This window comes from Pseudomonas sp. SIMBA_067, assembly GCF_046534675.1.
In the GTDB taxonomy this organism is placed as follows: Bacteria; Pseudomonadota; Gammaproteobacteria; order Pseudomonadales; family Pseudomonadaceae; genus Aquipseudomonas; species Aquipseudomonas putida.
On record NZ_JAWRYH010000001.1, the window covers coordinates 56,972 to 114,642 of the forward strand.

At 63.6% G+C, this 57,671-nt stretch carries 45 protein-coding genes, 3 pseudogenes and 1 riboswitch (1 of these 49 cut by a window edge); of the genes and pseudogenes, 14 read left to right on the forward strand and 34 right to left on the reverse strand.

Features of this window, described 5'->3' with window-relative positions; all coding sequences use genetic code 11:
• From SB765_RS00275 to SB765_RS00285, 3 genes are all read right to left on the reverse strand, one after another.
• A protein-coding gene (locus tag SB765_RS00275) for a response regulator (RefSeq protein ID WP_341795691.1) crosses the window boundary here: on the reverse strand, positions 1 to 639 show its 5' end (the start). Its footprint begins 975 nt before the window's first position; only the first 639 of its 1,614 coding nucleotides appear in the window; it begins with the start codon at positions 637 to 639; its stop codon lies beyond the left edge, outside the window.
• 79 nt (positions 640 to 718) lie between these two features.
• A complete protein-coding gene (locus tag SB765_RS00280) occupies positions 719 to 1,774 on the reverse strand; it encodes a tetratricopeptide repeat protein (RefSeq protein WP_049276408.1) in 1,056 nt (351 codons plus the stop codon).
• A 317-nt stretch (positions 1,775 to 2,091) separates the two neighbouring features.
• Positions 2,092 to 2,961, reverse strand: coding sequence for a LysR family transcriptional regulator (locus SB765_RS00285; protein WP_341795690.1), 870 nt, complete (start codon positions 2,959 to 2,961; stop codon positions 2,092 to 2,094).
• A gap of 145 nt (positions 2,962 to 3,106) precedes the next feature.
• Between SB765_RS00285 and SB765_RS00290 the strand changes: the two genes are divergently transcribed.
• Complete coding sequence (locus SB765_RS00290) at positions 3,107 to 4,306, forward strand: multidrug effflux MFS transporter (RefSeq protein ID WP_410930741.1); 1,200 nt, start codon at positions 3,107 to 3,109, stop codon at positions 4,304 to 4,306.
• Here SB765_RS00290 and SB765_RS00295 read toward each other — a convergent pair.
• The 6 genes and pseudogenes from SB765_RS00295 to SB765_RS00320 form a co-directional block, all read right to left on the reverse strand.
• Positions 4,242 to 4,433 (reverse strand): annotated as a pseudogene (locus SB765_RS00295) (Arm DNA-binding domain-containing protein); the annotation flags it as partial. The gene SB765_RS00290 and the pseudogene SB765_RS00295 overlap by 65 nt on opposite strands.
• A 257-nt stretch (positions 4,434 to 4,690) precedes the next feature.
• Positions 4,691 to 6,106 carry an efflux transporter outer membrane subunit gene (locus tag SB765_RS00300; protein ID WP_410930742.1) on the reverse strand — a complete coding sequence of 472 codons (1,416 nt, stop codon included), beginning with the start codon at positions 6,104 to 6,106 and terminating at the stop codon, positions 4,691 to 4,693.
• On the reverse strand, positions 6,103 to 9,282 hold the full coding sequence (locus tag SB765_RS00305; protein ID WP_410910665.1) for an efflux RND transporter permease subunit: 3,180 nt from the start codon (positions 9,280 to 9,282) through the stop codon (positions 6,103 to 6,105). The genes SB765_RS00300 and SB765_RS00305 overlap by 4 nt, the downstream gene beginning before the upstream one ends.
• A 12-nt stretch (positions 9,283 to 9,294) precedes the next feature.
• Positions 9,295 to 10,536, reverse strand: a complete 1,242-nt coding sequence (mexE, locus tag SB765_RS00310) for a multidrug efflux RND transporter periplasmic adaptor subunit MexE (protein WP_016499907.1) — start codon at positions 10,534 to 10,536, stop codon at positions 9,295 to 9,297.
• 158 nt (positions 10,537 to 10,694) lie between these two features.
• Complete coding sequence (locus SB765_RS00315) at positions 10,695 to 12,281, reverse strand: rhodanese-related sulfurtransferase (RefSeq protein ID WP_341795686.1); 1,587 nt, start codon at positions 12,279 to 12,281, stop codon at positions 10,695 to 10,697.
• Positions 12,278 to 12,886 carry a cysteine dioxygenase gene (locus SB765_RS00320; protein WP_410930743.1) on the reverse strand — a complete coding sequence of 203 codons (609 nt, stop codon included), beginning with the start codon at positions 12,884 to 12,886 and terminating at the stop codon, positions 12,278 to 12,280. Before SB765_RS00320 ends, SB765_RS00315 begins: the two co-directional genes overlap by 4 nt.
• 301 nt (positions 12,887 to 13,187) lie before the next feature.
• On the opposite strand from SB765_RS00320, the gene SB765_RS00325 reads away from it, so the two are divergent.
• Together SB765_RS00325 and SB765_RS00330 are read left to right on the forward strand one after the other, a co-directional pair.
• Positions 13,188 to 14,123 carry an ABC transporter substrate-binding protein gene (locus tag SB765_RS00325; RefSeq protein ID WP_016499901.1) on the forward strand — a complete coding sequence of 312 codons (936 nt, stop codon included), beginning with the start codon at positions 13,188 to 13,190 and terminating at the stop codon, positions 14,121 to 14,123.
• 137 nt (positions 14,124 to 14,260) lie between these two features.
• Positions 14,261 to 15,568, forward strand: a complete 1,308-nt coding sequence (locus SB765_RS00330) for an LLM class flavin-dependent oxidoreductase (RefSeq protein WP_410930744.1) — start codon at positions 14,261 to 14,263, stop codon at positions 15,566 to 15,568.
• Here the strand turns inward: SB765_RS00330 and SB765_RS00335 are convergent.
• Entirely contained in the window at positions 15,562 to 16,752 is a 1,191-nt protein-coding gene (locus SB765_RS00335) for a type II secretion system F family protein (RefSeq protein WP_016499899.1), read from the reverse strand. The two genes, SB765_RS00330 and SB765_RS00335, sit on opposite strands and share 7 nt — an antisense overlap.
• An 11-nt stretch (positions 16,753 to 16,763) precedes the next feature.
• Entirely contained in the window at positions 16,764 to 17,189 is a 426-nt protein-coding gene (gene gspG / locus SB765_RS00340) for a type II secretion system major pseudopilin GspG (protein WP_341795682.1), read from the reverse strand.
• Between the two features lie 185 nt (positions 17,190 to 17,374).
• Between gspG and SB765_RS00345 the strand changes: the two genes are divergently transcribed.
• The 4 genes from SB765_RS00345 (at position 17,375) to SB765_RS00360 (ending at position 22,736) form a co-directional block, all read left to right on the forward strand.
• Positions 17,375 to 17,968 carry a transglycosylase SLT domain-containing protein gene (locus tag SB765_RS00345; protein ID WP_410930745.1) on the forward strand — a complete coding sequence of 198 codons (594 nt, stop codon included), beginning with the start codon at positions 17,375 to 17,377 and terminating at the stop codon, positions 17,966 to 17,968.
• A gap of 119 nt (positions 17,969 to 18,087) precedes the next feature.
• The gene (locus SB765_RS00350; protein WP_341795680.1) at positions 18,088 to 19,548 is read left to right on the forward strand and encodes a HAMP domain-containing sensor histidine kinase; all 1,461 of its coding nucleotides are present in this window, start codon (positions 18,088 to 18,090) and stop codon (positions 19,546 to 19,548) included.
• A 298-nt stretch (positions 19,549 to 19,846) separates the two neighbouring features.
• The gene (locus tag SB765_RS00355; RefSeq protein WP_341795679.1) at positions 19,847 to 21,340 is read left to right on the forward strand and encodes a sensor histidine kinase; all 1,494 of its coding nucleotides are present in this window, start codon (positions 19,847 to 19,849) and stop codon (positions 21,338 to 21,340) included.
• Complete coding sequence (locus SB765_RS00360) at positions 21,309 to 22,736, forward strand: sigma-54-dependent transcriptional regulator (protein WP_341795678.1); 1,428 nt, start codon at positions 21,309 to 21,311, stop codon at positions 22,734 to 22,736. The genes SB765_RS00355 and SB765_RS00360 overlap by 32 nt, the downstream gene beginning before the upstream one ends.
• Before the next feature lie 94 nt (positions 22,737 to 22,830).
• Here SB765_RS00360 and SB765_RS00365 read toward each other — a convergent pair whose 3' ends face one another.
• The 3 genes from SB765_RS00365 to SB765_RS00375 form a co-directional block, all read right to left on the reverse strand.
• Positions 22,831 to 23,133, reverse strand: coding sequence for a hypothetical protein (locus tag SB765_RS00365; protein WP_341795677.1), 303 nt, complete (start codon positions 23,131 to 23,133; stop codon positions 22,831 to 22,833).
• An 84-nt stretch (positions 23,134 to 23,217) separates the two neighbouring features.
• Positions 23,218 to 24,570, reverse strand: coding sequence for a GntP family permease (locus SB765_RS00370; protein ID WP_016499892.1), 1,353 nt, complete (start codon positions 24,568 to 24,570; stop codon positions 23,218 to 23,220).
• A 111-nt stretch (positions 24,571 to 24,681) separates the two neighbouring features.
• Positions 24,682 to 25,221, reverse strand: a complete 540-nt coding sequence (locus SB765_RS00375; RefSeq protein WP_016499891.1) for a gluconokinase — start codon at positions 25,219 to 25,221, stop codon at positions 24,682 to 24,684.
• A 207-nt stretch (positions 25,222 to 25,428) separates the two neighbouring features.
• On the opposite strand from SB765_RS00375, the gene SB765_RS00380 reads away from it, so the two are divergent.
• From SB765_RS00380 to SB765_RS00390, 3 genes and pseudogenes are all read left to right on the forward strand, one after another.
• Positions 25,429 to 26,448 (forward strand): LacI family DNA-binding transcriptional regulator, encoded by a 1,020-nt coding sequence (locus SB765_RS00380; protein ID WP_049274495.1) that lies wholly within the window; start codon positions 25,429 to 25,431, stop codon positions 26,446 to 26,448.
• 129 nt (positions 26,449 to 26,577) lie between these two features.
• Positions 26,578 to 27,360, forward strand: a pseudogene (locus SB765_RS00385) (PAS domain-containing protein); the annotation flags it as partial.
• 105 nt (positions 27,361 to 27,465) lie between these two features.
• Positions 27,466 to 27,897: pseudogene (locus SB765_RS00390) on the forward strand (methyl-accepting chemotaxis protein); the annotation flags it as partial.
• Here SB765_RS00390 and SB765_RS00395 read toward each other — a convergent pair.
• The 20 genes from SB765_RS00395 to SB765_RS00490 all read right to left on the reverse strand — a co-directional run bounded on the left by SB765_RS00395 (position 27,872) and on the right by SB765_RS00490 (position 51,681).
• On the reverse strand, positions 27,872 to 31,141 hold the full coding sequence (locus SB765_RS00395; RefSeq protein WP_410930746.1) for a transporter substrate-binding domain-containing protein: 3,270 nt from the start codon (positions 31,139 to 31,141) through the stop codon (positions 27,872 to 27,874). The pseudogene SB765_RS00390 and the gene SB765_RS00395 sit on opposite strands and share 26 nt — an antisense overlap.
• Before the next feature lie 13 nt (positions 31,142 to 31,154).
• Entirely contained in the window at positions 31,155 to 31,769 is a 615-nt protein-coding gene (locus SB765_RS00400) for a response regulator transcription factor (RefSeq protein ID WP_016499887.1), read from the reverse strand.
• Positions 31,770 to 31,991: 222 nt separating this feature from the next.
• Positions 31,992 to 32,234, reverse strand: coding sequence for a DUF1272 domain-containing protein (locus SB765_RS00405; RefSeq protein ID WP_341795674.1), 243 nt, complete (start codon positions 32,232 to 32,234; stop codon positions 31,992 to 31,994).
• A 66-nt stretch (positions 32,235 to 32,300) separates the two neighbouring features.
• Positions 32,301 to 33,053, reverse strand: a complete 753-nt coding sequence (cobM, locus tag SB765_RS00410) for a precorrin-4 C(11)-methyltransferase (protein ID WP_341795673.1) — start codon at positions 33,051 to 33,053, stop codon at positions 32,301 to 32,303.
• Between the two features lie 33 nt (positions 33,054 to 33,086).
• Positions 33,087 to 33,476: a cobalamin biosynthesis protein gene (locus SB765_RS00415; RefSeq protein WP_341795672.1), complete on the reverse strand. Its 390-nt coding sequence runs from the start codon at positions 33,474 to 33,476 to the stop codon at positions 33,087 to 33,089.
• Positions 33,476 to 34,162 carry a CbtA family protein gene (locus SB765_RS00420; RefSeq protein ID WP_341795671.1) on the reverse strand — a complete coding sequence of 229 codons (687 nt, stop codon included), beginning with the start codon at positions 34,160 to 34,162 and terminating at the stop codon, positions 33,476 to 33,478. The genes SB765_RS00415 and SB765_RS00420 overlap by 1 nt, the downstream gene beginning before the upstream one ends.
• 9 nt (positions 34,163 to 34,171) lie before the next feature.
• Entirely contained in the window at positions 34,172 to 34,360 is a 189-nt protein-coding gene (locus tag SB765_RS00425) for a CbtB domain-containing protein (RefSeq protein ID WP_410930747.1), read from the reverse strand.
• 93 nt (positions 34,361 to 34,453) lie between these two features.
• A riboswitch (cobalamin riboswitch) is annotated at positions 34,454 to 34,678 on the reverse strand.
• A gap of 167 nt (positions 34,679 to 34,845) precedes the next feature.
• The gene (locus SB765_RS00430) at positions 34,846 to 37,320 is read right to left on the reverse strand and encodes a TonB-dependent receptor plug domain-containing protein (RefSeq protein WP_410930748.1); all 2,475 of its coding nucleotides are present in this window, start codon (positions 37,318 to 37,320) and stop codon (positions 34,846 to 34,848) included.
• 147 nt (positions 37,321 to 37,467) lie between these two features.
• A complete protein-coding gene (locus SB765_RS00435; protein ID WP_410910672.1) occupies positions 37,468 to 38,568 on the reverse strand; it encodes an LLM class flavin-dependent oxidoreductase in 1,101 nt (366 codons plus the stop codon).
• Positions 38,569 to 38,595: 27 nt separating this feature from the next.
• A complete protein-coding gene (locus SB765_RS00440; protein ID WP_410930749.1) occupies positions 38,596 to 39,930 on the reverse strand; it encodes an LLM class flavin-dependent oxidoreductase in 1,335 nt (444 codons plus the stop codon).
• Between the two features lie 332 nt (positions 39,931 to 40,262).
• Complete coding sequence (locus tag SB765_RS00445) at positions 40,263 to 41,195, reverse strand: RHS repeat-associated core domain-containing protein (protein WP_410930750.1); 933 nt, start codon at positions 41,193 to 41,195, stop codon at positions 40,263 to 40,265.
• Between the two features lie 87 nt (positions 41,196 to 41,282).
• Positions 41,283 to 42,905, reverse strand: a complete 1,623-nt coding sequence (locus tag SB765_RS00450; RefSeq protein ID WP_410930751.1) for a dipeptide ABC transporter ATP-binding protein — start codon at positions 42,903 to 42,905, stop codon at positions 41,283 to 41,285.
• A complete protein-coding gene (locus SB765_RS00455) occupies positions 42,902 to 43,792 on the reverse strand; it encodes an ABC transporter permease (protein WP_410930752.1) in 891 nt (296 codons plus the stop codon). Before SB765_RS00455 ends, SB765_RS00450 begins: the two co-directional genes overlap by 4 nt.
• Before the next feature lie 2 nt (positions 43,793 to 43,794).
• Positions 43,795 to 44,745, reverse strand: a complete 951-nt coding sequence (locus SB765_RS00460; protein WP_410930753.1) for an ABC transporter permease — start codon at positions 44,743 to 44,745, stop codon at positions 43,795 to 43,797.
• Positions 44,742 to 46,370 (reverse strand): ABC transporter substrate-binding protein, encoded by a 1,629-nt coding sequence (locus SB765_RS00465; RefSeq protein WP_410930754.1) that lies wholly within the window; start codon positions 46,368 to 46,370, stop codon positions 44,742 to 44,744. Before SB765_RS00465 ends, SB765_RS00460 begins: the two co-directional genes overlap by 4 nt.
• A gap of 129 nt (positions 46,371 to 46,499) precedes the next feature.
• Positions 46,500 to 47,294, reverse strand: a complete 795-nt coding sequence (locus SB765_RS00470) for a class II aldolase/adducin family protein (RefSeq protein ID WP_410910678.1) — start codon at positions 47,292 to 47,294, stop codon at positions 46,500 to 46,502.
• A gap of 23 nt (positions 47,295 to 47,317) precedes the next feature.
• Positions 47,318 to 48,262, reverse strand: a complete 945-nt coding sequence (locus SB765_RS00475) for a D-isomer specific 2-hydroxyacid dehydrogenase family protein (RefSeq protein ID WP_341795662.1) — start codon at positions 48,260 to 48,262, stop codon at positions 47,318 to 47,320.
• The gene (locus SB765_RS00480; RefSeq protein ID WP_341795661.1) at positions 48,259 to 49,395 is read right to left on the reverse strand and encodes an acyl-CoA dehydrogenase family protein; all 1,137 of its coding nucleotides are present in this window, start codon (positions 49,393 to 49,395) and stop codon (positions 48,259 to 48,261) included. Before SB765_RS00480 ends, SB765_RS00475 begins: the two co-directional genes overlap by 4 nt.
• Before the next feature lie 264 nt (positions 49,396 to 49,659).
• Positions 49,660 to 50,550, reverse strand: a complete 891-nt coding sequence (locus tag SB765_RS00485) for a LysR family transcriptional regulator (protein WP_049275362.1) — start codon at positions 50,548 to 50,550, stop codon at positions 49,660 to 49,662.
• A gap of 84 nt (positions 50,551 to 50,634) precedes the next feature.
• Complete coding sequence (locus SB765_RS00490; protein WP_410930755.1) at positions 50,635 to 51,681, reverse strand: LacI family DNA-binding transcriptional regulator; 1,047 nt, start codon at positions 51,679 to 51,681, stop codon at positions 50,635 to 50,637.
• Positions 51,682 to 51,941: 260 nt separating this feature from the next.
• Between SB765_RS00490 and SB765_RS00495 the strand changes: the two genes are divergently transcribed.
• From SB765_RS00495 to SB765_RS00510, 4 genes are all read left to right on the forward strand, one after another.
• On the forward strand, positions 51,942 to 54,158 hold the full coding sequence (locus SB765_RS00495; protein ID WP_341795659.1) for a TonB-dependent receptor: 2,217 nt from the start codon (positions 51,942 to 51,944) through the stop codon (positions 54,156 to 54,158).
• Positions 54,159 to 54,320: 162 nt separating this feature from the next.
• Complete coding sequence (locus tag SB765_RS00500) at positions 54,321 to 55,655, forward strand: LLM class flavin-dependent oxidoreductase (RefSeq protein ID WP_410930756.1); 1,335 nt, start codon at positions 54,321 to 54,323, stop codon at positions 55,653 to 55,655.
• Positions 55,652 to 56,695, forward strand: a complete 1,044-nt coding sequence (gene mgrA / locus SB765_RS00505; protein ID WP_410930757.1) for an L-glyceraldehyde 3-phosphate reductase — start codon at positions 55,652 to 55,654, stop codon at positions 56,693 to 56,695. Before SB765_RS00500 ends, mgrA begins: the two co-directional genes overlap by 4 nt.
• Before the next feature lie 3 nt (positions 56,696 to 56,698).
• Positions 56,699 to 57,628: an aliphatic sulfonate ABC transporter substrate-binding protein gene (locus SB765_RS00510; protein ID WP_410910681.1), complete on the forward strand. Its 930-nt coding sequence runs from the start codon at positions 56,699 to 56,701 to the stop codon at positions 57,626 to 57,628.
• The last annotated feature ends 43 nt before the right edge of the window (positions 57,629 to 57,671 follow it).

Here is a 57,671-nt window from a genome sequence, read left to right on the forward strand (position 1 = left end):
CAGCACGCTGTCCAAGCCATCGCAGCGGCCTTGATGCAGTCGCCGTTCAATCAGCTCGAAGCTGCCGCCAATGCTGGTGAGCAGGTTGTTGAAGTCATGAGCAACTCCTCCGGCCAGTTGGCCAATGGCTTCCATCTTGCGTGCCTGGTAGTGGGCGAACTCGTTACGTTCCTGCTCCGGGTCTGACGATGCGACCGGGGTGTTCAGACGCTGCTGCAGGTCCTGCAACTGGTCGCGTGTCAGGTATTGTCGGCGCCGGTTACGCAGGGCAGATTGGGTCATGTGCAGCAGTTGGGCATTGTCGAACGGGGCGACCATCAGCAGAAGATTGCCCACCGGGTGGTTACTCGCGCCCGTGGCCGACCAGGCACCCTGGATCAGCAGCACGATGGGCAGGTCCGACCAGCTTTGTTGCTGGTCGAGGAATGCTTGGAGCAACGCGCTTGGGCCCTGGCTGAACACTTGCTCGGCAATGATTGCCAGGCCTGCGCCTTCAGCCAGGCAGCTGTGCAGGTTGGCCAGGTCGACGGCGCACAGGCTATCGATGCCGGCGGAGGCGAGCAGGCGCGAGGTATCCGCCGCTAATGGCGGAGGTGCCAGAATCAAGGCACGTTCATCCAGCGCCAGTGAATGGGCCAAAACGACTCTCCTGTAGGGCGGCCTGATACCCACTGGACCCTGGGCACACGCTCAGGGTTCAACAATATTCAGGTGTTGCCTACAGGCCCTGTTGTAATACGGGGTCGTCCGGGTTCTGACGCTCCAGCTCGGCCAGCAGCACTTGTACGTTCTGCAATTGCCCGGTCTCTTTCGAGTACTGGATCAGTAGCACCCGCGCCCGGCGGTTGGCCGGTTGCCTGCTGAGCACGGTTTCCAGCTGCTTTTGCGCGGCGTCGAGTTGTTCCAGTTCGTGCAGCGTGACTGCCAGCGTATAGCGGTAGTCGGCGTTGTCCGGGTCCAGTTCGACGGCGCGGGACAAAGCCAGCAAGGCGTACTCGCGCTGCTCGTGGCGGTTCAGCCAGAGCCCCAGCTCGTACTGCAGGAAGGCTGAGTCGGGGCTTAGCGCCAAGGCTTTGCCCAAGACCTGGCGCGAGGCATCGTGGTGGCCCTGACGCTCCAGCAGGCGCACCTGGGTGGCCAGGGCGTCGAGGTTGCCGGGTGCAACCTCCAGCGCTCGCTGCAAGGCCGTGGCTGCCTGGGTGTAGTCGTTTTCGTGCAGGTACAGGCGCGCCAGGTGTACCTGGGCGTCGGCATCCTCGGGTTGTTGCTCGAGCGCCTGCTGGTATTGTTCCAGGGCTGCCTGCAACGGGCCGAAATACAGGCCGATGGCATCGGGATCGAGGCCCAGTAGGGCATCCACGGCAGCAAAGCGCACGCTTTGTTCGTCGTCGTCCAGCAATGGGCCGAGCACCAGGCTGCGCTGCGCCGCCGGCAGCAGGCGGCGGATACCGGCAATGGCCGCACGGCGCACCAGCGGGTCGGCATGCTCCAGGTCCTGGCGGGCGAGTTTCAATGCCTGGGGGGAGGGGTAGTTGGGTAACTCGGCATAAAGTGCAGCGCGGCGGATAGGGGGCAGGTCGTCGCGTTGCAATTGCTGGTACAGCACGCGCGCAGCGCCGGGTTGGCCGTCATGGGCCTGGCGCAGCGCCTTGGCATAGCTGTGTGCAGGCAAGGTGGGCGGGGCTGGCTGCTCATCGCGCCACAGGTAACCGAACAGGGCCGATACCAGGATCAACAGCAGCAGGGCGATCAGGTAGCGGTTGCGTCTGTGCATCGGACGGTCCGTGGCGGCGGGAAGGGCAGAGCTTGGGCCAGCCGGGGGGTAAATGCAACCGAGTGCAGGCACCAAGGCGGTCGCAAGCGTATCTCGCAGGTTCGATGGCCCGAAACAAACGGAGGAGCGAGCGCAGCTCGCGATGCGCCGCGCGGGCGGCGCTCGATTTCGCAGGCGCTGAAGATTCAACGACATAAAAAATGGCCTAGTCGCACTGCATCGGGGACTAATGCCTGCAAATGGCACACTTGTCTCAGTATCGTAGTCTCTTGGCCGTCGCTCCTCATAGCAACTACGTGGCATGCCAAGCCCGACATTCAATCGGCGAAAGCCGATGTGATCGCCTCCACGACGACACGCACTCTGGCCGTGCGCGCCAAGTCTTGGTGCAGCACCAACCACGCCTCGTAGGGCTTGGCCCGACGGCGCTCCGGCCATAGCCGCACCAGCGCGGGATCGCGCCGGGTCAGGTACTCGGGTAACTCGCCTATGGCCAGGCCGGCGCGTACGAAGGTCGCGAGCATCAGGCTCGAATCCAGTTCGGCAACCACGCGACCCTGTGCCCTGGATTCGCCCGCCAGCGTGTCGTCCTGCCGCCCGGTCACACCCTGCTGGTAAAGCGCAATATCGTGATTCGCAAGGCCTTGTCCGGGCTGCGGTTCGCCATGTTTTGCCAGATAGCCTTGGGTAGCATACAGGCCGACTTCCCAGCAGCCGAGTTGGCGAACGATCAAATCCGGCTGCTCTGGCCGCAAGGTACGTACAGCAATGTCAGCCTCCCTCCGCGCAAGATCGAGCAGCCGCGTCGTAGTGCTCAGGATCACCCGCACCTCAGGATGGATGGCGCGCAGTTGTTCAATGGCAGGAACCACGAAGTCCACCGCCAGCGCGTCGGTGGTGGTCACGCGAACCTCACCGGCCGCGCGCGCATCGGCACCTTCGCCACGGCGCTCGAAGGAGACGGCCATGCGCTCCATATCCTCGGCCATGCGTAGCACTTCCAGGCCGGTGTCGGTCAACATCAAGCCGCCCGTGGTGCGCAGGAACAGCCGACTGCCCAGCGCCCGCTCTAATCCGGTCAGACGCCGGCTCACCGTGGTCTGATCAATGACTAGTTGCTGCGCCGCTCCGCGCAAGGTACCGGCGCGCTGGACTGCCAGAAATATGCGTACGTCGTCCCAATTCATCACTGCCTCAGTGTTCATGCTGCAAATTTGCAGCCCTATGTGGCTGTTTTGTGCATTTTCACATAGAACGCATATCCGTAGCATGTGGCTCATCCCTTCTGAACCTATAACGCGCAGCCCGCACGCCTGGCTGCCGGGAACTGCCATGCCTCGCTTGTCCTTCATTCTCACCGTCGCCATGCTGAGTGCCTTCGGCCTGATTGCTTCGGACGTGTATCTGCCCGCCATGCCAAACATGGCCACGGAGTTCGGCGTTGCCGACTGGCAGATGCCGCAGACGATCTCGTTTTACCTGCTGGCACTGGCAATTGCCCAGTTGGCCTACGGGCCACTATCGGATCGCAATGGCCGCAAGCCCGTACTGCTGGCTGGCATCGCCCTCTACATCGTCGGCTCGGTGGGCTGCGCTATCTCCGCCAGCTACAATGGGTTCCTGGCGTGGCGCATGCTGGAAGCCGTTGGCGCGGCTGCGGGCCTTGTCGTTGGCCGTGCACTGATTGCCGACACCTGCGACAAGCGCACTTCTGCCAAAGTCTATGCGGTGATCTACCCGTTGGTGTCGCTGTCGCCAGCCCTGGCGCCGGCCATAGGCGGGCACTTGGCTGCGACTTTCGGCTGGCGGTCTGACTTCCTGTTCGTCGCCGCATTCGGTGTCGTGGCACTGCTGATGGTGGTGACGCTACTACCGGAAACGCTCCCCATCGCTGCCCGCACCCGTACCTCTCCCTTTGCCGGCTTCAGCCAGGTCTTGCGCGACCGAACTTTTCGCCGCTACACCTTGGTGGTCAGCACGATCTATTGCGCCTGGTTTGTCTACTTGACGCAATCGCCGTTTCTGTTCGCGCGCCTGGGCTTGAGTGAGGAACAAAGCGGTTGGCTGTATCTGCCGCTGACGGCCGGCATCATCGGTGCCAATCTGCTGGCCAAGCGCTTGCTGGATCGCTGGCCCTACGATCGCATCCTCGCCGTCGGCATCATGTGCTTCGTGCTTGGTGGCGTAGGGTTTCTGGCCGTGATGGCATTGGGGCTGCATGGCGCAGTCACAGTGGTGCTGCCGATGTGCCTGGTCAGTCTCGCCAATGGTTCATCACTGTCGTTGGCCGTCTCCGGAGCCATTGCCAGCGAGCACGGGCATGCGGCCACCGCGTCGGGACTGGTAGGGTTCTGTCAGATTGGCAGCGCCGCGCTGGTGGCAATGGGTGTCAGTGCGGCGTTCGGCACCGGCCTGGGCGTGCTTGGGGGCGCAGTACTGGTGCTCGGCCTGATCGCGCTATCCACCTGTCGCCGAACAGGCCCAAGGCCGGCTTGCATCGCTCGCCGGCGTTCGTCCGGTACTGGAGCATGAACACCTTGCGACCGGCCGGCGTAATCTTGCAGAGGAAGCCGGGAACGAGGGTGTCGCGTAGCTCGATGGCTTGCGCTTGGGGTTGTGCCGCATCGACTGCGGACTTGGTGAGCTTGATCTTTGCCATGATGACTCCTCGGAAAGACCCGATTCCCAGGAGCCTCGTAGGAGTCAGCAGAAGGGAAGCCGGGTCAAGTTTCAGAAAGCACCGGCATATGTTGAACTCGCCTAAGTCGTTGATAAACCTGCTGTATACGGCTGTGGCGTAGTCCGGCAAAGCGCGGTGCTGGAGTCATCCTGAAATAAAAAAGCCCCGCGGACCAAGGCCAGCGGGGCAAACGGTTGGGGGAGGAGCCAACCAAAGGAGTCGTTGAAACGGGGGTGTCAGCGTGCGCTGGCCACGGTCTCCGGTTGCCAGCCGCCGCCCAGGGCCTTGTAGATGGAGACGATACCGCGGTACAGATCGACCTCACCCTGGGCCTGCGCATCCTCAGCGCTCAGCCGCTCGCGCTCGGCGTCGAGCAGTACCAGGTAGTCCACCGTACCTTCGCGATATCGAATCGAGGCCAGCTCCGCTGCCTTGCGGCTGGCGTCGCTCTGGCGCATCAGCGACAGCAGCCGCTGCTGGGTCTTGTCGTAATCGCTGAAGGCGTTGGCCGATTCTTCCAGGGCCAGCAATACCTGCTGCTCGTAGTTGGCCAGCGCCCCTTCGGCATCGGCCTTGGCGCCGCGCAGGCGGGCCCGCACGCTGCCCAGGTCGAAGGCTGCCCAGGTAATGCTTGGGCCCAGCGCCCACGCATTGGCTGCCGAGGAGCCGATCTGCGAGCCGCGTGCGGCGGTAAAGCCAAGGAAGCCGCTGAGGCTGACACGGGGGAACAGGTCTGCGGTGGCCACGCCGACGTTGGCGGTGGCGGCAGCCAGCTGGCGCTCGGCACTGCGGATGTCCGGGCGACGGCGCAGCAGTTCACCCGGGTCACCCACCGGCAACGCCTTGGCGATGGCCGGCAGGTCCTTGGGTGACAGGTCTACGCTGAGCGCGTCCGGGCGCTGGCCGAGCAGGGTGGCGATGCGGTGCCGTGCCCGCGCCTGTTCGGCCTGCAGTTGCGGCACGGTGGCTTCAACCCCGGCCAGGCGTGCATCGGCACGTACCACGTCGAGGTCGTTGCCCACGCCGGCATCGCGCAGGGTTTCGGTAATGGTCCGCGATTCCTGCTGGGTCTTGAGGTTGGCCAAGGCGATCTTCTCGCGCAGTTGCGCACCGCGCAGTTGCCCATAGGCATCGACCAGTTCGGCGATCAGGCTGACCTGCAACTGTTGCAGGTCGGCGGCGGCTACCGCTTCCTGGGCTTCGCTGGCCTCGATCTGGCGCTGGATGCGCCCGAACAGGTCAAGCTCCCAGGCCATGTCCAGGCCCAGGTCATAGCGCTCGCTGTTCACCCGCTGCGTGGTCTGGCCAGGGATCTGGCCCTTGCCGATCTCGCTGCTGGCGCGGCTGGTGACCACCGGGAACGGGTCGTTCTCGGCGTCTTCGCGGATGGAACGGGCGGACTTCAGACGGGCAAAGGCCACGCGCAAATCACGGTTGCCGTCCAGCGAAGCCAGCACCAGCTGATTAAGCACCGGGTCGTCGAACTGCTTCCACCACAGGCTTTCGAAGCGGCTACGGTCGTAGGCCTTGGCCTGCACATCGCTGCTCAACTGCGCAGGTTCGGTGGCCGGGGCCTGGTAGTCCGGGCCTACCGCACAGGCCGCCAGGGCCAGTGCCAGCAGGCTTGGGGTCAGGGGTTTAAGCAGGATCATGCATGGTTCTCCAGCACTTGAGCGTGTTCGGCCTTGCGGGCTTGGCGACGCTCGACGAAACGGCGGATCAGGAAGAAGAACACGGGGGTGAGGAACAGGCCGAACACCGTTACGCCGATCATGCCCGAGAACACCGCCACACCCATGGCATGGCGCATTTCCGAACCTGCACCAGAGCTGAACACCAGCGGAACCACACCCATGATGAAGGCAATCGAAGTCATCAGGATCGGCCGCAGGCGCAGGCGGCAGGCTTCCAGCACCGCAGCCAGCGGATCCAGGCCTTTGGCCTGTTCATCCTTGGCGAACTCGACGATCAGGATCGCGTTCTTGCACGCCAGGCCCACCAGTACGATCAGGCCGATCTGGGTGAAGATGTTGTTGTCGCCACCCGACACGATCACACCGGTGATGGCCGACAGCAGGGTCATCGGTACGATCAGGATCACCGCCAGCGGCAGGCTCCAGCTTTCGTACTGGGCGGCCAGCACCAGGAACGCCAGCAGCACGCACAGCGGGAACACCAGCAGCGCGGTGTTACCCGAGAGGATCTGCTGGTAGGTCAGGTCGGTCCACTCGAAGGTCATGCCGTTGGGCAGTTCCTCTTTCAGCAGCTTCTCGATAGCCGCTTCGGCCTGGCCAGAGCTGTAGCCCGGGGCTGCTGCACCGTTGATTTCTGCGGTGATGAAGCCGTTGTAGTGCATCACGCGGTCCGGCCCGGAGGTGTCGCTTACCTTCAGAAAGGTCGCCAGCGGGATCATCTCGCCCAGGTTGTTGCGCACCTTCAACTGGCCGATCTGCTCGGCATCGAGGCGGAACTGCTGCTCAGCCTGGACGTTGACCTGGTAGGTGCGGCCAAAGCGGTTGAAGTCGTTGGTGTACAGCGAGCCCAGGTAAACCTGCAAGGTGTCGAAGATATCGTTGATCGCCACGCCGTGGGTCTTGGCCTTTTCCCGGTCGATGGCGGCATCGACCTGCGGCACATTGACCTGGTAGCTGGTAAACAGGCCTGCCAGCGCTGGCACGTTGTGGCTCTTGGCGATGATGTTCTGGGTTTCTTTGTACAGCGCTTCGTAACCCAGATTGCCCCGGTCTTCGATTTGCAGGCGGAAGCCGCCGATTGTGCCCAGCCCCTGTACTGGCGGCGGTGGGAAGATTGCGATGTAGGCTTCCTGGATGTCAGCGAACTGGGCATTCAGCGTGGCGGCAATAGCGGCCGCCGACTGGCTAGGGTCCTTGCGCTCATCGAACGACTTGAGCGAGACGAACACAATGCCGCTGTTCGGGCTGTTGGTGAAACCGTTGATCGACAGGCCAGGGAAGGCGATGGAGTCGGCAACACCGGGTTGCTTGAGGGCCGCCTCGCTCATTCTTTTGATCACCGCCTCGGTACGGTCGAGGCTGGCCGCGTCCGGCAGTTGGGCGAAGGCCACCAGGTACTGCTTGTCCTGGGCCGGCACGAAGCCGGTCGGCGTGGAGGAGAAGCCGAGGTAGGTCAGGCCCATCAAGCCGGCATAGACGAACAGGGCGATGCCGCTGGAGCGAATGACACGGCGCACGCCACCCACGTAGCGGTGGCTGGCGCGGTCGAAGAAACGGTTGAACGGCGAGAACAGCCAGCTGCCCAGCAGCTTGTCGAGGTACCGCGAGAAACGGTCCTTGGGCGCATGGTGTTCCTTCAGCAGCACGGCAGCCAGGGCCGGCGACAGGGTCAGCGAGTTGAACGCCGAGATCACGGTGGAAATGGCGATGGTCAGGGCGAACTGCTTGTAGAACTGCCCGGTAAGGCCGGAAATGAACGCCGCAGGTACGAACACGGCGCACAGCACCAGGGCGGTGGCGATGATTGGCCCCGTCACTTCGCTCATGGCCTTTTGCGTGGCTTCTAGCGGTTTCAGCCCCAGCCCGATATTGCGCTCGACGTTTTCCACCACGACGATGGCGTCGTCCACCACGATGCCGATGGCCAGCACCAAGCCGAACAGCGACAAGGCGTTGAGCGAGAAGCCGAACAGGTGCATCACTGCAAAGGTACCGATCAACGATACCGGCACGGCCAGCAGCGGGATGATCGAGGCGCGCCAGGTCTGCAGGAACAGGATGACGACCAGTACCACCAGCACCAGTGCTTCGAACAGGGTGTGCACGACTGCTTCGATGGACCCGCGCACGAAGATGGTCGGGTCATAGACGATGCTGTAGTCCATCCCTTCAGGGAAGTCTTTCTTCAGCTCGGCCATTTTCGCCCGCACTTCGTCGGAGATCTCGATGGCGTTGGAGCCTGGGCGCTGGAAGATCGGGAGTGCCACTGCTGGCTGGTTGTTCAGCAGCGAGCGCAAGGCGTACTGGCTGGAGCCGAGTTCGACCCGGGCGATGTCCTTCAGGCGCGTGATTTCGCCATCGGCACCGGCACGGATGATGATGTTCTCGAACTCTTCCTCGTTGACCAGACGGCCTTGGGTGTTGATCGACAGCTGGAAGCTGGTGGAACCGGGGGCAGGCGGTGCGCCCAGCTGGCCGGCGGCCACCTGGCGGTTCTGCTCGCGGATGGCCGCGACCACATCGCTGGCGGTGAGGTTGCGCGAAGCGGTCTTGTTCGGGTCCAGCCACACGCGCAGCGAGTAGTCGCCCATCCCGAACAGCTGCACGTCGCCTACGCCGCCCAGACGCGCCAGCTCGTCCTTGATATTGAGGATGGCGTAGTTGGACAGGTAGAGCATGTCGTAGCGGTTGTCCGGCGACGTCAGGTGCACGACCATGGTCAGGTCGGGCGAGGCCTTGTCGACGGTGATACCGATACGCGTCACTTCCTCAGGTAGCTTGGGCTGGGTACGGGTGACGCGGTTCTGCACCTGCACCTGGGCGTTGTCCAGGTCGGTGCCCAAGGCGAACGTGATGGTCAGCGTCAGCTTGCCGTCAGCGGTGGACTGGGAAGACATGTACAGCATGTTCTCCACACCAGTGATGGCCTGCTCCAGCGGCGCGGCGACGGTTTCGCCGATAACCTTGGGGTTGGCGCCGGGGAAGTTGGCACGCACCACCACGGTGGGCGGCACCACTTCGGGATATTCGCTGATCGGCAGCTGGAACAGCGAGATCGACCCTGCAATCAGCAGCACCAGCGACAGCACCGCAGCGAAAATCGGCCGGGTAATGAAGAATTTCGAGAAGTTCATCGGTATGTTCCCTTAACCGCGTGGCGCCTGGGCGCTGGCGACTTTCACGTTGTTGCCCGCCACCTTCGGCGCCGGGTTGCTGGCCTCCAGTGCCTGGCGCTGCTGGGCGAGGGCGGCGAGGGTCTGTTCGCTGGCCATTGGGGTTTCTTCCGGGGTGACCGGCGAGCCTGGGCGCACGCGCTGCAGGCCCTTGACCACGATGCGGTCATCCTTGGCCAGGCCGCTACGCACGATGCGCAGGCCTTCCAGCTTCGGCCCCAGTTCCACGGCGCGGTAAGTGGCCTTGTTGTCCTTGTCCATGACCAGCACGAACTTCTTGCCAAGGTCGGTGCCGACGGCCTCGTCGTTGATCAGCATGGCGTCGTACTGGGCGCTGCCGACCAGCTTCAGGCGTGCGTACAGGCCCGGGGTGAACTGGCCGTCGCGGTTGTCGAACACCGCACGACCACGGATGGTGCCGGTGCGCGGGTTGACCTGGTTGTCGACGAAGTTCATCTGGCCCTGGTGCGGGTTGCCGGTTTCATTGGTGAGGCCCAGGTACACCGGGGTGCTCTGGCCACGCTGGCCTTCGCGCGCCAGCTGGGTGTACTTGAGGTACACGCGCTCGTCGGCGTCGAAGTAGGCGTAGACCTTGTCGGTGGACACCACGCTGGTCAGCGGGGTGACATCGGCCGTGACGATGTTGCCGGCAGTGAACTGGGCACGGCTGACGCGGCCACTGATGGGCGCGGTGACGCGGGTGAAGCTGAGGTTCAGGCGCGCCAGGTCGAGCTGTGCCTGGATCGCGTCGACCCCGGCGCGGGCTTCGGCGGCAGCGCTGCTACGCGATTCTGCAAGTTCGGCGGAGATGGCGTTGCTGTCGCGCAGGCGTTCGCCACGGCGCGCTTCGTTGGCGCTGCGAATGGCGGTGGCCTTGGCCTGTTGCAGTTGGGCTTCAAGGCGGCGGACTTCAGCCTGGAACGGGCGTGGGTCGATCTGGAACAGCAGGTCGCCTTTTTTCACCTGGGCGCCTTCGGTGAAGGCGACCTGGTCGATCTGGCCGGCTACCCGCGGGCGAACTTCAACGGTTTCCGGGGCTTCAAGGCGGCCGGTGAATTCGTCCCATTCGTTGATCGGTTGCTCGATCACCTTGGCCACAGTGACCTTCGGCGCGGCGGGAGCCTGCACGGCGTCTGGGGTTCGACCGCAAGCGCTGATCACCACCACTGCCAAGGCAGCGAGGGGGAAGCGCAAGGGTTTGAGAGATTGTTCCATGGAGAACTCCGCCAATGTATTAGTAGTGGGCGGAGTGTGAGTGTGTTGCGCGTGAGGCACGAATCGAACGGGGCGAAGGTTAATATCACGCTGAATGATATGTGTGGATCACTCATCGATGGCGGGCATGATGGGGCTGCCTGGCAGCCCCGGCAACCTCAGCTCAACACGTTGAACCCATGGGTCCCATCCCGCTCCAGCTGGGCAATCAGCCCGAACTCCCAGTCCAGATACCCCTGCATGGCTTCACGTGGGTTATCCGTCCCTTCATAAGGCCGGAGGTAACGGTCGGTGCGCGCCACCGCCAGCTGCGTTTCGCCACTTTCCAGCGGCTTGCCCGCCGCAATCCAGCGGGCTGTACCGCCGTCCAGCACGTACACCGGGGTTTGCGTAAGCGCCTGCAAGTCTACCGCCGCAAAGCGCGCCAGCAGGCTACTGCCGCAGGTCAGTACATAGCGCTCGGCTACCGGCAGTTGTTCCAGTACCTGCGGCAACTGCGCGCGGATTGCCCAGTGGGCACCTGGAATGTGGCGTTTCACGTAGTTGGCACTGCTGGTGAAGTCCAGCAGCACGGTGCCTGGCGTTTGCAGCCAGTCGTCCAGCTGCTCGACGCCGATCTCGGTGACTGCAGGCAGTGCAGGCTGGGGGGCCTGCCAATCGCCGGTCTCGCTGAAATCTTGCGCCGACAGCCCATCGAGTACGGCTACCTCCCAGCCCATTTGCGCCAGCCATGAAGCACTCATGTTGGCCCGCACGCCGTCGTCATCCACCAGCACGATGCGCGCCCCGCGCACGCTGGCGACGTGGTCGGTTTCCTGCACCAGTTGCCCGCCCGGGACACTGCGGCTGCCCGGCAGGTGGCCGTGGGCATATTCCTCGGGCGTACGTACGTCGAACAGGTAGGTGGTGCGGCGCGTATCGGCCCGCCAGGCGGCCAGGGCTTGCTGCTCCAGGCGCAGCACACCGGCACGGTCGGCTACATTGCGCGCGCGTTGGGCGGCGTCGGCGCGGGTGTTGTCGCTGACATCGGCGAAGCGGCGCTCTTGGCCGTGCGCCAGCGTTTGGCCGGCCAGGGTCCAGCCGATGGTGCCGTTGCGCAGGGCGGCCACGGGGTTGGGGATGCCGGCGTTGACCAGCGACTGGGTGCCGATGATGCTGCGGGTGCGCCCTGCGCAGTTGACAATGACCTGGGTGGCGGGGCTGGGCGCCAGCTCGGCAACCCGCAGTACCAGCTCGGCACCCGGCACACTGATACCCCCCGGGATACTCATGGTCTGGTATTCGTCGAAACGGCGAGCATCGAGTACCACCACATCGGCCTTGGCCTCCAGTAGCGCTTGCACCTGTTCAGCCGCCAACGAAGGAGTGTGGCGCACGCTTTCAACCAGCTCGCCAAACGCCTTGCTCGGCACGTTTACGTCGCGGAACAGCTCGCCACCGGCAGCGCGCCAGCCGGCCAGCCCGCCTTCGAGCAATGCGACATCGCTGTACCCCAAGGCCAGCAGGCGTTCGGCGGCCTGACGGGCCAGGCCTTCGCCGTCGTCATACACCGTAATGGCGGTGTCGCGCCGTGGCACGCGGGCGAAAATCTCCAGTTCCAGTTTGGACAAGGGGATGTTGGCAGTGAACAGGGGGTGTGCCTGGGCGAACGGGTCTTCCTCGCGCACATCGATCAGCGCCAGTTCTTCATGGGCCAGCAAGGCCCGGCGAATGTCTTGATAGGAGCGGGTAGCAACGGTACTCATGGGGCAGGGTTCTCTTTGGACAAGTCCCAGATGTTGGGCAGAAGGCTGTTGGAATAGCCGGAAATGAACGGTTTTTCGCCGCCGTCGGGCAGGTACACCGCGCGGCTGACGGCGCCGATGTTGGCGCCATACACGTGGATGCTGATCGACACCCGGTCGTCGAACGCGTTGCTGACCTGATGGACATCGCCGATGCGCGGCGAAACGGCCTCTACATGGCCGGGGTCAAGGCGCACAGGCTCGCCCGATGGCAGCAAGGCGCCATCTTCGCTACGGGCAAAGCCTTGCGAGTATTCGGCGCCGCGTAGCATGCCGATCAAGCCCCAGACCCGATGGTCGTGGATCGGTGTCTGCTGGCCTGGCCCCCAGACGAAGCTGACGATGGAAAAGCGCTGGCGCGAATCGCAATGCAGCAAATATTGCTGATAGCCGCCCGGGTCTGGCTGCGCCAGTGCCTCGGGCAACCAGTCGTCATGGGCGACCAGGCTGCGCAGCAGGCCCTGGCCGTGGTCGAGGAGGGTGGCTTCGTCGGTTTCTTGGTCCACCAGTTGCGCAAGCGCGTCGATGAAATTGCGCAGGCGCTCAAGGCGCAGGGGTTGGCTCATGGTTCAGGCTCGGCTGACGGTTTGGGTAAACCCTAGCAAACACACTGAATATTCTCAAAAGTAAAAATATGAATAAGCTAATATGCAAATAACGCATTTACAGATTGACGGATCTGTTTTGAAATGGGGACGTGAGCAAAGCATTAGGTTATGCCCAAAACGAATTTCACGGCGCTGCGCTTAATCGATAACGTATAAGCAATGCGCTGGTTATATTTAAATTGAATATACCAGCCCCATGCCCCCACGAGACCGCACGCGCGGATCGGCCTGATGTACCCGACGGTACCTGGAGACGAACGTGCGATACCTCAAACAATTGGCCGCTGGTGTGCTGGCCAGCTCCCTCAGCCTGGCCGCTGCCGCGCAAACCCTGGTGGTCGGTGACCAGAGCTTCAATGCTCGAGCGGTGATGGAAGCGGCCGGCGTGCTCGACGACCTGCCGTATACCCTGGAATGGAAGCAGTTCACGGCCGGCTCGCCGGTAGCCGAGGCGTTGAACGTGGGCAGCCTGGACATCGGCCTGCTGGGTGATGCGCCGCCGTTGTTCCTTGGTGCCCTGGGCGCCCCGATCAAGGTGATTGCGGTCAGCCGGCAGAACCTGGATGGCGTGGCGATCCTGGCGAGTAAGGACTCGAACATTCACAGCCTCGAAGACCTGCGCGGCAAGCGTGCAGCGATCTGGAAGGGCTCCTGGAGCCAGCAGTTGCTGTTCAGCGCGCTGGACAAGGCCGCCGTTCCGCGCGATGCCCTGGAGCTGCGCTACCTCAGCGCCCTGGATGCCTCGCATGCCCTGGATGGCGGTTCGGTGGATGTGATCGCGACCTGGGAGCCCTATGTCACCCAGCAGGAGCGCCAAGGGGCGCGGGTACTGGCCACGGCCGAAGGATTGATACCGGCGCAGAGTTTCGTGGTGGCCAATGCCAAGGCGGTGGAGGCCAAGCGGGCGCAGATCAGTGATTTTCTGCAGCGCCTGAAAAAGGCCCGTGACTGGACCCTGAGCGACCCGGCCCATACCGAGGCTTATGCCGATGCCTGGGCCAAACGCACCCGTGCCGACCGCGACATTGCCCGCATCTGGTTTGCCCGCGCCCGTACCGATGTCGCGCCGCTGAACCCGCAGGTGATCGTGGATGCGCAGAAGACCGTGGACTTCTTTGCCGGGCTGGGGCTGATCAAGAACTACCCGGCGTCGAGCCTGTTCGATACCTCGTTCGCGGCAGCGCTCGACCACTAAGCACTTCTGTAATGGCCCTATCGCCGGCAAGCCAGCTCCCACAGGTACACCGTTGGGCTTCGGCCTTAGGGGCTCCTGTGGGAGCTGGCTTGCCGGCGATAGGGCCGTTACAGGCAGAACCTTTTTGAGGAATGACCATGACTACTCGCAAAATCAAGCTTGGCGCCCTGACCATGGGCTGCGGCGGCCCTGGCCGGCATAACCTGTGGCTCGACCCGGAGCTGCCCGCCGATGCCAGCGTGAACATCGACTGGTACATCGACATCGCCCGCCAGGCCGAAGCGGCGTTGTTCGACCTCATGTTCATCGTCGACAGCCAGTACATCACCCCCGGCTCACCGTCGCACTATCTCAACCGTCTGGAGCCGCTGACCCTGCTCTCGGCACTGGCAGTGACTACCCGCAACATCGGTCTGGTCGGTACCCTGACCACCTCCTACAACGAACCCTTCAACGTCGCCCGCCGCCTGGCCTCGCTGGACCTGATCAGCAAGGGCCGCGCTGGCTGGAACGTGGTCACCAGCGGCGACGCTGGCACTGCCGGCAACTATGGCCGTGACGAGCACTACGACTACGACACCCGTTACGCCCGCGCCCAGGAGCACGTGGCGGTGGTGCAGGGCCTCTGGCAATCCTATGAAGACGGCGCGTTCCCACGCAACCGCGCCACCGGGCAGTTCCTCGATCCGAGCCGGATGCATGCGCTGCACCACAAGGGCGAGCACTTCTCGGTCGTAGGACCATTGAATATCCAGCGTTCCCCCCAGGGCCAGCCGGTGATTTTCCAGGCCGGGGACTCGCAGCAAGGGCGCGAGCTTGGGGCAGCCACGGCAGATGTCATCTTTACCCATGCCGCCAGCATCGAGCAGGGCCAGGCGTTCTACCGCGATGTGAAAGGCCGCGCGATGCGGCTGGGGCGCGACCCCGAGCAGCTGCTGGTGTTGCCTGGTGCCGAGATCTATGTGGGCGACACCGACGAACACGCCCGCGAGATCGAACGCCATTACCACCAGCAGGACCATAGCTTCGAGCTGGCCCTCAAGGAGTTCGGACGCAATTTCGGCTGGCATGACTTCAGCCAGTATGACCTTGATGCTCCGTTCCCCCAGGAAAGCCTGGAGCACGCACGCAGCAGTTTCTTCACCAACGCCAAGCGCATCGCCGACCAGGCCCGGGAGCAGGGGTTCAGCCTGCGCCAGGCGGTGGAATTCGGGCGCAAGCTGCGCCCAGGGGCCTTCGTTGGCTCGGCTGAAACGGTAGCGGCAAAAATGACCGAGTGGTTCGAGGCGCGGGCGCTGGATGGCTTCAACATCTACATCGGCCACCCCGGGCAGTTCCGCCGGTTTACCCAGCAGGTGGTGCCGTTGCTGCAAGAGCGCGGGGTGTACCGTACGGCCTACGAAGGCAGCACTCTGCGCGAGAGCCTGGGCCTGGCTATTCAGTGAATGCTTGAGGCCAGTTCGAAGATCGGCATGTACATCAGGATCACGATCAGGCCGATCAGCAGGCCAATGAACGTCATCAGCAGCGGTTCGAAGAGTTTCACGAACCATTCCACCCAGCGGCCGATTTCCTGGTCATGGAAGTCGGCGCAGCGTTCCAGCATCTCGCCCAGGTTGCCGGATTGCTCTCCGGCCCGCAGCAGGCGCAGCGACACGGGTGTAACCAGGTGCCCGGCCTCCAGCGCATCGGACAATGGCAGCCCTTCGCCCACCCGTTGGCTGGCCTGGCCCAAGCCCTGGGCTGCTGCGCTGCCGAGCAGGCCGCGGGCCATGCCCATGGCGGTGAGGATGGGAATGCCGCCTTGCAGCAGGATGCCCAACGAGCGATAGAAGCGCGCCAGCTCGTACATCATCAAGCGTTGATGCAGCGCCGGCAGGCGGCGCAACTGGCAGGATGCCCAGCGCCGTACCCGTGGGTGGCGGCGTAGCAGCCACAACGCCGTGCCCCCAACGACCGTGCCCAGCGCCAGCGGCAGTTGCTGGGCATGCAAAAATAGCCCGATCTGCATCAACACCCGTGACAGCCAGGGCAATTCGGTACCCATGCCCTCGAACACCTGGCTGAAACGCGGTACCACATAGCCGAGCAGGAACAGCACCACGCCGCCACCCACCAGCAACAGCAGCAACGGGTAGACCGAGGCCCCCACCAGCTTCTGCCGTACCAGGTCCAGGCGCTGGCGATAACTGATGTAGCGCGTGAGGGCGTCGCCCAGCGCACCGGTGCGTTCGCTGGACTGCACCAGCGCCACGTACAGCGGCGGAAATATCCGCGGTTGCTGGCCCAGGGCCTGGGACAGCGAACGGCCTTCGTACAGCTGGCGTACCAACTCGGCCAGCACCTTGCGTGTGGCGGATGCAGGGGCCTTTTCTGCCAGGCTCTCCAGTGCGTCGATCAGCGGCAGGCCGGCATTGAGCAGGGTCGACAGTTCCTGGCTGAACAGCACCAGGTCGAATGCCGCTTCGCGTCGCCAGGCCATACCGCGCAAGGCGCCGCCGTTGCTGCGCAGGCTGAGCACGCGCAAGCCCTGGTCCTCGGCCTGGCGGCGGGCCTGGTCGGCGTCCTCGGCGTCGATCTGCAACTGCACCACGCCCTGTCTGCCCAGGGCCTTGAGGCTGTAGCGCATGGCCACTCTCCTTACTGCCAGCTGGTAATTTCGGCGTTTTCCCCATCACCGCCGGGCTGGCCGTCCTTGCCCATCGACAGCAGGTCGTATTCACCACCGTTTTCGCCAGGTTGCCGGTAGATGTAAGCGCGGCCCCATGGGTCCTGCGGCACGGCCTTCTGCAGATACGGGCCGGTCCAGCGTGCTTCGCCACTGGGGGCGGTTACCAGGGCCTGCAGGCCTTGCTCGCTGTTGGGGTAGTGGCCGACCTCCAGGCGATACAAATCCAGCGCCTTGCTCAGCCCTTCTATCTGCGCCCGCGCCACCTTGGCTTCGGAGCGACCGAGCTGGCTGAAGTACTTGGGCGCGACGATGCCGGCCAACAGGCCGAGCACCACCAGCACTACCAGGAGTTCGAGCAGGGTGAAGCCACGTTGCGGTTTGGTTCTGCACTGCATGGTGAAGCCCTCCACTGCATGGGGACACGGGTTGCCAGGCACCATGCAACAGCCGTGCACGCCTGCCTCGGGGCCTTGCGCCATGCGGTACAGGAAGCGGCACAGTGCTTGCGTCGTGGTCATCGACCTCGGGTTTTCCGGGGCATTTCCCCCACTTCGGGGGCCACGACGAAGAGGCAACCGTCATGCGTGGACTCATCCTCGGTTTGATCTGGCTGGCGGCAGGTGCCGCCCAGGCCGATGTGTACATCTCCATCGATGCCAAGGGCGGCTACGTACTGACCAACGTCCATCGACCCGGGCGCCAATATGAAAAGGTGATCAGCGAACAGGTGGCCCAGGCTGGCCCGGCTAATGCGCAGATGATCACCGGCCGTCCTTATGCCGAGGTGGTCGCCACGGCAGCGCGCATCCACAACGTGCCACCGGCCCTGCTGCATGCGCTGATCAAGGCCGAGTCCGGCTACAACCCGAAGGCCCGTTCGCGGGCGGGGGCAGTAGGGTTGATGCAACTGATGCCGGATACCGCCCGCGAAATGGGCGTGGAAGACCGCCTGGACCCTGAGGACAACGTGAAGGGCGGGGCACGATACCTCAAGCAGATGCTTACCCTCTTCGACAACGACATCACGCTGGCCGTGGCAGCTTATAACGCTGGGCCGGACGCCGTGATGCGGCGCGGCGCCGTGCCGCCGTTTGCCGAGACCCGGCGCTATGTGCCCACGGTGCTGCGCGAATACCGCAAGCTGCAGGGGTTGGCGAATGATTCGCCACTGTAATTTGCCTGTCAGAGGTTACGCGGTCCCTGTACCCTTCGGCGGTTGCCATCAATTTAGCACTACGGTTTCCCCAGGTCTGGGCTATAACCTTCTGAAGGTGCCCAGCTGTGGAGCCCGCCATGGACATCGCCCCCCGTTCCGACGCCATCGAAGTGCCTGCCGGTAACGAGCTGACAGCCCCACGCAAGCCGTTCAACCTGTTGCGCTGGTATGCCTGGGTCAGCCTGGCCATCATCCTTTCGGTGGCTGTCGGCCTGGGGCTGATTTCCAGCCGATTCATCATCGATGAGAGCGTGGAGCGCGATGCTTTGCTCACGGCACAATTCATCACCTCCATCGCCGACGCCGAAGTGCGCCATGTGTCGATCCCCAACGTGCGTACAATGGGCGAGCTGCTGGACCCGCGCACCGACCGCAGCAACCTGCCGGACGTCGACCCGGATGCCCGGCGCAAGGCCCGCGGCGAGTTTCTTGACCATATCGCCCACCTGCCAGACATGCTGCTGGCCAATATCTATGCCCCCGACCGTATGGTGATCTGGTCCACCAACCCGGCGCTGATTGGCAAGCTGATTGACAGCGACGACGACCTGGAGCGGGCTTTCGAGTACAAGATGCGAGTCTCGGCCAGCTACCACAACTTCGAAAAGGCCCGCGCCGAGCAGAAGTTTGTCACCCCGCCCGAGCAGCTGTTCATCGAAAACTACATTCCGCTGTTCGCTGCGGATGGCGAGCACGTCACGGCGATGGTCGAGATCTATAAAGAGCCCCATGACCTGATCGTGCGCATCGAGCATGGCCTGATACTGATCTGGCTGGCGATCACCGTGGGCGCCGCACTGGTCTACGTTGGCCTGTACGGCATCATGCACCGCGCTGCGCGGTTGCTGGCAGTGCAGCAGAAGCGGCTGATCAACAACGAAACCTATGTGGCACTGGGCGAGGTGTCCTCGGCGGTGGCCCACAGCCTGCGCAACCCGCTGGCCAGTATCCGCTCCAGTGCCGAGCTGGCCCAGGCGTTCGACGAAGGGCCGGCACAGCGCAATATCAACGACATCATCAGCCAGGTTGACCGCATGTCGCAGTGGATCCGCCAGATGCTGCAGTCGCTGCGCCCACTGAACGATGAGGCGGTGGCGGTGGACTTGCCGCTGGCCTTGCAGGAGAGCCTGCAGAGCTACGCCGTGCAGTTGGCGCGTGGCGGGGTGAGCCTGGACCTGCAACCGTTACCGGCGGTACAGGTATTGGGGCATCCGGCGTTACTGCGGCAGATTTTCAGCAGCCTGATCGCCAATGCGCTGGAATCGATGGAGCAGGGCGGACGGCTGCGTATCGAGGTGGTGCGCCATGACCGGCGCAGCCTGACCCTGCGCCTGTCCGACAACGGCAAGGGTATGAACGAACAGCAGCAGCGCATGGCCTTCCGGCCGTTCTTTACCACCAAACAGGGTGGGTTGGGGGTGGGGCTGGTGCTGGTGAAACGCATCATGGAACGCTTCGGCGGCACGGTCAGGCTCAGCAGCAGTGAAGGCCATGGTACGCGAGTGTCGTTGAATTTCCGCTTGGCGAGAACTTGTTAAATGGCTTTGAAAATCCAACGCAGCCTATTGATTTAAATCGATTAATTGTTTTTGGGTTATTAGTACCCAAATGTGGGGCCTGATCTTTAGATAGTTTTTAAAAGGGACTACTAAGGTACTGAAAGATATGCATTTTTACTTTGTACTGTGCGCTGGCCGAGTTCTTGCAGCGTGATAGGCGAAGCGCGACACGTGACACATGGCAGCTTATGGCTGCCCAGGCGGGGTGCTATCAGCTGGCTGCTGTTGGTTGGCCTTGATGCATTTCTGAACGGACGCCTTGTGCGGGAACCACCCGATGCAGATGCTGGAAAACGACGTTCGCGACAAGGCCAGTGCGACTGCCAGCGGTCTGGCTGTGCCATTGCGTGAATTCAACCTGTTGCGCTGGTTTTCGGTCATCAGCCTGTTGATCATCACGGCGGTGGCGGGGGGGCTGGGTTATGTGTCCACGCGCTTTGTGGTCCGCGATAGCGTGCAGCGTGATGCGATGCTGACCGCGCAGTTCATTCAGGCCATGGCCCAGGCCGAGGTACGGCATTCGCAGTTGCCACCGGGCACCACCATGGGTGAACTGCTCGACCCGCGCCTGGACCAGCAGCACTTGCAGTTCACCCCGGCGCTGGCCGAATCGACCCGGGTCGAATTTCTCGACCATGTCGAGCACCTGCCTGATACCTTGCTGGCCAATGTCTACGCCCGCGACCGCACCATCGTGTGGTCCACCAACGTCGAGCTGATCGGCAAGCGGATAGAAGCCGATGGCGATCTGGATCGCGCCTTCCGCTCGCGCAAGGCGGTGTCGGCCAGCTACCACAAGGCCGAGGATGACCGCGAAGAGCAGAAGTTTCTGCGTCAACCGCGCTACCTGTTCATCGAGAACTACATTCCGCTGTTCGACAGCCAGGGCGAACAGGTAATGGCCATGGTGGAGATCTACAAGGAGCCGCAAGACCTGATACGGCGCATCCAGCGCGGCTACGTGCTGATCTGGGCTTCGACCCTGGTAGGCGGGGCGTTGATCTACTTCGGGCTGTTCTGGATCGTACGTCGGGCGGCGCAGATGCTGAACCTGCAACAGGACCGGCTGGTGGCCAGTGAAACCTACGTGGCACTGGGCGAGATGTCGTCTGCAGTGGCGCACAGCCTGCGCAACCCGCTGGCCAATATCCGTTCCAGCGCCGAACTGGCCCAGGAAATCGCCAACCCCGCAGCGCAGAAGAGCATTACCGACATCATCAGCCAGGTGGACCGCATGTCGCGCTGGGTACGCGACCTGCTGGTGTCCTTGCGCCCGCTCAGCGACGAGGCCGAGGCGGTGGACCTGGTGGCGGCCATCGAGGACACCCACCTGGCGTTCGTCCAGCAGATCGAGCGCAACGGGGTGCGCTTTCATTTCGAAGGGCCTGATGAGCAGTGGGTGGCCAGCCAGCCGCTGCAGCTCACGCAGATTCTCAACAGCTTGTTCTCCAATGCCCTGGAGGCCATGCCGGCAGGCGGCATGCTGACCGCCCAGGTCAATGTTAAGGACGGCCAGCGTGCCGAGTTTGTGCTCACCGACACCGGTAAAGGCATGAGCCAACAGCAGGAGCGGATGGTGTTCAAGCCGTTCTTCACGACCAAGCAGGGCGGCCTCGGTGTAGGCCTGGCCCTGGTCAAGCGCATCATGGAACGTTTTGGCGGCTCGGTCAGCCTGAGCAGCCGCGAAGAGGAAGGAACCCGCGTCAGCCTTACTTTCAATATCGCAGCGGGAGGGGACCATGGAGCACAGCATCCTGGTAGTCGAGGATGATGAAATCCTCGCTGACAACATTCGCACCTACCTCAGCCTCAAGGGCTTCGAGGTCACCGTGTGCCACAGCGCCGAGCTTGCGCTGGAGCAGGTCAAGCGGGCCCAGCCCGACGCGGTGCTGACCGACAACTCATTGCCAGGCATGAGCGGGCACGACCTGCTGCGCAGCCTGGTGGTGCAGGTGCCGGGCCTGAAAGTGATCATGATGACCGGCTACGGTAATGTCGAAGATGCCGTGCAGGCGATGAAGGAGGGCGCCTTCCATTATCTGACCAAGCCGGTAGTGCTTGCCGAGCTCAAATTGACCCTGGACAAGGCCCTGGCTGCCGAGCGCATGGAGCGCACGCTGTCGTTCTACCAAGAGCGCGAGGCGCAGAAGTCCGGGTTGCAGGCGTTGATCGGCGAGTCGTCGGTGATGCTCACCCTCAAGCACACCCTGCGCCAGGTGCTGGATGCCGAGCGGCGTATGGCCAGCGACGATTTGCCACCGGTGCTGGTCGAAGGTGAGACCGGGACTGGTAAGGAGCTGGTGGCGCGCGCCCTGCATTTTGATGGATCTCGCGCCAAAGGCCCGTTCATCGAGTTCAACTGCGCCTCAATCCCTGCCAACCTGCTGGAAGCCGAACTGTTTGGCCACGAGAAGGGGGCATTCACCGATGCCAAGGAGCGACGGCTGGGCTTGGTAGAGGCCGCCGACGGCGGTACCTTGTTCCTCGACGAGATCGGCGAAATGGACCTTGTGCTGCAGGCCAAACTGCTCAAGCTGCTGGAGGATCGCAGTATCCGCCGGATTGGTGCGGTGAAGGAGCGCAAGGTAGACCTGCGAGTGATCAGTGCCACCAACTGCAACCTGGAGCAGATGGTGCAGCAGGGCAAGTTCCGCCGCGACCTGTTCTTCCGTCTGCGCATAATCGCCATAAAGGTGCCGCGCCTGTATGCCCGTGGCCAGGACATCCTGTTACTGGCAAGGCATTTCCTGGCCCACCATGGCCGGCGTTATGGCAAGCCAAACCTGCGGTTTTCCGCCGAGGCCGAGAGCCTGATGCTGGGCTATAGCTGGCCTGGAAACGTGCGCGAACTGCGCAACATGCTGGAGCAGACCGTGCTGCTGGCGCCGAACGAGGTGGTGCAGGCGCACCAGTTGAACCTGTGCATGACCTTGATTGACGAGCCATTGCTGCAGCAACCGGCGCCAGCGATGTTCGAAATGCCACGGCACGACCCGGAGCCAGGCACCAGCCTGCCGGACATGGAACGCGACCTGGTGTGCAAGACCCTGGACCGTACGGACTGGAATGTGACGAAATCGGCGCGGATGCTCGGGTTGTCGCGGGACATGTTGCGTTACAGGATCGAGAAGCTGGGGTTGACACGCCCAGACAAGCGCCAGTGGTAGTTCATCAATCTTTACTGCCCATGCCGGCCTTTTCGCGGGCATGGGCATAAACCAACCCCTGCGATTTTTTAAGGTGGACCACTGAGAAGCGTACTCAGGGGTTGCCTGTATTGGTACCGCTGTTTCCTTGATGTCCGCTACCCTCCGAACCACTGTCACCCAGCCCCGGCAGATCGCGGTTGTCATTCTGCTTGGCCGGAGGGCTTTCTGGGTCGTTACCTTGAATGCGCGGGTCAGTGTTCCGCGGCATGGGCTTTTCGATGGGGTTGAGGGTGCTGTCCACGCCCGGCCGTGGTGCCGGGTTATGTGGGTCGTCAGGGTAGGTGGGGCCAGTGCCGGCGGCCAGGGCCAGTGGCGAGGCGAGCAGGGCAATCAGCAGAATGCTTGAGCGGGGCATGGCAGGCTCCTTTGCTTCAGGTAGGTCTCATAATTCCCTTTGGCCCTACCCAAAGCATCAAGGTGCCTTTACCCCGATAAACGGTTACACCACCTGCGCCAACAACATGATGAAGATGATGCCAACCACCGAGAGGATGGTTTCCATCATGCTCCAGGTCTTGAAGGTTTCCGCTACCGTCATGTTGAAATACTGCTTCACCAGCCAGAAGCCGGCATCGTTCACGTGCGACAGGATCAACGAGCCAGCACCGGTGGCGAGCACCAGCAACTCACGGTTCACACCCGGTACCAGTTCGATTACCGGTGCCACAATACCTGCACCGGTAATGGTAGCGACCGTGGCAGAGCCGGTCGCGATGCGGATTACCGCTGCCACCAGCCAGGCCAGCATGATCGGCGAAATCTCTGCCTGCACGGCCATCTGCCCGATCACGTTGCCCACGCCGGTGTCCACCAGCATCTGCTTGAAGCCACCGCCAGCACCCACGATCAGCACGATGGCGGCCGTGGGGGCCAGGCTCTGGTCAAGCATCTTCATGATCTGCTGACGGTTGAAGCCGCGGGCCGAACCAAAGGTGTAGAAGGCCAGCAGCAGGGCCGCGAGCAGAGCGGTAATGGGGTGGCCGATCAGGTCCATCCACTGGCGCACGATGTGCTCGGCCGGCAGTACCACGTCGGCGAAGGTTTTCAGCAACATCAACGCTACGGGTAGCAGCACGGTAATCAGGGTGATGCTGAAGCTTGGCAGGTTGCCCTGGTCGGACTCCTTGGCGATCTGGTCCATCAGCTCCTGGGACGGGTTGCCCGGGATGTAGCGGGAAATGAAGTTGCCGAACAGCGGCCCGGCGATGATCGCGGTGGGCAGTGCGACGATCAGGCCGTAGAAGATGGTCTTGCCGATATCAGCGTGGAAAATACCGATCGCCAGCAATGGGCCCGGGTGTGGCGGCACCAGGCCGTGCACCACCGACAGGCCGGCCAGCAGCGGAATGCCGATCTTGACCAGCGATACGCCGGAGCGCCGCGCCACGATGAACACCAGCGGAATCAGCAGCACGAAGCCGATTTCGAAGAACAGCGGAATGCCCACCAGGAAGGCGGCGAACATCATCGCCCAATGCACGTTCTTTTTGCCGAAGGCGCGGATGAGGGTTTGTGCAATCTGGTCGGCACCCCCAGAGTCGGCCATCAGCTTGCCCAGCATGGTGCCCAGGGCGAGCACGATGCCGACGAAGCCGAGCACACCGCCAAAACCATCCTGGAACGACTTCATTACCTTGGCCACCGGCATGCCGGAGGTAAGGCCAAGGAAGCCGGCCGCAAGGGTGAGGGCGACGAAGGGGTGCACTTTGAAGTGGGTGATCAGCAGGATCAGCCCAACGATGGTAACCAGCGCATCGAGCAGCAGGAAGGTGTCAGTAGCCAGTCCGAACATGGTTTGAAGGCCTCGATCTTATCGTTGTTTTTGGCGTAGCGTTTTGGAACTTTGCCCGCACTCACGGGTCAAGGTAGCGCTGTCTTTGGTGAGCCGGGAAAGCCGCCGGAGTCAGGCGGTTTGCGCCAGCCCCTGCTCACCACAGCGCTTTAGCCAGCGGTCCACCGCTTCGGCGAGTGCTTCTATGGGCTGGGTAGCGTCCAGCGCCAGCGTCAGTGGCTCGCCGCGTGGCGATTCCAGGGCAGCAAACTGGCTGTCGATCAGGCTAGCCGGCATGAAGTGCCCGGGCCGGGCCAGTACGCGTTTTTCCGCCTCGGCGGGCGACAGTTCGAGGAACACGAACACCAGCCCTGGCATGGCATCGCGCAGGGTGTCGCGGTAGCGTCGCTTGAGTGCCGAGCAGGTCAGGATCGGGCGCTCCCCAGCCTGGGTGGTGGCCTGCAACTCCTGGCCAAGGCGCACCAGCCAGCCGGCGCGGTCACTGTCGTCCAGCGGGATGCCATCGCTCATCTTGCGGATGTTTTCGGCAGGGTGGAAAGCGTCGCCTTCGATCAGGCGGCCGCCGCTTCTGGCAGCAATGGCAGCGCCGATGCAGCTTTTGCCGCAACCGGCCACGCCCATCACCACGATGGCGGACAGGGGAGAATTCATCAGTACCTCCTGCGGGGTGAGATAGCGCTGTCTCGTCGCCGACGAACAGCCACCTCCCCGGTGTTATTGGTCTTGTCCTTACGCAGTATGGACGCCTGGTAGCGAGCGCGTGCGGGCTGCTGCCAAAGATTACATTGCCTGCGTCCTGAGACAGCGCTACCTTAGTGGCCGTTCCCTATCCTTGCAAGTAGTAAAATTACAACATCCATGTCCCGCACCGGCTCCCGTACTACAGGTCGTCCCACCCTGGCCGAAGTTGCCAGGCTTTCCGGGGTTTCCCCGATTACCGCCTCGCGCGCCCTGCGCGGGGTCAGCACGGTTGCGCCTGAACTGGTCGAAAAGGTCGTCGCTGCAGCTGCGAGCCTGGGCTACGTGGCCAACCCGGCGGCCCGCGCCCTGGCCTCGGCCCGCAGCCAGTCGGTGGTGGTGTTGATCCCGTCGTTGTCCAACCAATTGTTCATCGACACGTTGGAAGCCATTCACGAGGTCATGCGCCCGCGTGGCCTCGAAGTGCTGATTGGCAACTATCACTACGACCTTGCCGAAGAAGAGAACCTGATCCGCAATTACTTGGCCTACCAGCCCTGCGGCATGCTGTTGACCGGTTTCGAGCGCAGCGACGCGGCGCGGCAGATGCTGGCCGCCAGCGGTGTGCCGTGTGTGCACATGATGGAGCTCAATGGCGAGCCAGGGGCATTGTCGGTAGGTTTTTCGCAGCAGCAGGCCGGGCGCGCTGCGGCCAGGCACTTGATCGAGCGTGGTCGCAAACGCCTGGCGTTCATTGCCGCGCAGCTCGATCCACGGGTAATGCAGCGGGCCGAAGGTTTCCGCCAGGCGTTGGCCGAGGCCGGTTTGCAGGCGGCCGAGCTGGAGGTACTGGCGCCGGAGCCTTCGTCGATTGCCTTGGGCAGTGTGCTGTTCAGCCAGTTGCTGCAACAGTCGCCGGATGTCGACGGTATCTTCTTCTGCAACGACGACCTGGCCCAAGGGGCGGTGCTGCAGGCACTGCGCCAAGGGGTGGAAGTGCCACGTCAGGTGGCCATGGTGGGGTTCAACGACTTGCCCGCTTCGGCACACATGGTGCCGCGCCTGACCTCGATTCGCACGCCCCGGGCCGCCGTTGGGCGTGGCGCGGCGCAGGCGCTGCTGGCGTTGCTCGATGGCAAGCGGGTGGCGGATACGCAACAGGATCTGGGCTTTGAGCTGATGGTGCGCGAGAGTTCGTAGCGAGAGCTCGTGGCTGTGCAGGCGCGTTCTTTCATATCAATGTAGTAATCCTAAAGTGATAGCACTGTGCTTGCACGGCGCCAACGGCGATCTATGCTCAGGACACCGCGCATAAAGGAGCCCGGCGTCATGTTCGATTTCCATCGCAAATCCGATTTGGTTGAGATCCAGCGCACTCGCCAGGCCTTGAGCGGCACGCAAGCCAAATTGGCGGCGATCAGCCGTTCGATGGCGATGATCGAGTTCGCCCCTGATGGCACCATCCTCGATGCCAACGAGCGTTTTTGCCAGGCCATGGGCTACAGCGCAGACGAACTGCGGGGCAAACACCATCGGCTATTCTGCGAACCGGGCTATGCGCAAACTGCCGAGTACCAGCAGCTGTGGCGTGAACTGGGCCAGGGCAAGGCCATCAGCGGTACGTTCGAACGCCTCGACAAAGCCGGCCGCGAGGTTTGGCTGGAGGCCAGCTACATGCCGGTGCTGGACGAACAGCGCCAGGTAACCAGCGTGATCAAGGTGGCAGCCGACATCAGTCAACGGGTAGTGCAGGAGCACGAGAGCGAGAGCCTGCTCAAGGCCATCGGTCGCTCCATGGCAGTGATCGAGTTCACCCCGCAAGGCCGTGTGATCAAGGCCAACCAGAACTTCCTCGACACCATGGGCTATCGCCTGGACGAGGTAGTTGGCCGCCATCACGGGTTGTTTTGCCTGCCGCAGGAGCGCGAATCGGCCGAGTACCGTGAGTTCTGGGCATCGCTCAACCGCGGCGAGTACCATTCGCACCGCTTCGAACGCATCAACAAGCAGGGCCACATGGTCTATCTGGAGGCCTCCTACAACCCGATATTCGACAGCAAGGGCCGCTTGTACAAAGTGGTGAAGTTCGCCAGTGACATCACCCATCAGGTCAGTACCCAGCAAACCGCCGCCGACGCCGCCCATGCCAGTTCCATGCAGACCGATGCCTGTGCGCGCAAGGGCACCGAGGTGGTGCAGCAGACGGTGCAGGTGATCGAGCAGATTTCCCATGAGCTGAACGAGGCTGCACGCAGCATTGATGCCGTGAACAAGCAGTCAGATGTGATCGGCCAGATCGTGCTGACCATACGGGGCATTGCCGACCAGACCAACCTGCTGGCCCTGAACGCGGCCATCGAGGCGGCCCGCGCCGGGGATCACGGGCGCGGTTTTGCCGTGGTGGCCGACGAGGTGCGCAACCTGGCGGCGCGGACCAGCAAGGCCACCCTGGAAATCGTCGATGTCGTGCGGCAGAACCACGACCTGTCACTGCTGGCCGTGGCCAGCATGCAGTCGAGTTTGACCCGCACCGGTCATGGGGTTGCACTGGCCAATGAGGCCGGTACGGTGATCATGGAAATCCAGCAGGGTTCGCGGCACGTGGTGGATGCCATCAGCCAGATCAGCTCGACGCTTCAACTGCATTGAGTGCGTCGCTCAGCTCGTTCAGCAGGGCTTGCAGGCTGATTTGCAGTTGTTTACGTTGATCAACCGTTGGCAGGCCCCGCGCATGAGCGTTTTCGATGGCCTCGCAATCCTTGACCACGCCGCGCACCCTTATCATCTTCGCGCCGCCCTTGATGCGGTGAGCCAGGGTGCGGACGGCCTCATCGGAGGCCTCGGGTGCCAACGCGCGCAAAGAGGCGAGATCTTCGCCGACACTTATTGAAAGCTGTTCCAGCAGATGCCGCGTCAGTTGCCTGTCGTCCTGGGTCAGGTGGCGCAGTTCAGCCAGGTTGAAGCCGGTACTGCGCAGTGGCGGCTCTTGGGCGCTGCGGGCTTGGGGCAGGTGAGCCTTGAGGGTGCGCAGGCCGATCGGTTTGAACAGGCATTCGTTCATGCCGCTGGCCAGGCATCGGTCACGCTCTTCGGCCTGGGCATTGGCAGTCACGCCGAGGATCTGGCACGCCGGCAGGCCGCGTTCGGCTTCAAGGCTGCGAATGCGGCGGGTGAGTTCGTGTCCGTCCATCACCGGCATGCTGCAGTCGGTGATCACCAGGTCGAAACGCGCTGCCTGCCAGCGCTCCAGCGCGACCTGGCCATTTTCTGCCAGGGTCACGTGATGGCCCAGGGTGTGCAGTTGTCGCTCCAGCAGCAGCAGGTTGGCAGGGTAGTCGTCGATCACCAGGATATTCAGCGGGCCACTGCTGCTTTCGGCTGCCGGGCTGTGCTGCTGAACAGGTTGCGGTGCCGGGCAGGCTGGTAGTTGCAGGCTGACTTGCACCTTGGTCCCAACACCTTCGACGCTTTGCAGGCTCAAGTTGCCGCCCATGAGTTCGGCAAAGGTGCGGCTGATCACCAGCCCCAAGCCTGCCCCTTGGCGTGCCCGCGGTCCATCAGCCTGCACGAAGGTGTTGAACAGCCTGGCCTGATCAACGGTGCTGATGCCGATGCCGGTGTCACGCACAGACAGGTCGATTGACTGGCTACTGTCCCCACCAGTTGGAGGTATCAGCAAACTGGCCTGTACCTCGCCGCGGTCGGTGAACTTGATGGAGTTGCTGATCAGGTTGGACAGGATCTGCTTGAGCCGCAGCGGGTCTGCCAGCACCCAGACCGGCTCGGCAGGAAGTGCTGCGTGCAGATACAAGCCTTTGGCCCGAGCGTTGCCTTCGAACACCCGTACTGTAGCGCGTACCAGCTCGACCAGGTTTGTGGGTACCGGTTGCAGGGTAATGTGCCCAGATTCGATGCGGGAAATGTCGAGAATATCGCCAATCAGCTCAAGCAGGCCGATGGCCGAGTCATGGGCAGTCTGAAGGGTCTGGGCGTCGCAACGACCCTTGCGGCTGTCTTCCAGGGCCAGCTCCAGCAGGCCGATCACGGCATTCATCGGGGTACGGATTTCATGGCTCATGGTGGCCAGGAAGGTGCTTTTGGTCTGGCTGGCCTGTTCGGCGTCGTCCTTGGCCTGGCGCAGCTGTTCGAGCAGGCCGCGGCTCAAGGCCAGCTGCGCCTGCAGCGCGTGCTGGGCCTCGGTGCGCTGGTTGATCAGCTTGCGCAGGTAGCTGTTCCAGAACACCACGCCCGCCAGCAGCAGGGCCGACAGAACCAGTACCTGCAAGGCCAGGGTGCGGTAGTCGCGCCAAGGGCTGTCGCTGACCAAGGTGCTGGTGCGCCAGCGGTTGGCCAGCTGGTCGAGCTCTTCGGGTGGAATGCTCAGCAGTGCCTTGTCGAGGATGGCCTGTAGCTGCGGCTGGTCGGCAGCCACGGCGAAAGCGGCAATGGCCGGGTCGTCGTCCAGCACGCTGGCGATGCGCAAGCGGCCCTTGAAGACATGGCTGATGTAGTAGGCGGCATTGATATGGCTGCTAAGGGCAACGTCGGCAGCCCCACCGGCCACGGCCTCCATGAGACCGAGCGGGTTGTCCACTTCCACCAGCCGGGCCTGCGGGTAGCGTTGTTGCAGCAGCGCCCGCTGCGGCGAGCCGCGTACCACGGCGATGCGCTGGCCATCCAGCGCCTTGGCCTGTACCGGGAAAGTACTGTCGCTACGGGCAACCAGAACGCGTGGGCTGACCAGGTAGGGACGGGTATAGCGCAGTTGTTTCGCGCGATCCGCACCATAGCCCAAGGCGCCAATCATTTGTGCATCGCCACGGGCCAGGCGCTCGACCATCGCCTGCGCCGAATCGCTTTCGACCGCGCTGAAGTGCAGCCCTGTGCGCAGCGAAATCTGTTTCAGCAGGTCAAGGGTGATGCCGGTTGGGCGGTGTTCGGCGTCGTTGAACGTCAGTGGCGCCAACGAGGTGTTGACCAAAACATTGATGTTGGGGTGGGCCGCGATCCAGGCTTCCTCTTCCTTGCTCAAGGCGGTGATGTGGCGCTGCAGCAGCAGGCTGGTGTGGCCACTGCTCCAGCGGCGCAGGATATTCAGCCGCTCGCTGTCTTTGATGCGGGATAGCGCCATGTCGACCAACCGACGCAAGCGAGGGTTGTCGCTGGCCAGGGCAAAGGCAAATGCCCCAGCAGGGACCGGGCAGAAGTGGTCGATTCTCAGCGCGCCCTGGTAACTCTTGCCAATCGTGAAATCGGTACTGATGGCATCGCCCAGGTAGGCGTCGGCCTCGCCCAGATCGACAGCGGCCAGCCCGGCCAGGGTCGAGCGGTACAGGCTTAACTGCGCCTTGGGGTACAGATTGCGTACGGTGCTGGCCGGCAGGTAGTGATCGACCATCGCCAGGCGCAGGCCGGCGAGGTCGGGTGTGTTCTTCAGGCTGGTTCCTTCGCGGGTGACGATGACGGGCATGTCGTCGGCATACGGGGTACTCAGGTCAAGCTGGGCATCTGCCGCCTCGAAGGCATTGGAGCTGCCCAGCAGGTCGATACTGCCCTCACGTAACGCAGCGATGGCCTCGTGGCGGTTGTCGAACCGCCGTACTTCGACGTTTATGCCCAGCTGCTCGGCGATGATGCCGGCGTAGTCTGCGCTAATGCCTTCGTAGTCCTGCTGGCTGGCGTTGAGTTCGAAGGGCGGATAGTCGGGTCGCGAACTGCCCAGCACCAGGTATTGGCGTTGCTGCAGCCAATCCCGGTCTTCCCTGGACAGTTGCAACGGGGCAGCGGCGCTGACCGAGCGCGCCAGCAGTTGGCGAGGTTCGCTGTCGGCCAGCAGCGCGGCGGGGCCGGACAGGCCGATGGCCAGGAGCATGCACGCCAGCAGGCGCTTCATGGCGGCCGAGCGCTCAGTAGACGCTGTTGCGTTTGGCCAGGTCGACCATTTCAACCAGCGATTCGGTCTTGAGCTTTTCCATGATACGGCCCCGGTAGGTGCTGATGGTCTTGGCACTCAGGTTCATGCAGGTGCCGATATTTTTGTTGTTTTCGCCGCGCGCAAGGCGCCGCAGCACTTCCATTTCACGGTTCGACAGGCTGGCCAGGCGTACCGGTTCGCTCTCCAGCGAGTTGCTGTTGACCGACATTTGCGGGAAGGTCGAATAGCCCTTGACCAGGGCCTTGAGGGCAAACAGCAGAGCTTCGTGGTCTTCTTCCTTGGTGACGAAAGCGCCGATGCCGGCATCCAGGCAGCGCCGCACGTACAGATCGGTGGCCTGGCCGGTCAGCACCATGATCTTGGGCACTGGCTCCAGGCACTGCAGGCGTTTGATCACTTCCATGCCGTCCAGGCCGGGCAGGCCGATGTCGAGCACTACCACGTCCGGGCGCAGGTCGCGGGCTACCTGCGCCACTTCGCTGCCGTTACCCACCTCACCAACGACATGAAAACGTTCACGCTCCAGTAGTAGGCGCAAAGACAGTCGGACAATGGGGTGGTCGTCGACGATCAGCACGGTTGTCATGTGGAAAACTCCTGTCAAGATGTGGTCCGCTTCCTGGAACACTCAGGAATACGTCTGCAAGGTGGTTAATCGGAAGCGCTGCAAGATACGACCAATCCCGAGGTTTGGTAATGCCGAGTATAGAAGTGTTGATAATCCGTGAGCTTGTTGTTGAAAAATCCTACAAGTCATGGGAAAGGCATCACCCTATCAAAGCGGCAATGCCTGGTTTGAGGTGTGGAGTCAGGCGCAAGCAGCGTGTGCTTTGTTCACGCGTTGGGTGGCAGCGGGGTTATTGACCAGCGCCTGGCCGACCCGCGTCGGGCGGGCCACCAGCTGGCCGGCACAGTTGGGGCAGCGGCCCTTGAAGCGGATATCAGCGCAGGCGCGGCAGAAGGTGCATTCGAAGGAGCAGATCAGCACATCGGGGCTGTCGCCCGGCAGGTCGGTATCGCAGCACTCGCAGTTGGGGCGTAATTCCAGCATGGGTGTGACTCCTGTTCGCAGGCGGGAACCCGGAGTCTGCTACGCCCGTGGCAATGCTGGCAATGCTCAGTCGCCAGGGCGGTACAGGTGCGCGTGCCCGGCACGGTACAAGGCCGACTCGGCGAATGGCGTATCCCCGAGCACGTGGCCTACCAGGATCAGCGCCGTGCGGCGAAAGTCCTTGGCTGCCACCCGTTCGACGATATCGCCAAGGGTGCCGCGCACCCAGTCCTGGTCTGGCCATGTGGCACGATGTACCACCGCCACCGGGCAGTGCGCGCCATAGTGCGGTAGCAGTTCTTCGACGATTCGCGACAGGTGCTTGACCCCCAGGTGAATCGCCAGGGTGCTGCCATGGTGCGCCAGGTCGCTCAGTTGTTCGCCGGGTGGCATTGGCGAACTGTCGCCATAGCGGGTGAGGATCACCGTCTGCGCGACCTGTGGCAGGGTCAGCTCGCAGCCAAGCAGAGCAGCGCTGGCCGCCGTGGCCGTGACGCCGGGTATGATCTGGTAATCGATGCCCAGCGCCTGCAGGTGGCGGATCTGCTCACCGATGGCGCCGTACAGGCTGGGGTCGCCGCTGTGCACCCGGGCCACGTCCTGGCCTTGTTCGTGCGCGCTGCGCATGGCGGCGATGATCTGCTCCAGGTGCAACTCGGCGCTGTTGATCACGGTCTCGGCCTGGTGGCCTTCGAGCACGGCAGCGGGTACCAGCGAGCCGGCATAGATGATCACCGGGCACTGGCGAATCAGCCGTTGGCCCTTGACCGTGATCAGTTCCGGGTCGCCGGGGCCGGCACCGATGAAGTACACCGTCATGGAAAGTCCTTGCAGGAAAGAGAAGCGAAATGGTCAACAGGCCAGGGCGAGGGTCGCCGGGCCCAGTACCTGGCGGGTCAGCAGCAACCGGGCTGTGCTCCCGGGCTGCTGGCTGGCCAGGGCCAGCGCCGTGCTTTCGGCCACCCCCCAGCAGCCGCTGTGGGCATGGGCCGTGGCAGAGCGGTGGCTGAGCAGCGGCTCGAAGGCCTGCAGTTGCGCGCTATGGTACAGCACCAACGGCAAGCCAAGGCGTTCGGCCAGTTGCTGCAAGCCGGTTTCGTCGGCCTTGAGGCTGATACTGGCAATGCCGTGCAGGTCGGCAAGCGCAAGGCCCTGGCTAGCCAGGGCGTGGAGCAGCAGGGTATGCAGGGTATCCGCCGGGCAGCCCCGGCGGCAGCCGAAGCCGGCGTAGAACGCCGGCATCAGGCCTTACTGGAGCGGCGGAACAGCCACGCACTGAGCAGGCCCAAGGCTAGCCAGAAGGCAGCGTTGGTCAGCCAGGAGGCCATCTTGAACTGTGTTTCCAGTGCTTCGGGGGCCAGGCTTTCATGTACTTCAGGCTGTGGAGCGCCGATCACATGGGGGATTACCAGCAGCACGGCGCCCAGCGCCTTCAGCAGCCAGTGGCGGGCGAACACCAGCAAGGCCAGGCCAACGGCGGTGGCGCTGGCTGTGCCAATCCACCAGGCTTGGCGTTGTCCCAGGTCGGCGGCGGCAGTGCCGGGTAGCTCCGGTGGCAGCCCCAACGTCGGGGCCAGGCAGAACACGGCAAAACCGGCCAGGCCCCACAGCGCACCGGTGCCGGCACGCTGCGGTTCGCGCAGGCTGTACAGGGCGGCGAGAATAAGGGCGAAGCCGACTGCGACCACCAGGTTGCCCCCGGTGGTGGACAGCACCCGCTGCCAACCGTCTTCCGGCGACCAGGCTTCGGCGCTGTGCTCATGGGCGGCCACTTCGCCACCATGTTCGTGCTGTGCGGCCGGGGCCGAGGATTCGTAGGTTTCCGCCTCAAGAATCAGAGGGGCGACCCAGAAGCTTTGCAGCAGGGTCAGCAGCAGGGCCGCAAGCAGCCCGCTGAAGCCCGCGGTACGGGCAATGCGCGTGATCATCAGGCGTACTCAGTGGCAGGGGAAGGCGGCGCTGTGGCGGGTGTCGTGGGCGGCGTTGTGCACGGCCTCGATGTGCGAGAAACCGGCGAAGTACACCAGGCACAGGCCCAGCAGGCTGGCGCCGACGGCGATGACGACGCGCTGGCTGAGGGTGACGGGTGTGGCAAGGCTGGGTTGTTTGGTGCTGGTGACGGGCATGACGCGTTCCTCTGCTTTTTGTGGGCAACGGGCAAGCGCGGCATCCCCGATGCGTGACCGCCCAGGGGAATGCAACAGCGCCCGCCCACCGCGGGGTGTTCATGAACGTCAGGCCGGTCTCCGGGCTTGCGAGGAGGAGCAGGGCTCCTGGAAAGCGTCACCTTCCCATGCCGGACTAGAAGGCACAGTGGTACAGACACTTCACTCGCTTACCGTTGCGGGGGCAGCACCGGCCTTGTCCGGCCCTGCTGGAGGGCCTGCGACGCACCGGTTTCCCGTTTCACCCCCTGTGGGGGCACCTGAACGTGAGGCACAAGGAGAGCATGGGGGCGGGGTTTGCGTCAATTGCCAAGTACCGAAGGTGCAACGCACACCTGTGGGAGCGGGTTTACCCGCGAACACCGGCTTTGCCGGTGCCATGCACCGGGTTGGACTCTTCGCGGGTGAACCCGCTCCCACAGGCCAGGAGCAAATGTGCAGATGCGTCAGAAGTCATAGGCCAGTTTGGTGTACCAATAGCCGCCACCTGGGTGGAACGGCGGGTTGCCGTACGCCGCCTGGTTGCCGTTGGCGTTGTACACGCCGTTCTTGTCGGGCCGCACATTGAAGATGTTGGTGCCACCCACACTGACGGTCAGGCTGTCGAACAGCAGGTAGGACAGGTCCAGGTCGGTGATCCACTTGGCGCCGAAGGTGCGGTCCTGGGCCTGGTTCTGCTGCCAGGTTTCGACCTTGCCGTAGCGGGTGGTCTGCAAGGTGCCGGTGAAGTTGCCCAGCAACCACTGGCTGCCCAGCACCCATTTGGTTCTCGGCGAGGCTGCCACCAGGTCGCCTTCGCGGCCATGGCCGACCACGTCGATACCGGCAGCGGCCAGCGCTGCGGGCGTACCGCGGGTGCCGCGTACGGTGGTCTTGTTCCAGTTGAAGCCCAAGGTCCAGCGTACATCGCCCCAGGCACCGAACTCGCTGGTGTGGTCACCCACCAGGTCGAGGCCGCGGGTGCGGGTGTCGAAGGCGTTGGTGTAGTAGTTGATCCAGGTAGTGCGTGCCAGGCCCAGCGATTCGAGGATGTCGCCAATGGCACCGGCACCGTTCTGCCGGTCGTAGAGGTTTTCGGTGAGCAGGATGCGGTCGTCAATGTCGATCAGGTAGGTGTCCAGGGTAACGCTGGTGCGGCGCGCCGGTTGCCAGGTCAGGCCAAGGCCGGCGTTGCGCGATTTCTCCGGGTCGAGCTTGCCGCCGCCGAATGCCAGCGCGGCGGCACTGCCGGGCGCCACGGTGCGGCGCAAGGCCGGCACCACATTGCCGTCGGCGTCCAGCGCGGTGCGGTTGTCGCTGACGGTGTAGCCGCTCTGGGTCAGCGACGGTGCGCGGAAACCGCTGCCCAGGGTGCCGCGTACCGCCACGGTTTCGCTCAGTTCATAGCGTGAATTGAGCTTGAAGCTGGCGGTGTTGCCCGAGTCGTCGTCGTAGTGCTCGACGCGCGCGGCGGCGCCAAGGTACCAGCGCGGGCTCAAGTCCAGGCCGAGGTCGATGTAGGCGGCATAGTTGTTGCGCTTCACATCGGCCTCGTCTTCCGGGCGAATGGTCAGCGCAGCCTGGGCGCCCACTGCGGTCTGGCCGTTGGCCAGCGCATAGAGCGGGTTGGGGCGCCCGTCCGCCAGGGTAACCGGGTAGGTGTAGGGCCCGACGCTGTAGGCGATGGGGTCGCCGGCAAAGGTCCGGAAGCGCTCCCAGCGGTGCTCAAGGCCCGCCGAGACGCGGGTCGGTACCGCCAGGCCGAACAGGCCATCGAAGGCGCGGGTGATGTCCAGGTTGTTCACCCACTGGTCGAACTGCAAGGTCGCCAGGTCATCGAACGAGGTTGGCGAGGCCGGGCCATAGGTGGGGTTGATGGTCAGGTCGCTGGACTGCTGGTTCTTGTTGCGCCCATAGGTGGTAGACAGGTCCCAGTCCCAGGCCCCGGCGGCGCCTCGGGCGCCGAGCAGCCACTGGTAGTCGGTGTCCTTGATGTTGTTGAGCGGGAAATAGCCGTCGGGGAACAACTCCGGGATCGAGGCGTTGCTGTTGGGCAGGCGGTAGTTGTTGAAAGCCTCCAGCTTGCGCTCGGCATAAGTGGCGAACGAATACAGCTTCAAATCGTCGCTGATGGGCAGCTCGGCGTTGTAACCGAGGTTGAAGGCGCGCAGGTCAGGGTCGCCGTTCTTCACCGCCCGGTGGTCCCAGGCGGCCTGGCGGTCGTCTTCGAAGTAGGCGCGGTAATCGGGGGCGGCCTTGTCGATCCAGTTGGCGGTGCCGCGCTTGCGTGCCTCGCCCGACAGGTGCAGGAAACCGCCGTCACCCAGGCTGAAGCCTTGGTCGCCAGCCAGCTTGATGGTTTCGCCCTGGCCACTGTACAGCTGGCCGTAGCTGCTTTCGTAATGGCCGCCGCTGCTGGCGCTCTTGAGGATGATGTTGATCACCCCGGCCACCGCATCCGAGCCGTATTGGGCGGCGGCGCTGTCTTTCAGGACTTCGATGTGTGACACCGCGCTGACCGGGATCATGTCGATATCAACGGCGTTGGCACCGCTGTTGTCGGTCGAGCCGCTGGCCGGCACGGCGCTGTTGTGGCGGCGTTTGCCATTGACCAGCACCAGGGTGTAGGCCGGGCCCAAGCTGCGGTTGCTCAGCGGCCGCACGCCAGACTGAAAGCCGGCGATGTTGGTGCCGAAGTTGAACGAGGGCAGCAGTTTGGAAATCGCCTCGGACAGCTCGGCGCGGCCGGTGCGCAACAGCTGTTCGCTGCTGATCACGTCGATGGGTGCCGGGCTGTCGGCCACGGTGCGCTGGTTGCCTCGCAGGCCGGTGGAGATCACCGTGACGGTCTCCAGGCGTTGGTCTTCGGTAGTTGAAGCAGCATCGGCTAACGGGGTGAGCAGGCAGGCTAGGGGCAGGGCGAAAAGCGGTGTTCTAGACATCATGTCCTCGGAGTACGGTGGAGCACGCAGGCGAATAGGCGCCAGGCCCTGACAGGGCTGGCGTAGGGTGTTTGGGAAGTGTTTGCCTGCACCGGCCTCTTTGCGGCGGTTCGACGCCTCGACGAGGCCGGTACAGCGAGTAGGGATCTAGGCCGTGCGAGCGCTGCGCCCAGCCTCACGCTGTTCAACCAGCGCACGAATCCGCGGGATCAGGTCCTGCCCGTATTCCACCGCATCGCGCAGCTGGTCAAAGCCGCGGAACAGGAAGGTGGTCACCCCCAGTTCGTAGTAGGCCAATGCTGCCTCGGCCACCTGGTCTGCAGTGCCTACCAGCGAGGTGGAGTTACCTGCACCGCCACCCAGCGCCGCAATCTCGGTCCACAGCCGGGTGTCATGCACTTTGCGCTGGCTGGCCAGTTGCACCAGGCGTTCGGAGCCGGTGTTGCTCTTGCCGAAGTTTTTCTCGCGGCGGTTGCCCTGACGGATGCCGATGCGTTCCTGGGCATCGGCGAGAATACGCTCGGCGCGGGCCCAGGCTTCGGCCTCGGTGCCGCCCAGGATCGGTCGCAACGACAGGCTGAAGCGGATGTGTTTCTCGCGCCCATAGCGGGCGGCGGCCTTGCGGACCTTGGCGATGCGCTCGCGTACCTGATCCAGCGGTTCGCCCCACATCATGTAGACGTCGGCGTGCTTGGCGGCCACCTCGACTGCGGCGTCTGACGCGCCAGAGAAGTAGATTGGCAGATGCTGTACCGGTTTGACCAAGGTCAGGTTGTCTTCAACGCGGTAGTGAGTGCCCTGGTGGTCGAACGGCTCCTGGCGGGTCCAGGTGTTGCGCAGTACCTGCAGGTACTCATCGGTGCGGGCATAACGGGCATCCTTTTCGAGGAAGTCGCCATCGCGCTGCAGGTCGCCGCTGTCGCCGCCGGTGATGACGTTGATCGAGGCCCGGCCCCGGCTCAGCTGGTCAAGGGTGGCGAACTGGCGGGCAGCGAAAGTTGGCGCCTGGAAGCCCGGGCGGTGGGCGACCAGCAGGCCGATACGCTCGGTAAGCGCTGCCACGTAACTGGCCAGGATCATCGAGTCCGGTGCACTGGTGTTGACTGCTAACAATGCCTTGTCGAAGCCGCCATATTCCTGGGCCTGGGAGAAGGCCTTGATGAACTCCAGATCAACCAGCGGGCCGCGTGGCGCCTGGGATTCGCTGCTTTCCTGCGGGCCGATGAGGCCGATGAATTCGAGGCTCATGAAACAAAACTCCTTGTCTGGGTGGGCTCAGGCAACCGCTGCCTGGCTGCGGCGCAGGGTGTTGCGGTTTTCCGGCACGCTGAGGCCGAAATTGTCGCGCAGGGTTTTACCGGTGTACTCAGTGCGCACCAGGCCACGTGCTTGCAACAGCGGTACCACGTGTTCGGTGAAGTACTGCAGGCCGTCGGGTAGCAACGAGTTGATGATGAAACCGTCGGCAGCGTCGTTTTCGAACCAGTGCTGCAAGGCATCGGCAACCTGCTCCGGGGTGCCGACGAAGTCTCTGCGTGGGCGCGAGAAGCGCAGTGCCAGTTCGCGCAGGCTCAGGCCTTCATCACGGGCCAGTTGCTTGAGCTGGTCCGAGGTGCCTTTGTGGCTGTCGTTGCCCAGGGTGCCCAGGTCGGGGAAGGGCGCGTCCAGGTCATGCTGGCTGAAGTCGTAGTCGTTGAAGGGGCGACCGAGGGCTACCAGTGCATCCTCAATGCTCACCAGGTTGACGGCCTGCTGGTAGCGCTGCTCGACCTCCTGGGCGTTGCGACCGATGATGGGGCGGATGCCGGGCAGGATAAATAGCGCGTCGGGGTCGCGGCCATGGCGCGTGGCACGCTGCTTGAGGTCCTGGTAATAGGCGTGAGCGTCCTCGAACGATTCAGGGCTGACAAAGATGGCGTCGGCGTTCTGCGCCGCAAAGTTGCGGCCGTCTTCCGACACGCCAGCCTGGAAAATCAGCGGCTGGCCCTGGGGTGAGCGCTGGATGTTCAGCGGGCCCTTGACCTTGAAGTACTCGCCCTGGTGGCCGAGGGTGTGCAGTTTGGCCGGGTCGAAGAACTGCCCACTTTGCTTGTCGCGGGTAAAGGCGTCGTCTTCCCACGAGTCCCACAGCCCCTTGACCACATCCACATGCTCACGGGCAATCCGGTAACGCACGGCATGCGGCGGGTGTTCAGCCTTGCCGAAGTTGTCAGCGGTGCCGGAAAGCCAGGAGGTCACCACGTTCCAGCCTGCGCGCCCGCCGCTGATCAGGTCCAGCGAAGCGAATTGGCGTGCTACCTGGAACGGCTCGGTGTAGCTGACCGTGACCGTGGCCACCAGGCCGATGTGCTCGGTCACCGCAGCCAGCGCCGAAAGGATGGTCAGCGGCTCGAAACGGTTGAGGTAGTGCGGGCTGGAGCGGGCGTGAATGTGCAGGCTGTCGGCGATGAAGGCGAAGTCGAACTTTGCCGCCTCGGCCAGCTTTGCCTGCTGTTTGTAGAAGCCGAAATTGACACTGGCATCGGCCAGCGCATCAGGGTGGCGCCATTCGCCCCAGCCGTGGCCGACGCCATGGATCATGGCGCCCAGGCGGATTTGTCGTTTGCTCATCGGAATACCTGTGGGTTGTGCTGCAAATGGAATGGGGACAGCCATGCGTCACCTGGCCCATAGGCGAAGATGAAGCAGGGTTGTGGGTAAGAGAGGTGCATGCGCGCAAGGCTCCTGGCGGGGTCGAAGTGGACGGCCTCCGCCAGGAATGGGGTCGGTCTGGAGTGACCTTAGCGGGTGTGGGGTGGGGTTGTGAAAGGCTTTGTGGTTCTATGCTAATATTATTTAATGGTATTAAAATCCATGTGATGATGCATAATATGCATTTTAGGTTGCGTCAAATGCTATGGAATAAACCCGTTCATTGGGGGCGTTCTTAATGCTCTCTTCAATCATGCGCTTCGAAATTTTTTAGCGTCTTGTGGTGTGAAATCTACGAATGAGTAAGCCCATGGGCGTTGTGGTGTTGTCTGCGCCATGCCTTCATAAGGTTCGGATAAAAGCCCGAAACTGAAGGTGCCAGGTTCTACGCCGTTTACCATCGCTCCGTCGCTGATGCCGGGAATAGCGCTCACCTTGACATTGTTCTGATTTGAGAATTTTTGCCCAAACGATTCGCCGTAGCCTCCTAGGCAAGTGGCAAAAATGACTTTCCTGTATTTCTGAGGATTTATATTTTTGCTCGTTAGCCATGTGGCGAATTTAAATGGGCCCATGGCGACGTCGTCTATTAGTATTTTATTATCTCTGCCATGAGTGTATATCAATAGCTTGGGCTTTTTAAAAAGACCAGGTTTGGATTCATAGACCCCATAATTTTTATCGAATGCATGAATTTTTCTTAAACCGTATTGGAACCGACGCATCTTGGTTCCATGGAGTATCGGAGCCGACGGCGCGTGACCGTCTAGATCGAGCAGATTAACCGGGTCGTTGCGAACATAGGTGTACGCATTGATGCCCCCTTTAGCAAAAGGACTGAGGTTGTCAGGGCTCGAAAAACGCATACATTTTGTTGAAAGCCAACGGTATCCTGCGCCCAAACCGTACATGCCTGTCACAGCGTCGCAGTGCTCGCCGTTAAAGCCTACAGGCAGTTCCCCGGTCGCTTGGTTGAAGCCAAAAGGGGTGTAAGACAGTGAGTGCAGGACGTGGCCGCGAGCCTCCATGACGGAGGATTGCATTTTGTCTGAGGCAATTATACTAATAGAGGAGTGTGATATGTATTGAATGGCGAGCGTCTGTCGGTTTTGATTGAATATTCGAGTAGTTCTGGAAGGTTGAACCAAGGCAGTGGGTTTGCCAGACTGATAAAATATAAACATGAATAAACCTCCTGATTTCAATCTAGCTTGATGGGATGCCCACAGCCTTGCAACTGGCAAAAATATCAGGCTGTGGGGCGCTAGAACTCAAGCCGCAGCAGAGGCTGGGCGCCCAGGAATGGCAGCAATCAACTCCCGCGTATACTCGCTCGCCGGCCGCTCGAAAACCTGCTCGACCGCCCCGTGTTCCACCACTTGACCCTTGCGCAATACCAGCACTTGGTCGGCCATGCTCGCCACCACCGCCAGGTCATGCGATACCAGCACATAAGCCATGCCCAGTTCCCGTTGCAGCTCATCCAGCAGTGCCAGAATCTGTGCCTGTACCGATACATCCAGCGCACTGACCGGCTCGTCGAGGAGCAACAGTTCTGGCTGTAGCGCCAGCGCCCGGGCAATCGCCACGCGCTGGCGCTGGCCGCCGGACAGTTCGCGGGGCAGGCGGTCAAGGTAATGCAGAGGCAGGTGCACGCGTTCGATCAGTTGGCGGGCGCGTTGCTCCAGTGCCGCTCCTTTGAGCAGGCCAAACGACACCAGCGGCTCGACGATGCTGTCGAACACCGTGAAACGCGGGTCGAGGGCAGCGAAGGGGTTTTGCTGCACCAGTTGCATGCGTCGGCGCAAGGGGCGGAACTGGCGCCAGCCGTGGCCCGTGACATCCTGCTGGTCGAACAGCACGTGGCCTTGGCTGGGCGTTTCCAGGCCCAGGGCAATGCGCAGGGCGGTGCTCTTGCCCGAACCGGATTCACCGACGATGGCCAGCGTTTGCCCCGGGTGAACCTGCAAGTCCAGGCCTTGCAACGCGACAAAGCGGTTGTCCTGGCCTTTTACCTTGGGCAATTCGAACGTTTTGCCAACACCCTGCAGGCTGAGGATCGGCTTTGAGCCCGGCGCCAGTTGGCGGGGCTGGCGACGAGCGCTGAATGCCGGTGCGGCATTGAGCAGGGCACGGGTGTACGGGTGGTGCGGTGCCTGCACGATCTGCGCGGGTGGGCCTTGCTCCACCAGTTCGCCCTGCTTCATCACCAGCAGGCGGTCGGCGCGGTCGGTGGCCATGCCCAGGTCGTGGGTGATGATCAGCAACGAGATGCCACGCTCGGCCACCAGCCGCTGCAAGTGATCGAGGATCTTGCGTTGCACGGTCACGTCCAGCGCGCTGGTGGGTTCGTCGGCGATGATCAGGCGTGGGTTGCCGGCCAGGGCGATGGCAATCAGCACCCGCTGGCGCATGCCGCCAGACAGCTCGTGCGGGTACTGGCGGGCGCGCACGGCCGGGTTGTCGAGGCCAACCTGGGCAAGTAACTCCAGCACATCGGCATCGACGCTGCGCGAGCGGCCGCCTTGGGCCAGCACCAGCGCCTCGCCGATCTGCTGGCCAATGCGCAGGGTGGGGTTGAGGCTGACCATCGGGTCTTGTGGCACCAGGCCGACGGTACGCCCACGCAGCTGGCTTTTCTGCCGTTCGCTGGCGCGCACTACATCCAGCCCGTCGACCCACAGCTGGCCACTGTCGATGCGCGCCGTGCCCGGTAGCAGGCCGAGCAGGGCGTTGGCCAAGGTCGACTTGCCCGAGCCTGACTCGCCGACAACGGCCACGGTCTCGCTCTGGGCCAGGCTGAAGGCAAGGTGCTTGACGGCCTGCGTAGCCTGGCCGGAGGCGTGATAGCTGATGCTGAGGTCGCGTACCACAAGCAATGGCTGGTCGTTCATCGTGGGTGCTCCTCGAAGGTGCGGGCAAGGTGGTTGAGGCTGAATACCACGGCGACCACGAACAGGCCGGGCAGCAGCGACACCCAGGGAGCGGTGATCAGGAAGTGCCGGCCGTTGGCAATCAAGGTGCCCCATTCGGCCGCTGGCGGTGCTGCGCCAAAACCGAGGAAACTCAGGCCGGCCGTAGCCAGGATGGCGGCGCCGAAGTCCAGCGTGGCCAGCACGGCCACCGGCCCCCAGGCATTGGGCAGCACATGCCGCAGCAAGGTGCGGCGCCAGCTGGCGCCACCCAGGCGTGCGGCCTCGACATAGGGCAGGGTCTTGACCCGCAGCACTTCGCCGCGGGTGGTGCGGGCAAAGCCGGGGATGATGCCGACGCCGACGGCGATTGCCACCGGCACCGTGCCAAAACCGATGGCGGTGACAATGGCCAGGGCCAGCAGCAGGCCGGGCAGGGCCAGCAGCACATCGACCAGGCGCATGAGGGCGGCATCCAGGCGCCCGCCGGCAAACCCGGCGAGTACGCCCAGGCTCAACCCGCCGGCTAGGGCAATGCCAACCGCCAGCAGTGCGGCCTGCACCGATAGGCTGGCGCCATAGACCACGCGGGTGTACAGGTCGCGGCCAAGCTCGTCGGTGCCGAACCAGTGGACGGCGCCAGGGGCCCGCAGCTTGTCGACGGGGGACGTGGCGTAAGGGTCGAAGCTGGTCAGCCAGTGCGGCGCGAGAGCCGCCAGCAGGGCGAACAGCACCACCAGCAGCGCCAGGCTGAAGCCCGGGCGGGCCAGCAAAGGGACGAGTGCCTGGCCCAGGCGCTGCAGGCGTGTGCGGCGCTTCCAGGTGGCTGGCGGGGCGGCGGCACGCAGGGGGTGAGTATCGGCGGTCATGGTCAGGTCACCTTCGTGGCGTGGGCGATGCGGGGGTCAAGGTACGGGTACAGCAGGTCGACGATCAGGTTCACCAACACGAAGGCCGCCGCTGACACTGCGACAATCGCCAGCACCACCGGGATGTCTTGGCGCAGTACGGCTTCCTGGGCCAGGCGGCCAACGCCATTGCGCGAGAAAATGGTCTCGACCAGCACTGCCCCGGACACCGTGTTACCCACCTGCAACCCGACCAGGGTAAGGATTGGCAGGGCCGCATTGCGCAGGCCGTGCCGCACTTGAACCTGCGCACGGCTCAGACCCTTGGCGAATGCGGTGGCGATGTACGGCTCCTGCCATACGCTTTGGAAGCCGCGCTGCAATACTTGGGCGTACACCGCAGCACTGGGGATGGCCAGGGTCACGGCCGGCAGCACCAGGCTGGCAAAGCCCTGGTTGCCGGTGGCCGGGAACCAGCCCAGGCCGAAGGCGAACACCTGGATCAGCAGCAGCCCCATCCAGAACACCGGTACGGAAAAGCCCAATGACGGCAAGCGTGACAGCGCCACTTTCAGCGGTTGCCATTGCAGGTAGGCGGTGAGGTAGGCCAGGCCGATGCCGCCAAGCAACGACAGCGCGATGGCGAAGCCGGCCAGGGCCATGGTTTGCGGCAGGCGCTCGGCCAGCAGCGCGGTCACTGGCCGGTTCAGTGACAACGACTGGCCCAAGTCGCCGTGCAGGGCCCTCCATAACAGGTCGATGTACTGCTCGAAAATGCCCTTGTCCAGCCCGTAGTAGGCACGGGCCTTGGCCAGGTCCTCGGGCGACAGGCCATCGGCTTCCATGCCCGATGCACTGAGCATGATCGCCAAGGTGTCCCCGGGCAGCAGATAGAGGATGAAGTAGGTGATGGTGTAGGCGCCCCACAACACCAGCAGCGCCTGGCCGATGCGGCCGATCAGGTAGTGGTTCATGGCTGCGCGACCTGGATGTCACTGAGGAAGGCAAAGCCTTCGGCGGTCCAGCGGAAGTCCTTGACCCGAGGTGCGGTGGCGGCTTGCCACACGCGTTCGTACAGCGGGAACGCCGAGGCTTCGTCAACCAGCAGGTCTTGCAGCTGGCCATAGGCCTGTGCGCGTTGTTCGTCGCGGGTGGCGGTGATGCCGTTGTCGAACAAGGCCTGCGCCTTGGCCAAGGTGTGTGGCTCGTAAGTATTGGTGGCCAAGGTGGCACTGCTGGCGGCGCGTGGGTCGAGGATGGTCTGCAGGATGATCGGATCGGCGCGGGTCATGTAGGTGGAGGTGAGGTCGTAGTTGCCCGAGGCATTGCCGGCCACCCATTCGGCCCGGGTCAGCACGTTCAGCTTGAGGTCGATGCCAACTTTGCGCAGTTGGTCTTGCACCAGTACATCGCCGGCGCTTTCGGCGGGGGAGATATTGTAGCGCAGGGTCAGGCGTTTGCCGTCCTTGTGCCGGTAGCCGTCAGCGCCCTTGCTCCAGCCGGCGGCGTCCAGCAGGCGCTCGGCGCCCTGCGGGTCGTAGGCCAGCTTGTCGGCTTGGGGCTTGAAGTACGGCGTGGTCACGTCATACACCCCGGTCACTACCGGGAACTCGGCGTTGTATACGGTGTGCGCATAGCTGGTGCGGTCAATGGCCTTCTGCAGGGCCAGGCGCACCTGGCGGTCGCCCAGCAGGCGGTCGTTGCGAGTGTTGGGGTAAAGGTTGAGCGCCGGGCCTGGCAGCGAGCGGCTCTGGATGGTCGCGCCTTTTGCCTGGAACAGCTTCAGGTCAACTTCGGAGAACGGGTTGCGTGGCCAGAGGATGTCGGCCTTGCCTTGCAGGAACAGGCCGTTGCGCACGCTTTCTTCGGGGATGTAGCTGATTTCCACGCGGTCCAGGTGGGCGGCGCCGGGGTTTTTGACGTTGGCGGAGGCCCAGGCATAATCCGCTCGCTTGACCAGGCGTGCGCCTACTTCCGGGGTGTAGTGTTCGAGGATGAACGGGCCGGTGCCGATGATCTTGCCCAGCGAACGCTCCTGGGCAGTGAGCGCGTAGGAGGCCGGAGCGAGGATGGCCAGGTTGGTGGTTGACGTGGCCTGCAGGAAGCCGGCGTTGGGCCGTGAAAGCACCAGGCGGACGGTGAACGGATCGACCACTTCGGCATGGTCAAAACCGGCCAGGTAGGTGGCGCCGAACGTGGCAGGCAGTTGTGCCGCGAAAGCCTTGTTGCTGTCGAAGGCGTTTTTCACGGCTTGGGCGTCGAAGCGCTCGCCATTGCTGAAGGTGACGTCCTGGCGCAGGTGGAAGGTGTACTGCAGGGCGTCGTCGCTGACCTCCCAGCTGCTGGCCAGCCAGGGGATGATGCGGCCTGTGGCCGGGTCCTGGTCGGTGAGTGATTCGGCAACGTTGCGCAGCAGTACGCGGTGCTCCAGCCAGTAGACCTGGAACGGGTCGACGCTGACCAGCGTGGTGTTGTCGCCCCAGAAGGCGATGTTCAGGGTTTTGCTGGTGGCATCTTCGCTGGAGGGGGAGCAGCCGGCGAGGGTCAAGGCCAGGGTGGCGCAGGCCAGTAGGCTTCTGGCCAGGTGTAATGGGGGCATTGGGTGATCCTTAAATGGGGTATGAGGTGTTTGTTCGGGCCCTATCGCCGGCAAGCCAGCTCCCACAGGATCACCACAGGCCTCAATCCAGTGGGGTTCTTGTGGGAGCTGGAGGCCACAGAAAACCTGTCAGTTCTGGTAATCCAGCCCCTCCCGGTCCAGCTGCCGGATCAGCGCATCCCAGTGCCGCTGGATCCCTTCACCCAACCCGTCGGAAAACCGCTTGGACTGTTCATGCACCTTGGCGATCGCCGCCGGCGCAGCATGCAGCAACTGGTCGTTGCCCCCGGCCTGCGCTGCGACCTGGATGTTGCAGGCCCGCTCCAGCCCGTGCAGTTCACGGAAGGCATGCTCCACGCTGACACCCCCGGTCAGCAGGCCATGGTTGCGCAGGATGAGGATGTTGCTGTCGCCCAGGTTGGCCACCAGCCGCTGCTGCTCGTCCAGGTCCAGGGCGACGCCTTCGTAGTCGTGGTACGCCACCCGGCTGTAGTACGCCAGGGCGTGCTGCGAGATCGGCAGCAGGCCGTCGCGCTGCGCCGACACCGCCGCTCCATCGCGGGTGTGGGTGTGCAGCACGGCCTTGAGGTCATGCCGGGCGCGGTGGATCGCGCTGTGAATCACATAGCCTGCCTGGTTGATGCCCAGGCCCAGCGGGTCGTCGATGATGGTGCCATCCACGTCCACCTTCACCAGGTTGGACGCGGTGATCTCGTCGAACAGCAAGCCAAAGGCATTGATCAGAAAGTGCTCGTCAGGCCCCGGCACGCGTGCCGAGAAGTGTGTGTAGATGTGGTCGGTCCAACGGAACAGCGCGGCCAGGCGGTAGGCGGCGGCCAGTTTGACCCGCACCTCCCATTCTTCGGCGCTGATCCGCTGGCGTACGGTGTTTTCCTGGGCGATGACGACAGACAGTGCAGTCATGGTGTTCTCCAATAGGTGTGGGTTCAGTAGCCGCGCTGGGTGTCGACCAGGTTGTGCAGCGGTGCTTGTTCGCGGTAACGGGCGAAGTTGTCGAGAAACGCGTCGAGCAGGGCCGGGTAGCCGTCCTCGGAAATGGCCGAGGTGTGCGGAGACAGGAACACCCGAGGGTGCTGGTAGAGCGGGTGGCCCGCTGGTAGCGGTTCCGGATCGGTGACATCGAGGCTGGCGCGGCCGATCAGCCCGTTGTCCAGGGCTTCGAGCAGGGCGCCCTGGTCCAGCAGCCCGCCACGAGCGATGTTGATCAGGTGCAGCCCGGGTTTGGCCTGGGCCAGCACCTGGCGGTCGATCAGGCCACGGGTGGCGGGGGTGAGCGGGGCGGCGATGACCAGGTGATCGCTGCCGGCAAACAGCTGCTGCAGGTTGTCGACGCGCTGCACGCCCGGCACCTCGGCAATGGGTTGGCCTGGGCGGTTCAGCGCCAGTACCGGCATGCCCAGGGCGTTTGCCTTGCGTGCCAGGCTTTGGCCGATGCTGCCGAAACCGAAGATGCCCAAGGTGCGGCCACGCACGGGGGCGAGCGGGGTCAGGCGCCAGTCGGCGTCCTTGACCCACAAGCCCGGCAGCTGTTTGGCCGCGGCAAACACCAGGGCCAGGGCGAATTCGGCCACCTGCTCGGCATTGGCGCCGCGGCCACTGGTGACCGGCGGGCCCTGAAACACCCAGTCGGGGTAGAAGTCGATGCCCGAGGACACTACCTGCACCCAGCGCAACGCCCACGGCCAGCCCGCTGGCGGGTTGTCCACGCGGTTACCGCGTACATTGATCGGGCGCACGATGAACACGTCGGCGGGGACGTCCAGGTGCAACTGGCCCGGGGCGATATCGATCACCTCGTGGTCGGGCAATCGGTCGCGCAGGTATTGGTTGGCCGGTGCGTCCAGCTGGCTGGCGATGATCGAGTGGCTCATGCCGCCACCTCCGCCAGGGCAGCACGGCCGACATGGCCGAGCACCACGTCGTCCTGGGGCGTGTGGATGCGGCTGCACAGCACATCACGGTAGTGCCGCTCCAGCGGGTTGCGCCGCGACAGGCCTGGGTTGCCGGCAGCCTCGATGGCCAGTTCCACGGCCTGGATGGCGTTGCGGCTGACCAGGTGCTTGAGCTGCCCGGCGTGGCGCGGATCGACCTGCCCGGTCACGGCCGCGTTCAACAGGCTCTGGTTAGCGAACAGCAACGTGTCGATACGCCCGACCACGTCCTGGAAACGTGGCAGGCTGGCCAGCGGTGCACCGAGGTTGGACGGCGCGCGCTGGTTCAGGAACTGCACCAGCCAGTCGCGTGCGGCCTGGGCCACCCCGTCGTACAGTGCAGGCAGCAACACTGCCATCCACAGCAGGCCCGTGCTGTCGAGCTCGGCGCGCGGTGCGCTGGCCGGGCTGACGCTGACGGCATGATCGAGCGGGATCAGCACCTCGTCGAACTGCACTTCATGGCTGCAGGTAGCGCGCATGCCCAGGTGGTCCCAGTCTTCGACGATACGGATGCCCGGGGTGTCCTTGTGCACCAGGAAACCGCCCACCAGTGGGTCCTGGTCGTCGCTGCGGGCCCATACCAGGTACCAGGTCAGGCCATGGCTGCCGGTGGAGTAGATCTTGCGCCCGGACAACCGCCAGCCTTCGGCGGTGCGCCGGGCGACAGTGGCCGGCAGGCCGCCGCGGGCGGGTGTGCCCAGTTCGGGTTCGACGCGAAACGCGTTGATCAGTGCGCCGTCGGCCACCGCGTCGCGGGCCACTTGCAGGCGCAGGTGCTCGGGCCAGCGGTCTTCGTCCTGCAGGCGAAAGTGCTGCAGGTACTGCATTACGAGAATCAGTGCGGTGGACGGGCAACCTTTGCCGACCGCGGCAATGACCTGGCGCGCACTGGCCAGGTCGGCGCCACCGCCGGCCAATGCGCGGGGCACGGTGAAACCCAGCAGGCCGTGGCGGTGCAACAGGTCGAAGTTGTCGGCGGGGAACTGGCCGCTGCGGTCGTAGCGTTCGGCGTTGGCGGCCAGGGCCTGGGTGAGTTCGGCGAGCGCGCTGGCGGAAGGAGGGTGACTCATGGGTATTCATCCCTGGAACACGGTGGGTTTCTAAGACCGTATTCGTATGGATGATCACTGTAAAAGTCTTTTTTGTTCTATGCTAATTATTAACCTAAAGAATTAAAACTGTATTTAGTTATGCGAGTTGGTTATTTTATTGTCAATGGAATGATAGGGCTGCTACGCAACCCAATCGCGACGCAAGGTCGCTCCCACAGTGACCGCGCAAACTTTTGGATTTTGATCAACGCAATTGCTCTCATAAGGGATTGCGCTTTCAGCTCACCCGCACAGTTGCTGCCCGGCCACCCGGCCAAACAGCTCGACCGGCTCCTGAAGGTTGCCCAGGTAGCGTGGGTGGAACAGCCACAAATCCACCTGCGGCTTGAAGTCCGTCACACTGACCACGTCCAGCGCATCGCGGTGGCGGCTGTTCTGCAACAAGGGCTCGGGCACCAGCCCGAGCCCCTGCCCATTGGCCACCAGCCCCAGTTGCAGCTCGGTGCCAAAGGTCTCCAGGTTGATCGACAGCCTCAGCCCCTGTTCGCTCAGGGCGCGCTGCAACCCTGCGCGAAAGCCGCAACCATCGGGGTTGAGCACCCAGCCACGGGTGTAGCAGTCCTTGAGCTTTAGGCTGCGCTTGCCGGTACTGCCCTTGGCCGCTACCACCCGCAGCGGCATGCGGGCGATCGACTGGCTGGCGATGCCCTCGGGGAAGATCTTGCCGGGCGGGAACAGTGCCGCGGCGGCATCCAGCTCGCCGTTTTCCATGCGTGCGATCAGGCTGCTGCCCCAGCCACTGGTGACCTGGGTGCGCAGGTCGGGGTAGGTTTCACGAATCTGTGCCAACGCATCGAGCAGCACCACATCGCCAAGGGTTTGCGGCACGCCCAGGCGCAGGGTGCCGGACGGGGCCCCGTCGTTCGCCACCAGCTCGCGCAGCGAGTCGATCTCACGCAAGATCGCCTTGCACTGCTCGTACACCCGCAGGCCCATGGGCGTCGGTTTCAGCGGCTTGGTATTGCGGTCGAGCAGGGTGGCGCCCAGGTCTTCCTCGAAGTTCTGCACGCGGCGGGTAATGGCCGGCTGGGTCAGTTGCAGGGCCTCGGCGGCCAGGTTGGTCGACTGGCAACGGATGACCGCCACGAAGGCGTCCATGTCATCGATTTTCATATTCGGCGCTCACATATTGGGGCGGTGGGACATACCAGAGGAGAATAATCCTCAATGGCCGGATTGTCACAGCACCTGTGCACCTCACGCGCTTTCGCGGGCAATCAACTCACACGCCAACAGGTTCAGCCGCTGCACTTCCCCCTCACGCGCCACCACACCCAGGTGCTGCAACACCCGCAACGCCGCCACTTCGCCTATTTCCCGCGAGGGCGGGCGCAGGGTGGTGAGGCTGGGCAGCAGCATGTTGGCGAAGGGATAGTCGCCAAAGCCGACGATGGCCATGTCTTCCGGCAGGCGCAAACCGGCGCGTTGCCCGGCCAGCAGAGCACCGGCCGCCAGGTTGTCATTGGCGAAGATGATCGCCTCGGGCCGTGGGGTGCGGCGGATCAACGCTTCCATGGCCTGCTTGCCCGCCTCGAACGGCGCGCAGTCGGCCGAGGGCACGAATACCCAAGGCTCCAGCCCGGCTACCCGCAACGCCTCGATATAGCCATCGCGCCGCTCCAGCGCACTCAGGTCGCCGGCCGCGCTGTTCTGCACGAAAGCGATGCGCCGGTGGCCCTTGTCCAGCAGATAGCGGCAGGCCTGTACGCCCACCTGGTGATGAAGGAAACCCACTTGCAAGGGCGACCGCTCAGGGCGGTAGTCCCATATTTCCACGACGGGCACGTCTGCGTCGGCCAGCATCTTTTCTGTGGCCGGGCTGTGGAAATGGCTGGTCACCACCAACGCTGCCGGCGACCAGCCGAGAAACGCCCGCACCGCGCTTTCTTCCTGCGCTTCGCTGAAGTAACTGGACGCCAGCAACAACTGGTAGCCATGGCGGCTGAGGGTATCGCTGAACGCCTGGATAGTCTGGGCGAAGATCGGCCCGGAGATATTAGGGATCACCATGCCGACGATGCGCCCACGGGCCGAGGCCAGCCCCCCGGCGACCAGGTTCGGCACATAGCCCAATGCCTGCACGGCAGCTTCGATACGCTCGCGCAAAGGTGGCGACACCTGATCTGGCTGGTTGAAGTAGCGCGACACGCTGATGGCCGAAACCTCAGCGGCCCGAGCCACCTCGGCAAGGGTGACACGGCCTGCGCCGCGGCGCTTGCGGGGGGGATCCTTGGCCTGGCTCACCGGGCTGCCTCCTGGGGAAATGGCGCGATGGTAGCGCTAACGGGAAGGCGCTTGGCAAATAGCTTTATTGCATATCAATCTGACTTTTAAGTATTTGACGTGCTAAGCGAAGCCCTCTGATACTTGCGGATGTTAGCGCTAACAAGCGCAGCTGTTGGCAAGCGCCTGCCACTCGCACGAGCGAGACCAGACAACCACAGCAACTCCGTGTCGGCCCCGCCTGAAGGGGCCTGGTCTGGTTTCCCGAGGCAGTGAGCACCATGCAGAAAAGCCGTACACCATTCCCCGCTACGCAACGTCGGCCGCTGGCCGCAGCCATCCTGCTGGCCGCTTTTGGCCAAGCTGCCCAGGCAGCCGAGCCGGCCGAAGCAGCGGCTCCGCAGGCCACTGCATTGGGCGCCGTCACCGTGACCGCCACGCGCCGCGAAGCTACGCTGCAGGAAGTGCCGGTGGCAGTGTCGGTGATCGATGGCGAACAGTTGGAGCGAGACAACCGCAACAACGTTGCCAGCATCGTCCAGCAGGTGCCTACCCTCAATTACCGCGCCGGCGCCTCGAACAAGGACACTTCGTTGTTCATCCGCGGCGTGGGCACCATTTCGACCTCGCCCGGCGTCGAGCCAACCGTGGCGACGGTGGTCGACGGCGTGGTGTTCGGCCGCCCGGGCCAGTCCACCCTCGACCTGCTCGACCTTGAACGCATCGAGGTACTGCGCGGGCCGCAGGGCACCCTGTTTGGCAAGAACGCCTCGGCGGGTGTACTCAACGTGGTCAGCAAGGCCATCCCCGAGCAGACCCAGGGCTATGTGGACTATTCGCACTTTGGCGGTGGCGACGAGAACCGCCTGCGCTTTGGTATTGGCGGGCGCCTGAGCGAGCAGTTCAAGGGGTCGTTGAGCACCTTGTGGGGCGACTACGATGGCAATGTCGAAAACGTTGCCAATGGCCACGACGTCAATGGTTACGAACGCAAAGGCGCCCGCGGCAAGCTGGAGTTCGAGCCCAACGAAGACGTGCGCCTGACCCTGATTGCCGACTACATGAAGGGCGAGGACACCTTGCCCAGCGGCGTGATCACCAGCGCCAGCGCCGCATTCGCCAGCCAGTTGCGCCCGGTGACGCCAAGCGCCCACAACCGCGACATCAACAGCGACTTCAAAACCCACGTCGAAGACGAGAACCAAGGGCTCTCGGCCCAGCTGGACTGGCAGCTGGGCGACTACACCCTGACATCGATCAGCGCCTGGCGGGGTTGGGACAATACCCAGTACCAGGACGGCGACCGCCGCGCCTTGCTGCCGGTGACGGCGTCCCATGACAAGGGCACGGTGGACTATGACCAGTACAGCCAGGAGTTTCGCCTGACGTCGCCCAAAGGGCAGTTCAACGAATACGTGCTGGGCGCCTTCTACATGCATGGCACGTCCAGCGAGACCTACCAGCGCCTGTCGGTCAATGGCGGCGTGGCCAACACTGGCCGCGCCGACTATTCCACCACCAACGACAGTGTCGCGCTGTTCGGTGAGAACACCTTCAACTTCACCGATGACTTGCGCGCCATTTTCGGCCTGCGCTGGACCCACGACGACCTTGAGTACGACCACCGCCGGGTCTCCACCTCGGCCACCGCAGTGACCGGTATCCAGCCCTCGACTGCGAGTTCCGGCTCGGTGGACGAGGACGGCTGGAGCGGGCGGACCGGCTTGCAATACGACTTCAACGACAACCTGACGGGCTACGTCACCTATTCGCGCGGCTATAAAGGGCCGGCCTACAACGTGTTCTTCAACATGCAGCCGCGCGACACCGGGGCACTCAAGCCCGAAACTTCGGATGCCTACGAAATCGGCTTGAAAAGCACGGCGCTGGACAATCGCCTGACCGCCAACCTGGCTGTGTTCCACACCGACTACGACAACTACCAGGCCAACTTCTTCGACACCGTGGCCAACCAGGTGGTAACCCGCCTGGTGAATGCCGGCAAGGTCAAGACCCAGGGTGTGGAGCTGGATGCCAGCTTCCAGGCCACCTCGCGGCTGAAGCTGTCGACGGCCGTGGCCTACACCAAGGCCCGTGTCGATCACTTCAACTGCCCGGCGGGTGCGGCGGCCAACTGCAACATCGATGGCGGCCGCCTGCCGTTCACGCCGGACTGGAAGACCTACCTGCGCGCCGATTACGTGATCCCGCTGGACAACGGCCTGGATGTGGAACTGAGTAGCGACTACAGCTGGCAGGACGCCGTGCAGTTCAGCCTCGACCAGAATCCGGACACCGTGCAGGGCGCCTATGGCATCTGGAACGCCAGCATTGCCCTGGCCGACTACAACGACGGCTGGCGCGTAGCCCTGTTGGGCAAGAACCTGGGCGACAAATCGTATGCGCAGATGCTGGCCAGTGGCGGCGACTACATCTACCGCTCAGTACCGCGGGATGACGGGCGCTACTTCGGCGTACAACTGCGCAAGGATTTCTAAGCCTGCGCACGATCCCTGTAGGAGCGGCCTTGTGTCGCGATCGGGCCGCACAGCGGCCCCAGATTTCAGCTTCGCCACTTAAATCGCCGGGGCCGCTTTGCGGCCCGATCGCGACACAAGGCCGCTCCTACAAAAAGCGACCTGGTTTTAAAGGAGATCTCAATGCCCCGCCAAATGAATCTGGGCGCCTTCCTCATGGCGACCGGTCACCACGTGGCCGCCTGGCGCCACCCGGAGGTACCGGCCGACCCGCTGGATTTCGCCACCTACAAGCGCACCGCACAAATCGCCGAAGCCGCGTGCTTCGATGCCTTGTTCGTCGCCGACAGCGTCGCCGCCCCCAACGACCCCCTGGCCAGCCACAGTGCCCGCTCGGTGTACTACGAACCACTGACCCTGTTGTCGGCGCTGAGTGCAGTCACCGACCGCATCGGCCTGATCGCCACCGCCACCACCAGCTACAACGAGCCTTACCATGTGGCACGCAAGTTCGCCTCGCTGGATCACCTGTCCGCAGGCCGTGCCGGCTGGAACCTGGTCACCTCCGACGCTGCCGCTGAGGCCGGCAACTTTGGCCGGCAGGCGCATATCCCGCATGCCGAGCGTTACGCCCGCGCCCGTGAATTCCAGCAGGTGGTGCAAGGGCTTTGGGACAGCTGGGCCGATGACGCGTTCTTGCGCGACAAGGCCAGTGGCCTGTTCCACCACCCGCATGCCGTGCGTGCCCTCGACCATGTGGGCGAGCACTTTCGCGTCAAAGGTCCGCTCAATGTTGCCCGCTCGCCACAGGGGCGACCGGTGCTGGTGCAGGCCGGCTCGTCCGAAACCGGCCGCGAGCTGGCCGCACAAAGTGCCGAGGTGGTGTTCACCGCCCAGCCGAGTCTGGCCCGCGCACAGGCTTTTTACACCGACCTCAAGGGTCGCCTGGCCCGCCACGGGCGAGATGAGGATTCGCTGAAGATCATGCCCGGCGTGTTCGTGGTGGTGGGGCAAAGCCAGGCGCAGGCCGAGGACAAGTACGAACAGTTTCAGGCGCTGGTCGACCCGCGTGTCGGCGTTGGCTTGCTCGGGCGCATGCTCGGCAACTTCGACCTTTCCGGCTACCCGCTGGATGGCCCGCTCCCAGAGTTGCCGCCCACTGAGGATGGCCAGCGCAGCCGCCAGCAACTGCTGACCGAACTGGCCGGCAACGAACAGCTGACCCTGGCCCAGCTGGGGCGACGCATCGCCGGTGGGCGAGGGCACTACAGCCTGGTGGGTACCCCGACGCAGATCGCCGAGGAGCTGCAAGCCTGGTTCGAAGGCGGCGCCGCCGATGGCTTCAACGTGCTGGTGCCGCACCTGCCCCTGGGCCTGCAAGACTTCGCTGTGCACGTGGTGCCCGAGCTGCAGCGTCGCGGCCTGTTCCGCCGTCAGTACCAGGGCCACACCCTTCGCGAGCATCTGGGCCTGCAACGCCCAGCCAACCCATACTTTGCCGAACGAGGCCAACCATGAGCTACACCGCCAACCCCGAGCGCTATGCGCGCATGCCTTACCGTCGCGTCGGTCGCAGCGGCCTGGTGCTGCCGGCCCTGTCCCTGGGCCTGTGGCACAACTTTGGCGATGCCACGCCCATCACCACCCAGCGCGCCTTGCTGCACACGGCGTTCGATGCCGGTATCAACCATTTTGACCTGGCCAACAACTACGGCCCGCCCTATGGCAGTGCCGAGACCAACTTCGGCCGGCTGCTGCGCGAGGACCTGCGCAGCTACCGCGACGAGCTGATCATTTCCAGCAAGGCCGGCTGGGACATGTGGCCGGGACCTTACGGGCAGGGCGGCAGCTCGCGCAAGTACCTCATCGCCAGCCTGGACCAGAGCCTGGCGCGCCTGGGTCTGGATTACGTCGACATCTTCTATTCGCACCGTTTCGATGCCGACACCCCACTGGAAGAAACGGCCATCGCACTGGCCGACATCGTGCGCCAGGGCAAGGCGCTGTACATCGGCATCTCGTCCTATTCGGCCGGCAAGACCTCGGAAATTGCGGCGTTGCTGCAAGCGTTGAAGGTGCCGCTGCTGATCCACCAGCCGTCGTACAACCTGTTCAACCGTTGGATCGAACGGGACCTGCTCGACACCACCGATGCCCTGGGCGCCGGGGTGATCGTGTTCACTGCGCTGGCCCAGGGCCTGCTCAGCGATAAATACCTCAATGGCATCCCGGCTGATGCCCGTGTGAACCGTGCAGGTGGCGGCTCGCTGCTACCCCAGCATTTGTCGGAAGCCAACATCGCCCGCGCACGCGCTCTGAATGAGATTGCCCGTCAGCGTGGCCAGAGCCTGGCCCAACTGGCGCTGGCCTGGACCCTGCGCGACCCACGGGTGAGCTCTGCGCTGATCGGCGCCAGCCGGCCCGAGCAGATCACCGAGAATGTGGCCGCGCTCGACAACCTGGCCTTTACCGCCGAAGAGCTGGCCGCCATCGACCAGTACGCCGTGGAAGGGGGGATCAACCTGTGGGAAAAACCCTCGACCGACTGGAAGGAGTGACCCATGCGCATGCTACGCCTTGCCATGCTGGTGTTGCTGGCCCTGGCCAGCGCGGCCCAGGCCGCAGACCCGGCTACCTTGCGTATTGGCTACCAGAAGGGCTCGATCAGCCTGGTGCTGGCCAAGCAGCATCAGCTGCTGGAGCAACGTTTTACCAATACGCGCGTGCAATGGATCGAGTTCCCCGCCGGCCCGCAGATGCTTGAAGCGTTGAACATCGGCAGCCTCGATATCGGCTCGACCGGTGACATTCCGCCGATCTTTGCCCAGGCCGCCGGCGCCGACCTGTTGTACATCGGTGCCGAGCCGCCCAAGCCCCAGGCTGAAGTGATCCTGGTGCCGAAAGACAGCCCGATCAGCGCTGTGGGTGAACTCAAGGGCAAGCGCATTGCCCTGCAGAAGGGCTCCAGCGCGCACAACCTGCTGTTGCGTGCCCTGGCCAAGGCCGGGCTGAGCATTGGCGATGTTCAGCCGGTGTACCTGGCACCTGCCGATGCCCGGGCGGCTTTCGAGCGGGGCAGCGTGGACGCCTGGGCAATCTGGGACCCGTTCTACTCGGCTATCGACCTGGAGGGCAAGGCGCGGCTGCTGGCCGACGGCCAAGGGCTGGGGCTGATCGGGCCATTCATGCTGGGTTCACGCACCTATGTCGAAGCCCATGGCGCCTTTGTCGGGCAATTGCTGGAAGAAATCAGCCGGGCCGAGGCACTTACCCGCAGCGACCAGGCTGGGAGCATCCGCTTGCTGGCACAGTTCATGGGCTTGCCAGAAGAAGTGGTAAAGCGCAGTTTCAGCCACCGGCCGGCGTCACCGGTGTTGCCGGTAAGTGATGAGATCGTGGCGGCGCAGCAGCGTACGGCGCAGCTGTTCTTCGACAACAAGGTAGTGCCCAAGCGGGTCGATATTGCCGGGGCAGTGTGGCGGCGGCAGTAACTTTACCTTCGGGCTCACATCGGTCCCTGTAGGAGCGGCCTTG

Bases quoted from the DNA above. Each gene is read 5' to 3' on its own strand.
- SB765_RS00280 (WP_049276408.1), bottom strand. From the start codon at position 1,774: ATGCACAGACGCAACCGCTACCTGATCGCCCTGCTGCTGTTGATCCTG.
- SB765_RS00285 (WP_341795690.1), bottom strand. From the start codon at position 2,961: ATGAATTGGGACGACGTACGCATATTTCTGGCAGTCCAGCGCGCCGGT.
- SB765_RS00290 (WP_410930741.1), top strand. From the start codon at position 3,107: ATGCCTCGCTTGTCCTTCATTCTCACCGTCGCCATGCTGAGTGCCTTC.
- SB765_RS00300 (WP_410930742.1), bottom strand. From the start codon at position 6,106: ATGATCCTGCTTAAACCCCTGACCCCAAGCCTGCTGGCACTGGCCCTG.
- SB765_RS00305 (WP_410910665.1), bottom strand. From the start codon at position 9,282: ATGAACTTCTCGAAATTCTTCATTACCCGGCCGATTTTCGCTGCGGTG.
- mexE (WP_016499907.1), bottom strand. From the start codon at position 10,536: ATGGAACAATCTCTCAAACCCTTGCGCTTCCCCCTCGCTGCCTTGGCA.
- SB765_RS00315 (WP_341795686.1), bottom strand. From the start codon at position 12,281: ATGAGTACCGTTGCTACCCGCTCCTATCAAGACATTCGCCGGGCCTTG.
- SB765_RS00320 (WP_410930743.1), bottom strand. From the start codon at position 12,886: ATGAGCCAACCCCTGCGCCTTGAGCGCCTGCGCAATTTCATCGACGCG.
- SB765_RS00330 (WP_410930744.1), top strand. From the start codon at position 14,261: ATGACTACTCGCAAAATCAAGCTTGGCGCCCTGACCATGGGCTGCGGC.
- SB765_RS00335 (WP_016499899.1), bottom strand. From the start codon at position 16,752: ATGCGCTACAGCCTCAAGGCCCTGGGCAGACAGGGCGTGGTGCAGTTG.
- gspG (WP_341795682.1), bottom strand. From the start codon at position 17,189: ATGCAGTGCAGAACCAAACCGCAACGTGGCTTCACCCTGCTCGAACTC.
- SB765_RS00345 (WP_410930745.1), top strand. From the start codon at position 17,375: ATGCGTGGACTCATCCTCGGTTTGATCTGGCTGGCGGCAGGTGCCGCC.
- SB765_RS00350 (WP_341795680.1), top strand. From the start codon at position 18,088: ATGGACATCGCCCCCCGTTCCGACGCCATCGAAGTGCCTGCCGGTAAC.
- SB765_RS00355 (WP_341795679.1), top strand. From the start codon at position 19,847: ATGCAGATGCTGGAAAACGACGTTCGCGACAAGGCCAGTGCGACTGCC.
- SB765_RS00360 (WP_341795678.1), top strand. From the start codon at position 21,309: ATGGAGCACAGCATCCTGGTAGTCGAGGATGATGAAATCCTCGCTGAC.
- SB765_RS00365 (WP_341795677.1), bottom strand. From the start codon at position 23,133: ATGCCCCGCTCAAGCATTCTGCTGATTGCCCTGCTCGCCTCGCCACTG.
- SB765_RS00370 (WP_016499892.1), bottom strand. From the start codon at position 24,570: ATGTTCGGACTGGCTACTGACACCTTCCTGCTGCTCGATGCGCTGGTT.
- SB765_RS00375 (WP_016499891.1), bottom strand. From the start codon at position 25,221: ATGAATTCTCCCCTGTCCGCCATCGTGGTGATGGGCGTGGCCGGTTGC.
- SB765_RS00380 (WP_049274495.1), top strand. From the start codon at position 25,429: ATGTCCCGCACCGGCTCCCGTACTACAGGTCGTCCCACCCTGGCCGAA.
- SB765_RS00395 (WP_410930746.1), bottom strand. From the start codon at position 31,141: ATGAAGCGCCTGCTGGCGTGCATGCTCCTGGCCATCGGCCTGTCCGGC.
- SB765_RS00400 (WP_016499887.1), bottom strand. From the start codon at position 31,769: ATGACAACCGTGCTGATCGTCGACGACCACCCCATTGTCCGACTGTCT.
- SB765_RS00405 (WP_341795674.1), bottom strand. From the start codon at position 32,234: ATGCTGGAATTACGCCCCAACTGCGAGTGCTGCGATACCGACCTGCCG.
- cobM (WP_341795673.1), bottom strand. From the start codon at position 33,053: ATGACGGTGTACTTCATCGGTGCCGGCCCCGGCGACCCGGAACTGATC.
- SB765_RS00415 (WP_341795672.1), bottom strand. From the start codon at position 33,476: ATGCCGGCGTTCTACGCCGGCTTCGGCTGCCGCCGGGGCTGCCCGGCG.
- SB765_RS00420 (WP_341795671.1), bottom strand. From the start codon at position 34,162: ATGATCACGCGCATTGCCCGTACCGCGGGCTTCAGCGGGCTGCTTGCG.
- SB765_RS00425 (WP_410930747.1), bottom strand. From the start codon at position 34,360: ATGCCCGTCACCAGCACCAAACAACCCAGCCTTGCCACACCCGTCACC.
- SB765_RS00430 (WP_410930748.1), bottom strand. From the start codon at position 37,320: ATGTCTAGAACACCGCTTTTCGCCCTGCCCCTAGCCTGCCTGCTCACC.
- SB765_RS00435 (WP_410910672.1), bottom strand. From the start codon at position 38,568: ATGAGCCTCGAATTCATCGGCCTCATCGGCCCGCAGGAAAGCAGCGAA.
- SB765_RS00440 (WP_410930749.1), bottom strand. From the start codon at position 39,930: ATGAGCAAACGACAAATCCGCCTGGGCGCCATGATCCATGGCGTCGGC.
- SB765_RS00445 (WP_410930750.1), bottom strand. From the start codon at position 41,195: ATGTTTATATTTTATCAGTCTGGCAAACCCACTGCCTTGGTTCAACCT.
- SB765_RS00450 (WP_410930751.1), bottom strand. From the start codon at position 42,905: ATGAACGACCAGCCATTGCTTGTGGTACGCGACCTCAGCATCAGCTAT.
- SB765_RS00455 (WP_410930752.1), bottom strand. From the start codon at position 43,792: ATGACCGCCGATACTCACCCCCTGCGTGCCGCCGCCCCGCCAGCCACC.
- SB765_RS00460 (WP_410930753.1), bottom strand. From the start codon at position 44,745: ATGAACCACTACCTGATCGGCCGCATCGGCCAGGCGCTGCTGGTGTTG.
- SB765_RS00465 (WP_410930754.1), bottom strand. From the start codon at position 46,370: ATGCCCCCATTACACCTGGCCAGAAGCCTACTGGCCTGCGCCACCCTG.
- SB765_RS00470 (WP_410910678.1), bottom strand. From the start codon at position 47,294: ATGACTGCACTGTCTGTCGTCATCGCCCAGGAAAACACCGTACGCCAG.
- SB765_RS00475 (WP_341795662.1), bottom strand. From the start codon at position 48,262: ATGAGCCACTCGATCATCGCCAGCCAGCTGGACGCACCGGCCAACCAA.
- SB765_RS00480 (WP_341795661.1), bottom strand. From the start codon at position 49,395: ATGAGTCACCCTCCTTCCGCCAGCGCGCTCGCCGAACTCACCCAGGCC.
- SB765_RS00485 (WP_049275362.1), bottom strand. From the start codon at position 50,550: ATGAAAATCGATGACATGGACGCCTTCGTGGCGGTCATCCGTTGCCAG.
- SB765_RS00495 (WP_341795659.1), top strand. From the start codon at position 51,942: ATGCAGAAAAGCCGTACACCATTCCCCGCTACGCAACGTCGGCCGCTG.
- SB765_RS00500 (WP_410930756.1), top strand. From the start codon at position 54,321: ATGCCCCGCCAAATGAATCTGGGCGCCTTCCTCATGGCGACCGGTCAC.
- mgrA (WP_410930757.1), top strand. From the start codon at position 55,652: ATGAGCTACACCGCCAACCCCGAGCGCTATGCGCGCATGCCTTACCGT.
- SB765_RS00510 (WP_410910681.1), top strand. From the start codon at position 56,699: ATGCGCATGCTACGCCTTGCCATGCTGGTGTTGCTGGCCCTGGCCAGC.